A 57,671-nucleotide genomic window follows, 5' to 3' on the forward strand; every position below is an offset into this window, starting at 1 on the left:
GTTTGAATTATGCTTTGGCAAACGATATTCCTCAGGCTACAAAAATATATACCGACCTTATCAATTCAGGATACACCGGTGTTGAAACGACGTATACTGCAAAAGAAAACAAAACAGGACAGGTTGTAAGTTATGACAAAAGTACCTGGGAGCTGCTGAAGAAAAGTTCATCTAAAGATTATTCAGATTTTAAAACAGAACAGTCTAAAAGTGTGGAAGCAGATCTTTATGAGACTTTAGCCACTCTTCTGCTGAATGACAAGAAAAATGACGAGGCTCTGGCCATTATTGAAAAAGGACTTGCAAAATTCCCTAACAATGCCAAATTAAAAGAATACCAGGGTTCTGCGTTGTATGCATCCGGTAATACGGACAAGTTTATGCAAAACCTTAAAGAGCAGTTGGCAAAAAATCCTAACGATGCGACCAACTGGTATAACCTTGGAGTGCTTCAGTCTAAAAATCCACAAACTGTAAATGAAGCGATCGCCTCTTTCCAGAAAGCAATTGAACTGAAGCCTGATTTTGCCAATGCTTATCAGAATTTGGTCTATACGGTGATCGGTGATGATGATAAAGCAGTAAGTGAGATCAATGCAGTGAGAAAAACAAAGCCGGACGAAGCAACAAAGCTTATTGAAGCCAGAAAAGAAAGATTTAATAAGGCTGTTCCTTACGGTGAAAAATGGCTTCAGGCAATGCCAAACGATATTACTGCCGTACAGGTCATGAAAGACGTTTACAACACGACGAAAAACATGCCTAAGTACAATGAAATGAAAGCTAAAGAAGCTGAACTTCAGGCAAAACAACCAAAATAAATACTAAAAAAACCGGAATTTAGTTCCGGTTTTTTTATGCTTTAAATTGTGATAATGATTTATAACTATCCGAGAACGGTAACCCCTTTCTCAATCATATCATAAATAGCATCCCTGCCATTATCAGGCTTTACGTTGACCGCCTTCGTCCCGTTGAAATGCAGGCAGGTGATATAGCCGCTGTTCACGGCATCAAGACAGGTAAATTTCACACAATAATCCAAAGCAAGACCTACAATTTCCAACAGCTGTATGTCATGGTATTTCAGAAAGTCGTCGAGACCTGTTTTCATAAAATGATTATTATCCTGGAAACCGCTGTAGCTGTCAATTTCAACATTTTTTCCTTTCTGTATGATATGGGTTACCTTATCCCTGTTCAGATCTTTATGAAACTCTGCCCCGAAGGTATCCTGGATGCAGTGGTCCGGCCACATAAACTGCGGGACACCGTTTAGGATAATGCTCTCACCAACTTTTCTGCCATTGTTGCTGGCAAAACTTTTATGATTTGCAGGATGCCAGTCCTGGGTAAGCACGATCTGATCGTATTCGTTTTCATCCATCAGTGCATTGATATAGGGAATAACCTCATTAGCACCCGGAACAGCCAGTGCCCCTCCTTCACAAAAGTCATTCTGTACATCTACGATTATTAACGCTTTTTTCATATTTAATATTCTCGAATTTTTGATAAATTTACAAAAACTAATACTCAAAAAATTGTCCAAATAAGATTTATCGGACAAATAGGCATTTTATGAAAGAATTTACGATTGATAAAGGTTTTCTGAATAATAAAAAATCTTTTCTCACCATTGATGAAAACGCTGTAACACTCAATAATACTGTTTTAAGAAAAGAAGAAATTACAGGAATTCGATACGGAATTCATTTTATAAGAGGATATATGTCAACTATAGGACGAGAATATCAAATCTTCATAAAAACCATTGACAACAAAGAAATTAAAATAAGTTTCAGATTATTTTATGGGAGAAAGCTTAAAGAAAAACATCTTTTATTCTGTACCATTATTGATACATTGTGGCATTATTTTTTTTACGGAATAGTGAAAAATTATTTAGATAAATATAAAAAGGACCGTGAAATTGTGGTCTCAGGTATTAAAATTTTTTCAGATAAAATCAGTTTTGCTAATAAAGAAATCCCCTTTGAACAACTTAGAACAAAAACTTACCATCACTACTTTATCCTCTTTTCCGAGAATGATCATTATACAAACAAAATGCTGTACTACCTGAAGGATCAGGATGCTGTTATTTTATTAGAAATATTAAATCAAATAAAAAAATGAAAGATATAGAACATAAAAAATTCCCAATAGGCAGGTATGAAGAACCCGAAAATATCTGCGATATCAAATTGGATGAATACATTAAAGTCATCAGAGACTTTCCTGGACGATTAAAAAACCTGATCGAAAATTTCTCCGATGATCAGCTCGATACCCAATACCGTGATGGAGGGTGGACGGTAAGGCAACTCGTAAACCATATCGCCGACAGCCATATCAACAGTTTTATCCGGTTCAAACTGGCACTTACGGAAGACAACCCAACCATAAAACCGTATGACGAAGCCAAATGGGCCGAACTTCAGGATAGCCTTACCATGCCCATAAAACCCGCCATGAGGATGATCAGGGGAACGCATCAAAGGTGGACAACACTCCTGAAGAGTATGACCAATAAACAGTTTGAAAGAACTTTTCATCATCCCGAGCAAAATAAAAATTTCGATTTGAGACAGTGCCTGGCTATTTACGTATGGCATTGCAATCATCACTTTGCTCATATAGAAAACCTGAAGAAAGAAAAAGGCTGGTGAAAAAAAATCTTCATAATCCGGTCTTTTTCGATGAAATTATCTCCAGGATCAACCATTTAAATAAAAATTCACAGCCAAGATGGGGAAAAATGAATGTCTCTCAGATGATGAGGCATTGTAACCAAGTTCTCCAGATCCCGCTCAGAAAAATTGAGCTTCCGCAAATTAATCTCCTGTTTTCCGCTATCGGGATCATCACCAAATGGGAGATTCAGGTTTTAAATAACGGAATTCCCCGAAATATGCCGACATTTCGAAAACTTATTATTAATTTTGAGTGTGACTTTGATGAAGAAAAAGAAAGTCTCCTGAAAACGCTGGATGAATATCTTCTGTGTTTTCAAAATAAAAATCTGCCGGATCACCATGTCCTGTTCGGGAAAATGCAAAGCAAAGACTGGGGATTTCTGGAATATAAACATCTTCATCTTCATTTAAAACAATTTGGCGTATGAGTTTTTTTGACAAAATATTCGGAGGAAAAGAGGAAAATTCCGACAGGAACCCGATCTGGAAATATATAGAATCTGAAGAAGATCTTAAAAATGCAGTTGAGCATTCATTCACTCGAAAGATTGCTATTTTTAAGCATTCTACAAGCTGCTTTATCAGCAAGACGGTCTTAAGAAATTTTGAGAAGGAAATTTCAGCTTCGGAAGTAAAACCGGAATTGTATTTTCTGGATCTGTTGGCTTACCGGCCGATATCAAATAAAATCGCCGCCGATTTTGCCGTAAGACACGAAAGCCCGCAGTTGCTGGTGATCGAAAACGGAAAGGTGATCCACAGTGCTTCTCATCAACATATATCAGCAGATTCAATCGTATAATGAAGAATATCAATAATTATTTATCCAAAGTTCTGGACGTCCCGGTTGATAAGGTAAACATGTGCAGCCTGCATTATGAAGTGAAGAAAGTGCAGAAAAACCAGTTTCTTCTTCAGTACGGGGAAATATGCCGATACATTTATTTCGTCGAAAAAGGACTCCTTAAAATGTATTCCATCGACAAAAACGGGAAAGAGCATATTATCCAGTTTGCACCGGAAAGCTGGCTTACGTCAGACCGAAGCAGTCTTTATTTCAACGAAAAATCAATTTATTACATAGAAGCCGTAGAAGATTCCGAAGTTTTGCTTTTACATCCGGACTTTATCAACAAGCTGATCGGGGAGTTTCCCAACAGCCTGGAAAAAAGTGATATTCTTTTACAGAAACACATCAAAAGCCTACAAGACAGAATCAATTCTTTATTGGGTGAAACCGCAGAGGAGCGCTACATGAAATTCATTAAGATGTATCCGGATCTCTTGCTGAGAGTCCCTCAATGGATGATTGCCTCTTATCTGGGAATTACCCCGGAAAGTCTCAGCCGTGTAAGAAAAGAACTGGCCAGAAAAAATTTCGTTCCGGACAGCAAATAATTTTAACATTTTTTTTGGAAAGCATATTTATGATATGATTGCAATCATGTTTATCGCCATTATATTCTCTTACATTTGATAAACACACCAGCAAAAATATAATATTATGAAATTTCCTTATCCTATCCGTCAAAAGTCACGGAATAATACTCATACACTTTCGTGGAAGTCAAGAACCATGATCAGTACTGAGCGTATTCATATTTGATATAAGATTTTCTAAACACTGAAACTTTTAGTTTATGATTTACTATACCCGTTTATCTATGAAAAGCGGGAGGAATTCGTATATATTTAACTTATTGATTAATAATTAATTGTAATAAATACGAATTCCTTTAAAATAAACCTGATCATCAATTTAAAATCCATTAGGGTTCGAAATTTGCATTCAAATAACAAACTATTAAATTTTACTGGGATGCGCATACATTAAACATCAAAATTAACTGACATGGTTATTAAAGAAGAAATTCTGCATTCAGTAGGAGCAATTACAAGACACTATCAGCCCTCGGAAGTCATTTTTAATGAGGGCGATATCCCGAAATATTATTATCAGATCGTTCACGGGGAAGCAAAACTCAACAATTACACGGACGACGGTAAAGAGGTTATACAAACGTTATTAGAGGATGGACAAAGCATCGGCGAATCATTACTTTTCCTGGATAAACTTTATCCGGTAAATGCAGTAGCCATTACGAAATGTAGTGTGCTCAGACTCCCAAAGGCTATTTTCCTGGATCTTATTAAACTCTATCCGGAAATATCATTCAACATGAATAAAACTCTGTCCCAAAGACTTTATTTCAAGCTGATCATGGCACAGAACTTATCTTCCCAGAATCCCGCGGCAAAACTTAAAGTCCTGATGGATTATCTCAAAAGCTTCCAGAAAGAACAATCGCCTTATTCATTCATGATTCCTCTAACCAGACAGCAGATGGCCAGTCTTACCGGGCTTTGTGTAGAAACGGCTATCCGAACCATAAAGGTGATGGAAAAGAAAAAAATCGTAAAGATCAAAGACCGAAAAATTTTATATTAAACTTGTTTCTATATTTATTTTTTACGAACTTTTTACCTTTAAAAACTGTAAAAAATGAAAACGATCAGCTGCATGAATATCGATCCCGAGATTCTTTACGCATTCGGAGCAGAAATGAAATCCTACAAACAGCGCGAAAGTATATACAGAGAAGGGGATCATGCAGCATATTACTTCCAGATCGTCAAGGGTAAAATCAAACTGAACAGCTATAACGAAGAAGGAAGAGAGTTTATCCATAATATTATAGGCGAAAAACAAAGCTTCGGCGATGCGATGCTGTTTATCGAAAAATATTACGTAATGAACGCCATATCGCTTACGGAATCACAAATCATAAGACTTCCCAAAAATAATTTCCTGGAATTACTAAAAAAAAATCCTGAGATCTCACTGGAAATGAACGCCTGCCTTTCCCAAAGGTTATACTTCAAGGCGATCATGTTACAAAATATGTCTTCTCAAAACCCTATCATCCGTTTGGAGGGATTACTCGACTATCTGAAAAGTTATCATGAAGGAGACTGTGAACAATGTTTTCCGGTAGAACTTACCCGTCAGCAGATGGCCAACCTTACCGGGCTGCGCGTCGAGACTGTCATCAGATCCCTTAAAAAAATGGAAAAACTGGGCAAACTTACCATAAAGGACCGAAAAATTTTATATTAATATCGACCAACATGATTTGGGTCATAAATTGGTGATATATTCTAACGTACATTTGAGTTAATTAATTCATCCATATTCCTTAAAGCCTCATACCTGAGGTACATCTTAAGCTCTTTAGCTTTTATGTTCATGCAAATTAATGCAAATTAACCAAAAACTCATTGCTGTCTAATACTAGTCACGGCCGGCAATACCATCACTATAATATTAATATAAAAAATTCAGTTATGAACACTAGAAATTCAAGAAATCGTAGTTCAAGAGGAAATTCAGATTCTTCAAGCAATCTGGAAGAAATTTATCAGTTAGGTTATGATCACGGTTATAACGATGCGTCACAGGATGAAGAGTATGACGATGACTTCTCAGAATATGAAGACTATTTTGATGAAGATTATGACGATGATGATGAAGATTACGACGATGAAGACTATGATGATGAAGATTATGATGATGATGAAGATTATGACGACGAAGACTACGATGATGACGAGGACGATAACAGAGGAGGAAGAGGCCGAGGAAGATCAGGAAACGGAAACCAGCAGAGAGACGACCAGGGAAGATTTACTTCCGGAGGCGGCAGAGGCGGTTCACGCGGAGGATCCGGATCTAGAAGTGGATCTGGTTCAGGCTCAAATTCCGGTTCAGGAAGAGGAAGGAATTCAGGAGGATCCGGGGGATCAAGATCTGGAGGAAGAGGCAGGTCATCAGGAGGATCATCAAACTCAAACAGTGACAACTACGATCACAGACACGATAATCCGGGAAGACCGAGAGGAAGCAGAAACGGAGGCGGAAGATCTTCGGGATCAGGCTCCCGTTTCAATTCAAGCTCAAATTCAAACTCCGGAAGATCAGGATCAAATAGCGGCAGAGGCGGCTCAGGATCAGGAAACAACGGCGGTTCAGGTCGAGGTTCCAATTCCGGTTCTGGCTCAGGATCATCAAAAAGAGGTTTCGCTTCAATGAGTAAAGCCGAACGTACGAGAATCGCTCGTATGGGCGGACAGGCTTCTCATGGCGGCGGAAGATCTTCAGGTTCCGGCAGATCAGGATTTGGAGGCAGACGTAATAATTCATAGTTCTTTTTCCACGATTACCTCTTTATTGATTAAGTAAAGGGGTAATCTTTTAAAACCAAACACCACTCACATTATGGCAACAAAAACATTAGATAATAAAGACACCGGTACAACAGGTACCGCAACCGCATCTTCAAACGATTCATCTAAAAAAACAGCATCCGTTGATAATGCAATGGTAGACAAAAACGAGATGAACAATTCTCCTTTGCATAAATTTTTTGTTTCGGCGCTTAAAGATATCTACTATGCAGAAAATGCAATTATTGAAGCCTTGGGAAAAATGCAGGAAGCAGCCACTACCGAAGAGCTGAAAGAAGCCTTTGAAGACCATCAGCTGCAAACCCAGAAACATGTAAGCAGACTCGAAAAAGTCTTCAAACTGATCAATGAAACGCCCGAGAAAAAAGAATGCAAGGCCATCAAAGGAATTATCGAAGAAGGCGAAGAAATCATCAAATCTACGGAAGATGGATCCATGACGCGTGATGCCGCTTTGATTATTGCCGCCCAAAAGGTTGAACATTACGAAATTGCGACCTATGGAGGACTTGCACAGCTGGCCATCACCATGGGCCACGATAAAGCCGCAGATCTTCTCGAAAAAACCCTTCAGGAAGAAGAAGATACAGATTATGACCTGACGGAAATCGCTGAAACCTACATCAATTTTGATGCGGAGCAGGAAGATTAATGTTACAATATAAAGCCATGTAGCGCTTGTCTATATGGCTTTTTTAAATATCAAATCAAAAAGTATATGCTTCCCGCGACATATACTTTATCAATACACCACCAACAAAAAGAATTATGAAAGACAAACAACCGACCAACGAAAAACTTAACCAGCTGGAATCTCACATGACTTCCAACGAAAACGAAAAACTGACCACCAATCAGGGACTGAAAATCAACAACAACCAGGATTCCCTGAAAGCAGGGGACAGAGGGCCTACCTTGCTGGAAGATTTCATCCTCAGAGAAAAAATTACACATTTCGATCACGAAAGAATTCCCGAGAGAGTCGTTCACGCCCGTGGGTCCGGTGCTCATGGCGTATTTAAACTTACCAAAAGTCTAAAAGGGTATACCAAGGCCAATTTTTTAACGGAAGAAGGTAAAGAAACTCCGGTATTTGTGCGGTTTTCAACCGTTGCCGGAAGCAGGGGAAGTACAGATCTGGCAAGAGATGTAAGAGGTTTTGCCGTAAAATTCTATACGGATGAAGGAAATTACGACCTTGTTGCCAATAATATGCCTGTATTCTTTATTCAGGATGCCATTAAATTTCCTGATCTCGTACATGCCGTAAAGCCGGAACCTCACAATGAAATCCCGCAGGCACAGTCTGCCCACGATACATTCTGGGATTTTATCTCCTTAATGCCTGAAAGTATGCACATGATCATGTGGCTGATGAGCGACCGGGCCATCCCGCGAAGTTTTTCAAGAATGGAAGGCTTTGGTGTGCATTCATTTAAATTGATTAATGATGAAGGCAAAGCACATTTCGTAAAGTTTCATTTTAAACCGAAACTGGGTGTACACTCGGTGGCCTGGGACGAAGCACAGCGTATTTCAGGAGTAGATCCCGATTTTCATAAAAGAGATCTCTGGGAATCCATCGAAAACGGAATGTTCCCGGAATGGGATTTCGGTGTACAGCTGATTCCTGAAGAAGATGAATTTAAGTATGATTTTGATCTTCTTGACCCCACCAAAATCGTTCCTGAAGAAGTTGTACCGGTACAGCTTGTAGGAACTTTAACCTTAAATAAAAACCCGGAAAACTTTTTTGCTGAAACCGAACAGATCGCTTTTCATCCCGGACACATTGTTCCCGGAATCGATTTCACCAATGATCCGTTGCTTCAGGGAAGATTGTTTTCTTACACAGATACCCAGCTGATCAGATTAGGCGGTCCAAATTTCCATGAAATCCCGATCAACAGGTCCGTAAATGTTGTTCATAACAACCAGCGGGACGGCTATATGAGACAACAGATCGCGAAAGGTAAGGTAAGTTACGAACCGAATTCCATCGGCGGAGGATGCCCTTTCCAGGCGATGATGAAAGAAGGAGGTTTTGTCTCTCAGGAGGCGAGAGTTTCGGGGACAAAAGTAAGAGAGCGTAGCAAGAGTTTTGTAGATCATTATTCTCAGGCGAAATTATTCTACAACAGCCAGTCGGCTCCCGAAAAAATGCACCTTCAGAATGCGTTGGTCTTTGAACTTTCAAAAGTAACGATTCCTGAAATCAGAGAAAGAATGGTAAGCCTGCTTGCTTTTGTAGATAAGGAACTGGCAACAAAAGTAGCCTCAAAACTGGGTGTTGAAGTAAAAGAGCTTAAATTCCCCAATCAAAGTATTCCCGCCGATGCAGATCCTTCAGCACTGCAAAGTGAAGAAAGAGAACCGGATACTAAGATCTCCGAAGCACTCAGCATGCAGAATACCGTGAAAGATACCATTATGGGCAGAAAAATAGGTTTCATCATGGCAAATGGAGTTGATGCAGGAGCTGTTAATGATTTAAAAACGAAACTTGAAGCGGAAAATGCAGTCGTGGAAATCATCGGAACAAGTATGGCTCCGGTACAGGCTAATGACGGATCTCTGCTGACTCCTAAGCATTCTTTAACGAGCAATGCCAGTGTTTCCTTCGATGCTCTCTACGTAGCAGCAGGAGAAAACTCAACAAAAGAGCTTCTCACCCCTGACAATAAACAACATGTTTTGAATTTTATCAACGAGGCATACAAACACTGTAAAGCGATTTACTTTGGCGAAGGCACTGAACCTCTGTACATGAACAGTAATGTAAGTACGAAAAGCCATATCGATCCGGCCATCGTTGTCGCTGAAGACGAAAATCCTTCAGATAAATTCATTACGGCTGTTGCCAATCACAGAGTCTGGGATCTTGAATTGGAAAGAAATGCTTAAAATAAATTAAACACACCTTCACAACACTAAATATTAAATTATGAAAGCAGCAGTTATTCACGGGCCGGGTATCATTAAATGTGATACGGTAGACGACCCGATTATCAAAGATGCAAACGACATTATTCTTAAAGTAACATCAACCGCCATTTGCGGAAGCGACCTGCACATGTATTCCGGTGGGATTCCACAGGCAAGACCGATGGTCATGGGCCATGAATTCATGGGCATCGTTGAGGAAGTAGGGCAGCACATTACCAATCTCAAAGTAGGAGACCGCGTAGTGGTGCCGTTCCCTATTTCCTGCGGGAGCTGTTATTTCTGCCAGCACGATCTGCCGACAGCCTGTGAGCACAGCAATCCTGAGCATTACGGGCCGGAAGGAGGCATTGTTACCGATAAAGGCGGTGCCTTATTCGGTTATTCCGATCTGTATGGAGGATACGATGGCGGGCAGGCGCAATACGTTCGAGTCCCTTACGCTCATTTCGGACCCAGAAAAGTTCCGGATAACCTTACCGATGAGCAGGTTCTTTTCCTTACTGATATTTTTCCTACCGGATACATGGGAGTTTTATGGGGAGAATTAAAAGGTGGTGAAACGGTAGCCATCTTCGGAGCAGGCCCGGTAGGTTCCATGTCGGTAAAATCGGCCATTCTGCACAATGCAAAAAAGGTTATCGTGATCGACACCCAACAGTACAGGCTGGACCAGATCAAAAATCTCACAGGATGCGACACGATCTTATGGAAAGACGGGCAGAATGTTATCGATCAGATCAGGGATATCACAGACGGAAGAGGAGCCGATCTCTGTATCGATGCAGTAGGCTTTGAGCCGGACCGTAACCTCATCGACCGGGCAAAAGCGGTCATCAACTTTGAAAAAGGATCTATAAAAGTTCTCGAAGCCTGTATGAGTGCCGTTAGGAGAGGAGGTATCGTTTCCGTCCTGGGCGTTTATCCGGTAAATTACGATAATTTCAAACTTGGACAGATTTTTGATAAAGGAATTACCATAAAAGCCGGGCAGTGCAACGTTCATGCAATCATTGATGAATTGCTGGATCACGTACAGAGCGGCAGGGTACAGCTGAATGACATCATTACCCACCGTCTTTCGCTTGAAGATGTTTCTAAAGGATACGAGATCTTCGACAAAAAGCAGGACGGATGTGTAAAGGTTGTTCTTGATCCATGGAAGGCTTCAGGTCTCTGAAAATAATATACACCAACACTTAAATATTAGAATTATGGAATTTCAAAAGAATCTTCTGGATTATATCAGCCAGTCTTTAATGACTACCGACGAAACCATTTCAGTGGTAGAAAGCGTAACCTCAGGCTGTCTGCAGTTGGCTTTCTCACAGATGCCGAATGCTTCAATGTTTTACAAAGGCGGTCTTACCGCCTATACCTTACAGGAAAAAGTAAGATTGCTGAATGTGGATGCCCACGAAGCCGAAGAATGCGACTGCGTTTCAGAAAACATCGCAGAAACAATGGCCCTTAATGTAGCAAAGCTTTTCGAATCCGACTGGTCGATCGCTACGACAGGATATTGCACACCGATTCGCAATTCTTCTTATAAAATCTATGCTTTCTTTTCATTTTCTTACAAAGGCGAGATCATTCTTACCAAAAAGCTGGAGCTGCATCCTAAGACACAGGCACTGAATGCACAGCTGTATTACACGGAATTTATCCTCGGATGCTTTAAAAGCGAAATTAATCAACTTTTAATTTTAAAGTAAGAACCTATGAACAGAAAAAATGAATATGCGCTGGTTACGGGAGCAACCAGCGGGATCGGCTATGAGCTTGCCAGACAGTTTGCAAAGAACGGATATGATCTCGTAATGGTAGCCCGGAATCACGATGAGCTGAAAGCAAAAGCTGATGAATTCAAAAGTTTCGGGATCAATGTTATCTCCATTGCGAAGAACCTTTTTATTGAAGAAGATGCTTATTCCTTATATTCTGAATTGAAATTAAACGGCATAAGCCCGTCGATTCTCGTAAATGATGCCGGACAGGGCGTGTACGGCAAGTTTCAGGATACCGACATTCACAGGGAAGTAGATATTGTTAACCTGAATATTGTTTCAGTACTCATCCTTACAAAAATGTTCCTGAAAGACCGCTTGCCAAAAGGATCAGGAAGAATTCTCAATCTCGCTTCGATTGCAAGTAAGGCACCCGGTCCGTGGCACTCGGTATATCACGGAACAAAAGCGTTTATCCTTTCATGGTCGGAAGCTATCCGCGAAGAACTTAAGGATTCCGGAATTACCGTAACGGCACTCCTGCCGGGACCGACAGATACAGATTTTTTCAACAAAGCGGATATGAACGAAAGTAAAATCCTTGAAGACAAAGACAACCTTTCGTCACCGAAGAAGTGGCCATTGACGGCTACAATGCCTTGATGAATGGTGACGATAAAGTAGTTTCAGGGCTTAAAAATAAACTCACCGTGGCCATGTCTAATATTGCACCGGACAGCATGGCCGCACACAGAATGGCAGAAATGCAAAAACCGGTAAATGAAAAGTAAATGACTATGGGAAAAATGAAATTAGAAAATAAAAATGTACTGATCACAGGCGCAGACAGCGGAATCGGTAAGGCAGTGGCTTTACTTTTTGCAGAAGAGGGAGCAAACATTGCTATTATCTATTATTCCGATGAGAAAGATGCAGAAAAAACAAAATCAGAAATTGAGGGCCTTGGCAGGAAGGCGGCCATTTTTAAGGGAGATGTCAACGATTATAAGTTCTGTAAAGAAACAACCGATAAAGTCGTCTCCGAATTTGGGAGCATTGATATTTTGGTAAACAATGCGGGCGTGCAGTTCCCGGCCGATGATATCACTGAGCTGGAAGAGGAAAATATCCGGACGACATTCAATTCAAATATCATAGGGATGATTCTTCTTACCAAAGTGGTCTTTCCTCATCTTAAAGAGGGAAGCTCAGTCATCAATACGACTTCGGCAACCGCTTACCAGGGACATGAGCAGCTTCTGGACTATTCCGCGACAAAAGGAGCGATCGTTGCCTTTACCCGCTCACTTGCCTTACAGTCGAAACCGAAAGGGATCCGTGTAAATGCTGTGGCTCCGGGACCTGTCGCAACGCCATTGACCAAAGAGACTTTTGGGGAAGAAGACGACGATCCGAACAAACCGCCTTTCGAGAGAAACGCTACACCGGAAGAAGTAGCCGGAAGCTTCCTGTTCCTGGCCAGTGATGATGCTGCACAGATTACAGGACAGGTGCTCCATCCCAACGGCGGGATCGTAATCAACGGATAAACTTACATTAAAATAAAAACATCATGATTATGAAAACAACCACTTTAGTTTTGGGAATTTTAAGCCTCTTCGCATTTTCATCCTGCAGATGCGGGTTTGATGAAGACGAACCGAGAAACAGATACGACAATAAGAATTCCGACAGCAATACCGCAAAAAGCGACACATTGCAGATCAGATAAGTTTAACGAAAATTAAAATACATGTACAGAGACGGAGCAAGAAAAAGTATATGGCAGGAAGAAATCAGGAAATTTCCCGCAGAGGCCGACCTTCAGCAGCTCTACGATGTAGCCGTAGTCGGAGGAGGGATTACAGGGGTTTCCACTGCACTGAAGCTGCAGCAGGAAGGCAAAAGATGTATTCTTCTGGAAGCGGCCAATATCGGTTTCGGAACCACCGGCGGAACCACCGCACACCTGAACGACTTCTTTGATACAACTTTTAAGGAAGCGATCAGTGACTTCGGATCCGAAAACGCAAAACTCTTTGCGAATGTGGGGAGGGAAGCGATCGGTATGATCGAAAGTAACATTCAGCATTTTGGTATCGACTGTGATTTCGAGAGAAAAACAGCTTATCTTTTCGCCTTAGATGAGAAACAACAGAAGCAGCTGAAAGATATTGTGGAAGGAGCCTCGGAAGTAGGACATGAGGTGACCTATGTGGAAGAAATCCCTTTTCCCATTCCTTTTAAAGAGGCGGTGCGTATTCCTGACCAGGCACAATTCCATCCTATCAATTATATCAAAGGTTTATGTGAAGCATTTATAAGCATGGGAGGGGTTATTCTGGAGGAATGCCGTTCTGAAAACCACGATGAGCAGGAAAATATGGTTCTATTACAGACATCATCGGGAAAAATTAAGGCTAAGAATGTGGTGTATGCCACGCATATTCCGCCAGGTCTGAGTGTTTTACACATTACCAATGCACCTTACAGAAGTTATGCTTTAGCCTTCAGCCTGAAAAACGGAAAATATCCTGAAGACCTGGGCTATGACCTCATCGATCCTTATCATTATTACCGGGTGCAGGAAATAAACGGGCAGAAGCTTCTCATTGCAGGAGGAGAAGACCATAAAACGGGACACGAAGAAGATACAGGAGAATGCTTTTCAAGACTTGAAAATTATGTCAGAAAATATTTCGATGTGGAAACCGTTTCTTACAGTTGGTCCAGCCAATATTACGAACCGGCAGACGGATTTCCGTACATTGGCAAACTTCCGGGTAGTGCCGGCAAAATATTTTGTGCCACCGGGTTCAGAGGAAACGGAATGATATTCGGAACCATCTCCTCACAGATTCTTTCGGATTTAATCATTAAAGGTGAGAATAAATATGAATCGATCTTCAGCCCGTCGAGAATAAAACCGATTGCTGGCTTTGCCGATTTTGTGAAAGAAAACGCAGTGGTCGCTTACGATTTTATTAAAGATAAACTCTTTGCCGAAAAGATCCATTCGCTTTCGGAAGTAAAAGAAGGACAGGCCAAAGTGGTGAAATACGAAGGCGAATCCTACGCTTTGTACAAGGAAACCAACGGAACCTTACATCTGGTAAAAAGCACCTGTCCGCATGCAAAGTGCGAAGTGAGATGGAACAGTGCCGAGCTCAGCTGGGATTGTCCATGCCACGGATCGCGATTCAATATCAATGGAAAACTCCTTACCGGACCAACCGTGAGAGATCTTCCTCGTGTGGATATCGATTCTGAAATTTAATCATTAAAGCCATGTCTAAAAAAGGGTTTTTATATCGGAACAGTTTAAGTATTGTGTTGATCGTCTTTATGCTATGCTGTCTTTCCGCACAGTTCTTTACCGGCTGGAAAACCGAAAATAAAGAACTCATGGAAAACGGAAGTGCCGCATTAAGTATAGGACAATACGTTTACAGCGGACATTTCATACAGGCTACATTCGAAAACTGGGAAAGTGAGTTCCTGCAGATGATGCTGTATATTTTGCTGACGGTTTCTTTACGGCAGAAAGGGTCGAGCGAATCAAAATCTTTGGAGCAAGAAGAAGATGTCGACAGAGAACCTGTAGCTCACGCCGGTGCCCCGTGGGCCGTGAAAAAGGGCGGTATTTGGCTGAAGATCTACAAGCATTCTTTATCCATCGCTTTTGCGGTTTTATTCCTCATCAGCTTTTCGCTTCATTTCTACGGAAGCCTGAAGGAGTACAATGAAGAGCAGATTTCCAAAGAAAAGCCGACCATCAGCGCATCAGAGTACATCACGGAATCCCGTTTCTGGTTTGAATCTTTCCAGAACTGGCAGAGCGAATTTCTCGCCGTTGCCTCCCTGGTGATTCTTTCCATCTGGCTGCGCGAAAAGGGATCCCCGGAATCCAAACCCGTGGATATGCCTCATAGCGAAACACCTTAGTTCACTATATTTATAACATAAAAAGGCTGTCCGGAAAGTCTGGACAGCCTTTTTAATAATCATTTTACAGCATACCCATGAAGTACACTTTTAATTTGCTCCATAGGAGCAATATCTGTGTAGATCAATATCAGCATCTTCTAGCAGAATTCCATAGGAGTTCAATCTTATATAGCACACCGCTGGCGTGCTTGCGATGACGCTATTACTTCTTCTGCTACACAGATATTGCTCCCCTGGAGCATAAAATTATTGTGTTCAATCCTATAGCAAAAGAAATAGACTGTCCCAAACTTTTCGGACAGGAGCTTTTGAGTTTTCTTTTAATAATCATTTTACAACATACCAATAAAGTACACTTTTAATTTGCTCCATAGGAGCAATATCTGTGTAGATCAATATCAGCATCTTGTAGCAGAACTCCATAGGAGTTCTATCTTATAATAGCACACCGCTGGCGTGCTTGCGTTGACCCTATTACTTGTTATGCTACACAGATATTGCTCCCTGGAACATAAAATTATTGTGTTATCCGGTAGCAAAAGAATAGGCTGCATCAATGATGCAGCCTATCAATTTTTTATTTGAATATTCTTAGATTTTTGCCTGTCCTTCAACACCATCTGAATTATCGGTGGTGTTTCCGGTAACGGCCGCCGTTACGAAGTTTACCAGGCTTACCAGTTTGCCTACTTTCGTATCCCAATAATACGATTCTCTCGGCTCTACGCGGATGATCGAAACGTTAGGATCATCTTTTCCGTCTTCAAACCATGCCTTGGCCATTGGTGACCATTTGTCTTCGATGGTCGAACGGTCTTTGTAAATCGTAGCATCTCCGAAAACGGACAGGTACTGATAGTCGCCATTGTTCATAAAGAACAGCTGGACTCTTTTATCTTCTTTAATCTCAAAATTTTTGTTGCTAGTATCACTGCTGATGAACCAAAGATTTCCTTCCTCATCCGTTTCCTGTAAAGACATCGGTCTTGAATTGATCGGCAGTGTATCCAATTCTGTACAGAACATACATATTTTAGCACTTTCTGATAGATCTTTGATTTTTTTTACAGCGTCGTGGTGTGTAAGATTTTCTGTTGACATAATATTATATTTTTTAGTGATTGGTATTTGAAAAGTACTGTTGACTATTCAAAAACCCGACCATAGTGAGCTTTATCTTTAAAAATTACGGACAATACATAAAATCGTTAGTGAAAGTATACTGTGAGATTTACTAATAACCGAGATTTGAAATTTATCGTTAAAAGATAATAATTAATATCTCCATTTACCCCCTGATGTTGTGAGCTTTCAAGCTGATGTACTCTAAAACATTTCCATGTTAGAAAATGAGATGCTCGAGCTACGTGCGAATTATATAACAAATAAACATTAAAATATAAATCACAAAGTGTTATCATTTATTACCTTTAACAGACAAACAAACAAAACTTATTTTTCATGAAAAAAATCTTTTTAGTAACAGCCTTCAGTGCTGCTGGTTTTATGAACGCTAATGGAACTGTAGAGAACAAATTTGATGCTCAAAAAAGCACAGAACAAAAAGAAGCAGTGGTTGCGTTTCAACTCTGTGGAGTTATGGTAACTTATTTCAATTCACAAGGACAACCAACCGGCCAAACATGGTTTACTTCAGATCAACCAAATTTAAACTCGTGCATGGCTTATCAGGCAGGTGTAATTGCTGATTTAAGATCTCAAGGCTATAACGTAAAAGCGTTACAACCTAATTCAGATGTAAATCCATAGTCAAAACAATCAAGTATGTATAAGTTTTTTTTTCTATTATCTATTTTCTCTGTCTGGATATCTGCACAAAAACAGATCCACATCCAATATCTCAATGTTAGGTCAACTATTGCAAATGTTTACGAAGACCTTTATACAGACGGAACAAGAGTTATTTCTAAACAAGACGGTAATATTATGTGGACCGATCCCTCATTTAATAAAAATAATAGTAAGGGACAGGATTTTTATTTTATTTCTACTATTGATACTACTACAAAGGATAGAAATTTCTTCTTTACCACTTTTGTGAAAGATAATGCTGAGGATTACTATTTGGTGTACGATAAAGTTCCGCACATAGATTGGCTAATCGATAAGGAAACTACAAAAAAAATACTTGGTTACGATTGTATTAAAGCTACTGCTAATTTTCGAGGCTCACCCATAACAGCATTTTTCACAAAAGAAATACCGTATTCTGTTGGACCCTTTAAATTTTTTGGTCTCCCAGGAGCAATTCTTGATGTTCGAGTAGATGGCCAAAATTATGACTTATGGAAAGCTGTTAAGGTTGATCTAAATGATACTGCAAACATAGATTACAATCCCGAATTTCCAGGTTATACTAAAGCAAAAATGCAAGACTTTGTAAAATTAAAAGATGCGAGCAATACTTCTTTTATGAATAATAGTAAGGTTGCTGGCAGTACAGGAAAAGTAGCAACGGTACGGATGGGAATTGAAAAGTTGTTTGAATGGGAAACAACTCCTTAAATACCTTTAAATACAAAAAACAAGAGGCTGTCTAAAATGTTTAGGCAGCCTCAATTTTGTTAAGATTTTCCATAAATTAATTTAGGGGTTGTGCAATTCAAAATCAAACAATTCCCGCGGATGAACTTCTAATCCTTTAGCCAGTTCCTGTATTGTTGAAATTCTTATATCAACTTCTCCTTTTTCAATTTTGCTTATATTGCTATGGTCAATATCACATTTCTGAGCTAACTGCCGGTAGCTCAATCCAAGCTTTTTTCTAAAATTTTCAACCCTTTTTCCAAAAGCTATTCTAAATTCAATCCTATCCATTATAATTATGGTTATAAGAGCAATTTGGAAAGTTTATGATAAAATATTGTAGTTTAATTAACCTACGTATTAAAAATTATTTTACATTTGCTACATAAATTACTCATTCAAATAAAAACACAATCTATCATATTACCTTGGCTCTTAGGGAAAAGAAGTTCAGGCTTTATCAGGCTTCCTGCTTTACAGCTTCACAAAAACTAAAAAAACATAACCATGATGAATTCAAGAAGACTTAAGATCAATACCACCTATCAGAAAAGCAGCGACCGGATGATAACGGTCTCCGAAATCCGGCTTAAAGGCAAATGGCTTGAAAAGCTAGGTTTTGAAAAGGGGAAAACCGTAAACATCAAACAACACAAAAACAAACTGACGATCACCGTTGCGAAATAACACCACCCGAAAACTGCATTGGGTTTCCCACAAGTTGCGCAGGACTTCCGTAGTCCTTCAGAGATTTAAAACAATAGTGCTTTTAACTTCCTGCAATTGCATTTTGTCACAAACACACCTGTTTGTCATCTCATGCAACTGCATTTTGTTATAAACACATCTGTTTGTAACCTAATGCAATTGTATTTTATCACAAACACTATTGTTTGTAATCTCCTGCAATTGTATTTTGTTTCCCGCAAACTGCGTAAGACTTCTACAGTTGTAATAAGCCCAACCATTCTGCGCCTGAAGATTTCAGCAGTACTTCGTCAGGCAAAATTCTTATCTTGCGCAGAATTTGGAAGCGGAAGCAAAATAACACAGATTTGAATACATCAGTTTTAAAAACCTGAATTAATGAATATCGTATCAATAGAAATGGGCTTTAGCCCATTTGCTCTATGATGCCGGCTGATCAGGCTTTAGCCAAAACCTACCCTAAGTTTAGACTAAAGCCAATGGCAAACCGCTATCAGTTCATCGGGCTAAAGCCCATTTCTATTGATAAGTTATTTACCCTAAATAATTTCTGATTCTGAAACTTTCTCAGTATTTTTACTGAAGTTTTAATACCAAAGAAAATGATTCAGTATTTAGATAATATTCATCACAAAGATTCCAAAAACTTTTTCCTGATCGCAGGACCTTGTATCATCGAAGGGGAAGACATGGCGCTTCGCATTGCTGAAAAAGTCGTTGAGCTCACCAACAAATACAACATTCCTTATATCTTCAAAGGAAGCTTTAAAAAAGCCAACCGAAGCAGGGTAGATTCGTTTACCAGCATCGGTGAAGAAAAATCCCTTGAGATCCTTAAAAAAGTGGGAGAGACCTTCAATATCCCGACCACGACAGACATTCATGAAAATGAGCACGCCGCTTTAGCTGCAAAATATGTGGATGTCTTGCAGATTCCTGCATTTCTCGTTCGCCAGACGGATCTTTTGGTGGCCGCAGCCCACACCGGAAAATGTGTGACTTTAAAGAAAGGCCAGTTTCTCTCCCCGGAATCCATGAAGTTTGCCGTACAGAAGATCACCGATTCTGACAATCAGAAAGTCGCGATCATTGAAAGAGGAAACTCCTTCGGATATACCGATCTGATCGTTGATTACAGGGGAATTCCAACGATGAGAAATTACGCTCCGGTGATTCTTGACGTAACCCATTCTCTACAACAGCCGAACCAGAGCTCAGGCGTTACGGGAGGAAGACCCGATCTTATCGAAACCGTAGCCAAAGCCGGAATTGCAGTAGGAGCAGACGGAATTTTTATTGAAACCCATCCGACGCCGGAAACTGCTTTATCCGATGGTGCCAATATGCTGAGACTTGATCTTCTGGAAGATTTGCTGCAAAAATTAACCAGAGTAAGAGAGGCCATCCTTTAATTTAATATTGTTTTATGAAACGTTTTGCAGATCTCGCACTAAATGTTAATAAAGTTTAAAAAAGTTAAAATAAAATTTATATATTCACGTTTGAAATTCTAAAACATTTCTTTTGAAAAAACTAGTTTTACCATTGAGCCTTATGGTTCCTGCGTTAGTATTCTCCCAGGTAAGAAAAAAGAAGGATACGATGAAAACCGCCACCATTGAAGAAGTGGTCTTTCAGAAAAAAGTAGCAGGAAGAACCAATGATCTTACCACTGTGAAAATTTCAGCGAAAGATGCTCAGAATGTAGCGAGCATTTCCGGAGGTATCGAAGGAATCATCAAAACCCTGCCTTCCGTAAACTCCAATACGGAACTTTCTTCACAGTATATGGTTCGTGGCGGAAACTACGACGAAAACCTGATCTACATCAACGATATCGAGATCTACAGACCGTTCCTGATCAGAAATTCACAGCAGGAAGGATTAAGTATTATCAATCCCGACATGGTTTCTACCGTGAATTTTTCTGCGGGAGGTTTCGAGCCGAGATACGGTGATAAAATGTCTTCAGCCCTGAATATCTATTACCGCGAACCGGAAAAATTCGAACTTTCAGGAGAAGGAAGCTTAATCGGCGGAAGACTGACCACTGGCTTTGCCGCAGGCAAAGATAAAGATGACAACAGGAAATTTACAGCGCTGTTTTCAGGAAGATACAGGAATACAAATCTTGTTCTCAATACGTTAAAAGAAGATACTGACTTTAATCCGAAGTATATGGATTTCCAGACGTATCTTAATTATCATTTCAGCCCGAAGCTTACTTTATCTTTCATAGGATACTATTCTAACAATGATTACGAAATGGTCCCGAAAACGAGAGAAGTAGATTTCGGAAGCCTTCAGCAGCCTCTTAAACTCAATGTATTTTACCGCGGCCGCGAAGATGATAAGTATAAAAATATGATGGGAACGGCTTCCATCAATTACAAACCTTCAGACAAATGGCGGGTAACCCTTGATGCGTTTGCCTATCAGAACCGTGAAAGGGAATACTACAGCATTTCTTCTTCCTATGCCCTGCAGACTTATGATCCGGTGACCGGCGATCCCGTAACCTCATACGATGCGGGAGGGCAGATCGAACATGCCAGAAATGATCTTCAGGTAAAAACATACGGCGCACAGTTCAGAACGCGTTTTTCACCTAACGTGAATACCGATATCGAAGTAGGATTCAAATACGAAAAAGAAAACCTGAGAGATCTTACCAACGAATGGAAATTAGCAGATTCTGCGGGATACAGCCTTCCACACGAAGAGTTCATACAGCCAAGAGATGCGGATGATCTGAGATTAATGTATAATATTTCCGGGAACAACCACATCCAGCCGACCAGAATGTCTGCTTATGCCCAGTATTCACAGAAGTTTTTCTGGGGCAGCAATAAGGTTTTCGTTAATGCCGGAGCGCGTGTCGCCCACTGGAGTTTTAACGATGAAACGATCTTTTCACCAAGAGCACAGTTTGCCATCAAACCGGATTGGGATACTGACATGCTATTCAGGCTCTCTGGAGGAATTTACTACCAGGCGCCTTTCTATAAAGAAATCAAAGACCTTGACGGAAACTTTAATTCTTCTATTAAATCACAGCGGTCGATCCAGGCCATTCTGGCCAATGACTACGAATTTTATATGTACGAAAGGCCGTTTAAGCTAACGACCGAGCTGTATTATAAAAAGATGAATGACCTTATCCCTTATTATATGGATAATGTGAGAATTCGTTATTCAGGCAAGAACAACGCATCAGGATATGCATACGGAATTGATACAAGACTTTTCGGGGAATTTGTTCCGGGAATTGATTCATGGCTTTCGGCAAGTTATGCCAGAGTCTATGAAAACATTGACGGAAAGGGTGATATCCCGAGACCTACGGATCAGCGTTTCAGATTTGCGATGTTCTATCAGGATTATATGCCGGCATTTCCGCAAATGCGTGTCAATCTTACCTTAACCTATGCCATGGGACTGCCGACCGGAGCACCGGTACTTACCGATCCTTACCAATATCAGAAGACTCTTCCATCATACAAAAGAGTAGATTTAGGGTTATCGTATGCCTTTATAGATCCGAAAGAGAAGCAAGGAGGATACGGCTTCTGGGGTAATTTTGAAGAGCTGACTTTAGGAGTACAGGTTTTCAATGCCTTTAATATCAGGAATACCGTAGCCAACCAATGGATCAGCGATGCCAACACCAATTTGATGTATCCGGTGCCAGTACGTCTTACAGGACGGTTCTTTAATGTAAAACTTGAATTCAGAATAAAATAAATGAAAAAATATATCATTACCGCCATGCTTTCTGTACTGTCAGCAGTTTCCGTATTGGCACAGTCAAAAAAAGATGTGCAGGTGAGTAAATTATACAGTGATTACATCGGTATAAAATCGGCCTTAGCTTCTGATGATGCGGGTAAAGCTTCGGCAGCGGCCGCAGCATTTATCAAAACTTCTTCATCATCCCGTAAAGCTTTATCAGAAGGACAATTGAACACTTTGCGAAAAGATGCTAAAACCATTGCCGACTCAAAAAATATTTCCGTGCAGCGAAAAACTTTTCACAACCTTTCCGACAATATGATTGCGCTTTCCAAAGAATATAAACTGTCCCAGGAGCTGGTATATATTCAGTATTGCCCGATGGCTGAAGGCAGCTGGCTGAGTGATGAATCAAAGATTATCAATCCATATTACGGGAAATCAATGTTGTCTTGCGGAAGTGTGAAGTCAACGATTAAATAAGAAACATTCTGCGATTGCACAGTTTTCGAACAAACTAAAAACTGTGCAATTGTTTTGGAATTTACTAGCGTTCAAGAAGTATTACCTTTTCCACTATTTTCCTGTTAAAACTTATCGGAACCATTTTCATAATGAGATTTCTAAAGCTGCCTGCTTTTTCCCATTGCGAAAACTGTCCGAGCTTACGGCTGGTACTCACCACATAATCTACTTTCTTTCTTCTTATTTTCTGGAATGCTGCAAAAACGGCATTCAGATCTTTATCCTTACCATATAATTTCCCGATGATATAAGCATCTTCGATAGCCTGGCTCTTTCCCGACATTTACCAATCCTGTATACAAAAATCTTTATTCTCTAAATTCACAAATATTTTATAATTGATTTTTAATGAGCCCCGCATAGAAAATCCTGTGATCCTAAGTTTATTCTCCACTTTCATTTTTGAAATGTACTGTATTTCTTCCCAGATCTCAGAAAACTTTTCATTATTGCCAATTCTACTGAGCTGTAAAATCGGCTGAGCTTGCTTTAAAAATTTGCTTGTAGCCAATAAAAATATATGGTTTTTAAAAAAAACGACATCAGCTATATTTTTGTGATAATTGTAAGATGTTCTGCCGCCTGAAATATCAATATCTATTTTTGCATTTTTAATAATAACAAAATCTTTTCCTTTCAAAAAGGCCAGGAATTTTTCGTGTTTTCTCTTATAATAAAGATGAAGCGTAAGATTTCCGAAAATAAAAATCAGGATAAATCCTCCGATAAAAAAATAGAGTTTGTTCATAGACAAAAAACAAAAAACGGAACCTGAAAATCAGGCTCCGCATATTTAGTTTCGTTAAAAATTACTTCCCTAAATAAGATTTTAAGATCTTACTTCTGGTGTTGTGTTTCAATCTCTTAATCGCTTTTTCTTTGATCTGGCGAACACGTTCTCTCGTAAGGTCGAAAGTTTCACCGATTTCTTCCAGCGTCATCGGATGTTTTCCGTTCAGTCCGAAATACAGTCTTACCAGATCCGCTTCTCTTGGGGTGAGCGTATTCAATGCTCTTTCGATTTCGATTTGAAGAGATTCAAGCATCAGATCTTTATCCGGGCTTGGGGACTCTCCTGAACGTAATACATCGTAAAGATTGGAATCTTCACCTTCTACCAAAGGCGCATCCATAGACAAATGTCTTCCGGAGTTTTTCATCGATTCCTTGATATCTTCCTCGCTCATATCGAGAACTTCTGCCAATTCTTCCGGTGAAGGCGGTCTTTCGTTTTCCTGTTCAAGGTGAGCGTAAGCTTTATTGATCTTGTTGATAGAACCGATCTTGTTCAAAGGCAATCTTACAATTCTCGACTGCTCAGCCAAGGCCTGTAAAATCGACTGACGGATCCACCAAACCGCATAAGAGATAAATTTGAAACCTCTAGTTTCATCGTACCTTTTTGCCGCTTTCATAAGTCCTAAATTCCCTTCATTAATTAAATCTGGCAAAGAAAGACCCTGATTTTGGTACTGTTTGGATACCGATACTACGAAACGAAGGTTAGCTTTGATTAATTTTTCCAGTGCTGCTCTGTCGCCCGCACGGATCCTTTGTGCTAATTCTACCTCTTCGTCCGCAGTGATAAGTTCCACTTTACCAATTTCCTGCAAATACTTGTCTAATGAAGCAGTTTCCCTGTTGGTTACCTGCTTAGTGATTTTTAATTGTCTCATCTATTATTTTCCTCAAAAAAGAGTTTCTATACTATTATACGTATGAAACATCAAAAAGGTTACAAAGGTTTCAATAATTTTTCATTTAATTAAATTGAATCTGAAAAAATAATTGTAAATTATCCGCCTCACGCCGCTAAGGCCTTGATTCGATGTTTTTTAACTTTATATTTACTATTTTCCCTGGTAATCACAAAAAAAGCGGAACCGAACTTCCGCCTGTATAATTTAATAAAGACCAAATTCACAATTGACCATTCACCATTCACCTTAGAAAAGATCATTCAGCCATTTGGCCAGTCTTAAACCTCCGTACAGAAGCTGTCTTTCCATGGTATCGTTGAATTTATACTGATAATCGTAAGAAAGTTTTGAATCCATTGGTGTCTGGGCGTAGATTCTGTTGGCAATTTTATGAGAATCGAACAACCAGTCTTCCAGTGTTCCTTTCTGGATTTCTTTTACTTCAGCATCAGATTTAATATCTAAAAGCCTGGAATATTCAGTATAGCTGTATTTTTGCGAATCGACCAGTTTACCGTCCCATACAGAGTGTAAATTTGTCTTTTCCCCGAAATAAGTAACGTTGATTTTATTTCCGCCGAGATCCTCAGCTCTTCCCACATGCATAGGCTGTGCAAGATCTCCCATAATATGAATAAGGAAAATCAGAGCAATCTTTCTGTCTTTTTCAGAAGTTTTAGCATCTTTAATCTGACTGGAAAGCACATTGACCTGGGTATAGAGGCTCGGCCCGGCCTGCGCTTTAAGTTTCGTCTCAAAAGTTTTGAAATCCGTTTGCGGATCAATATTCACGTAATGCCACGATGACGCTTCTTTCCAGGCACCGGTAGTATCGGATTTGATAAAATCCGGCCAGTTGGCCCAATACGCAAGACGTTCTCTTCCCATCATTTTCCTGATTTCCCTTCTCGCTTTTCCGGAAAGGTGATTCTCCGCGATTTCTGCAATAATCCGGTGTCCCGTAAGTCCCCAGGCATATGAATACAGCGAAGACGCCATAAATGCCAGCATCAGAATTTTAGAATACATACTTTTCATTGTAAAATAACATTTTCAGTCCGCAAAGATACAGTTAATTTTAAGGTTAATATGATGTTTATCGAAGGACCGGGAAATTTAATCAAATCTTAATTTATAGTTGGTGGTTGGTGGTTGATAGGAGATGCAAAAGGAGATTTGGTTCCTGACAATTACATTTTGATCTGGAGAAGTATTTCTTAACATTAATTAAGGCTAAATATTAACCTCCACTCAATTTCAATCTAATTTTATTTTTTTTCTTTATTTAATCATATTTATTTACTATTTTTAGTATAAAATTAATTGTAAAATATTTTTTCAAAAATTTGAGATATATTATTTTTACAGGCCAAAAATCACAGCAAACACTATGTATGAGAATAATATTGTAGAAATGAATTACAATAAGCTGCAGACGGACTTCAAAGCGGAAGCGGTAGCAGTGAATCTCCTAAAATATCACAGAGCGGTCAGCAATATTTTTATTGAACGGATTGGCATCAATGATCGTGCTTATCTCAAGGATATTAAAAATATTACCAGCGATTACCTCGGATTTGATGAGGAAGTTTTTACCATAGAAACCTACAGGGAAGGAATTTACGATTACCTTCCGGAAGGGCTATTCCATCCGCCTTCGCTGGGGGCAACGAGGAAAAACGTGGAAAGCGTTGTCCGGGAAATCCGTAAGCAGAAAAGAGTAGAGGAAGATGCCCGAAAATTCTTCAAGCCTTTTGAACTGGAAGTCTTTTTCACTGAAATAAGCGCCTTACTCAAAGAATCAGATTTTGAAGTTGCCAGCGATACCGATGCACTCCTCGAGACCATAAGAGAATTGTGGCCCCTGATCAATATGATGGATAAGCAGAATGCCTACATTTTCATTTATATCTTACCTTTTTTTCATCAAATCCGCGGAGATAAATCGTGGTTTGAAAGATGTATGACCGCTTTTCTCCAAATTCCCGTGAAAGTCACTTTCGCCCCGAATATCATTGCAGGGGTCGAACAGGAAAATGATTCCATGCTTCTGGGAAACTCACAATTGGGTGTCACTTATATTCCCAGCGGGAACCACATGGACGGACAAAGAAACTGGGTAGTCAATATCGGCCCGATTCCTTACGGAGAAATGAAAAAATACATCGACGGCAGCCCTTTCCGGAAAGTACTTCAGGCCATGTATGATTATTTCCTGCCGGTAAGTGTGGATATTGAGGAAAATTTCATTACCGAAAAGAGAGAATATTCTTTCGCCCTGGAGGATGATGAAAGAAATACAAACCGTCTCGGTTACTCGACATTCCTCTGAAAATTTTTAACTATATTTACTTCACCAATTAAAAATATTAATTCGAAAAAAGACACATGGAAATTTCTTCAGTAAAGGGAATCTTTTTAAGGTATATTCTGATGCCTTTGTTTGCGGTTATTATGATGGTCATTCTGGGAGCTATCAGAAGAAATAAGCCTGCCATCAAGATCAAAACCATTATCATTTATGTTCTGCTGTGCAGTTTGTGTCTGGCAATTCCTGGGGTCTTCGGTTTTGCAGGGAACCTTTTCAATCCGTACTGGTATCTCATCGCGCAGGTCATCTATCTGGTATTGGGCATCATCCATGTAAACCTTTCAGACCGGTATTTTAAAAAGCATTTTACTTCTTTAACCAAAAGCATTCTTTTTGAATCCATATTATCCGTTACCTGTATTGGCTTTGGAGGTTATCTGTTTTACCTGATCTTCAACTGGATGAGTAAGGGAACCGGATATCCCATCATGGCGGCCACCAGTATCATTACTTTTTTGGTGCCTTTGGTTTTTCATTACTGCTATGTTCAGCTGATCAGCATTCCGGTCGATATCTATAAAACATGGCGGTATTCACCCGATCAGAAGCTTCCGGATTTCGAAGGTGCCGATTTCGACAGGCTGATGGTGCTGAATGTTGAGCTCAGCAAAAACCTTGAAGATGCCAACCGGTTCAGGATTAAAGCCAAAACACTGCCCACAGGCGTGACTTTCGGAGACTGGTTTTACCGCGTGGTGGATGATTACAACCATAAAAACCCGAATTCCGTCATTCATTTGTCCGACCAGGAAAGAGAACCGTATTACTGGATTTTCTATACTAAAAAATCATTTTTCAGCTTCAGGAAATACATCGACTTCGATCAGGATATTACCGAAAACAGGATCGCCGAAAATGATGTCGTGATCTGCAAAAGAGTGATCCAGCACGAAGAAGAAGGAATAAGAAGAACACAATCTCACACACTTTAAAAATATTGAATATGATACAGCCTATTAAGCATTTTGCCATCAATTGGGTTGACGGGATGAAAGTTTCCCAGAGACATCTTAATGATCAGGATAACTTTTTAATGGATAATATAAGGGATTCCAACTCATTGGGGATCACGAACTATAATTACGGCCTTTTACCGATTTCGAATGAATTTACAGACCGTACCATTTTTGATGTTCACAACACAGCAACCAATGATGTACAGCTCGTGATCAAGCATTGCAGCGCCATTACGCTGGCCGGCTACAGGATTGAGCTTAACGACAGGAGGGTGAGTGTAAAATCGCTGGCAAAAAATATGTCGGAGGAACAGGCAGACGGAGATTACTACATTCTGATTTCCGTTAATCCCTTTGATAAAGTACCCTTCGGTGATATTGATCCTGAAGAAATTCCGCCACGCCATCCGAATACGCAGCCGAATCATCATATCGAGCTGCTTCCGGTAACTTCTCTGAACAGCAGCTATTCCGGAGGAAATTACCTGATCATCGGAAAAGTAGATCTCAGAGGAAACATTGCGCAGGTGGATTCTAATTTTATCCCGCCGTGTACTTCCATCCAGAGCCATCCGGTATTGCTGGATTATTACAATATGTTCGCAAAATCCATCGGAAACCTACAGCAGTATTCTTTCAAAATCATCCAGAAATCATCACATAAAAACCAGAACACCGCTCTGGCGCAGAATGTAAAGCTTCTTTGCAATACGATGATCAGCACATTTGGAGATATGTATTTCCAGTTCAGGAATATTACGCCCTATCAGCCGCCGGTTTTTCTCATTGAATCTTTTGCCAAACTGGCACTTCGCCTGTATCAGGCCACCCAGATTATGGTTCCGGCAGAGCTTGAAGAAATGCTCAACTACAGCCTTGAGTGGAGTGAAATTGCGCCCCACACCTTGCTCAACCAGCTCTCTATCGTAGCCGAGACCAATTATGACCACCACAACTGCGGAGAACCGTTATTGTACATCCAGCAGATGCTCAGAAGCCTTGAAACGATTTTCTCTAAACTCAGCGAACTCGATTACATCGGTCAGAGAAAAGAAAATATTATCGTCAACGAACAGGAAGTATCCAACAACAACAATCCGAAAAGAGGCTGGAGTGTTTTAGATTAAAATAAATTCAACATATAATTATAAATCCCGTTATTCTCTTCGGGATTTTTTATGTAAAATTGTTTCCGATAAATTTAAAAAAATGGACATCGATAAAATAAGACACGACATCAGGGGACTGGAAGACGGGAAAATTTTTCTTAATAACGCAGGTTCCTCATTAATGCCTTCCCCAGTTGTTGATTCAATGATTAATTATTTACACCAGGAAGAACAGTATGGCGGATATGAAGTTGCCGAAAAAAATGCAAAGCATCTGGAAGAATTTTATGATGAAACAGCGAAACTGATCAATGCCAAAGCATCCAACATCGCTTTTGCCACCAGCGCGACCGAGGCATATACAAAGGCCTTGTCGAGTATTATCTTTAAAGAAGGGGACGTCATCATTACTACGGCCGACGATTATATATCAAATCAGATCACCTTTATTTCCCTTCAGAAAAAGCTGAACGTAAAAGTCATCAGGATAAAAAATCTTCCGGATCATTCGCTTGATCTTCAGGACCTGGAAACATTAATAAAGGAAGATTATCCGAAGCTTGTGGCAGTAACGCATGTCCCGACCAATTCGGGACTGATACAAAATGTGGAAGGTGTGGGAAAAATCTGCCGGCAATATGATGTTTTGTACCTGGTGGATGCCTGCCAATCGGTTGGCCAAATGGTGGTTGATGTTGAAAAGATAAACTGTGATTTTCTTACGGCAACCGGCAGGAAATTCATGAGAGGCCCCAGAGGAACAGGTTTCCTGTATGTGTCGGATAGAGTTTTGGAACAGCAATACGCTCCTTTGCTTTTAGATATGAGAGGGGCAAAATGGTCGGAGTTTGATGATTATGAGCTATTCGGATCTGCCAAAAGATTTGAACACTGGGAACTCTCATACGCTTCTTTACTTGGATTTACCGAAGCTTTAAAATATGCCAACAGCATCGGTATGAATCATATTGAACAGTACAATAAAAACCTCTCAAAGACGCTACGAAACAATCTTCAGAACAGTGGATTCCAGGTGTGGGATCTTGGTAATCCTATAAGTAGCATTGTGACCTTTTCCGGTCCGGAGGGCGATCTTGAGAACATTCAGAAGGTATTAAAAGAGAATAATGTATTCTTTTCGGTAACGTATAAAAATTCAGCACTGATCGATTTTACCCGGAAAAACATCGATGGAATTGTACGGTTGTCGCCTCATTATTTCAACACTGCGGAGGAAATTAATACCGTATCCGAATTATTAAAACAAAGCCTGCTTTAGCACAATTAACGATTAAATTTAATCATTAAAATGCCCGTTTTTACAACTTATCATTAAAATTTACGACCAAGATATAATTTCCATTTGATTTATGAAGGCTGTAAAGTGCTGAAAAGTAACAAATTGTACTTGATCGGCTCTTCTAACTGGTTGATCGCTTCTTCTAACTGGTTGATCGGCTCTTCTGACTGGTTGATTGCTTCTTTGAAGTCCTTGATTGCCTATTTGAAACGGTTGACGGTGTGTTCGGAACGCCTGATTGGCTCTTCGGAATGAATGTCTGTTGTTTCTAACATATTGTAGCAGTTATAAAGGCAATTAGACGACTTTAGTGCTATATTGTTTGCATACGGCCGTCCCTTCGAGTAGATTTTTGAAGAAAATCGTATCGAGAAGTTGCGCTTACGGTCGGACTTACCCAAAAGTTCTCGATACATTTTTGCAGCTGTACTGCAAAAAATACTCGAACAGACGGACGAACATCCGTATTGTACAATTAAAATATATATTATTATACACCGTCAAAAAAAAGAGAGCCTTACGACTCTCTTTTAATTTATTCTTCCAGCTTTTCTTTGATATACTTGGCGGTGTACGATTTTTTGTTTTTTGCCAGATGTTCGGGAGTTCCGGTAAATACCACTTCGCCGCCGTGCTTTCCGGCATTTGGGCCGATATCAATAATGTAGTCTGCGGATTTGATAATATCAGGCTGATGCTCGATGACGATCACAGAATGGCCGAGGTCAATGAGGGCCTGTAAAGATTTCAGCAGTTTTTTAATATCATGGAAATGCAAACCGGTGGATGGCTCGTCAAAGATAAACAGGGTCTTGTCTGTCGTAACCCCTTTTACCAGGAATGATGCCAGCTTTACCCGCTGCGCCTCACCGCCGGAAAGGGTAGAAGAGCTCTGTCCCAACTGGAGGTATCCAAGACCTACTTCCTGTAATGGCCTAAGCTTGGTGACGATTTTATCCTCGTGGTTATCTTTGAAAAACTCCAGCGCATCGTCTACCGTCATGTGAAGAATATCGGAGATGTTCTTCTCATCATATTTTACTTCAAGGATTTCGCTTTTGAAGCGGGTTCCTTTGCAGACTTCACATTCCAGCTCAATATCTGCCATGAACTGCATCGATACGTTGATTACCCCTTCGCCTTTACATTCATCACACCGGCCGCCGTCTACATTGAAGGAGAAATGTTTAGGTTTATACCCCATCATTTTGGCGACTTTCTGCTTAGCAAATAAGTCCCTGATGTCATCATAAGCCTTGAGGTAGGTTACCGGATTGGAACGTGAAGACTTCCCGATAGGGTTCTGGTCGATCAATTCAATATGCTTGATAAGCTTTTTCGGGAATTCCACGGAGTCGTAGTCTCCTTTTTTTCCGCCCATTCCCAGCTGGATCTGGATATCATTGGTGAGAATTTCTTTCATCAAAGTAGACTTTCCGCTCCCGGAAACGCCTGAAATAACGACGAGGCTCTCCAGGGGTACATCGACATCCACATTTTTGAGATTATTCTGGCGGGCTCCTCTGATCTGGATCCATTCCTTCGATTTTCTTCTTTGTTGGGGAACTTCTATTTCAAGCCTTCCTGTAAGATATTTTGAGGTTAACGTATCTGCGTCCCTGAGTTCTTTGTAATCTCCGGCAAATACCAGCTCACCCCCCAGATATCCGGCTTCGGGGCCGATATCGATGATGTAGTCTGCAGCTCTCATGACATCTTCATCATGTTCTACCACAATTACGGTATTTCCAAGGTCACGGAGGTTTTTCAGTACTTCAATCAGGTTTTCCGTATCCCTGGAATGCAGTCCGATCGAAGGTTCATCCAAAATATAAATTGAGCCGACCAGTGAACTTCCGAGGCTTGTCGCGAGGTTGATCCTCTGACTTTCTCCGCCGGAAAGGGTATTGGAAGTACGGTTGAGGGTTAAATATCCGAGTCCTACTTTCAACAGAAACTCAATACGCGTAGTGATCTCATAAAGCAGCCTTTTCGCCACTTCCTGATCGTGTTCGGATAGTTTTAAATTATTGATCACTGGAAATAATTCATCCAGAGGAAGCTCTATCATGGACTGGATATTATGCCCGTCGATCTTTACCCAGCTGGTTTCTTCGCGCAGCCTTAACCCTTCACAGGTAGGGCAGAGCGTTTTGCCGCGGTATCTTGAAAGCATTACCCTGTACTGTATCTTGTAAAGGTTTTCCTCAAGCATCCTGAAGAAATTGTCGATGGATGGAAATGTGCTTTTGCCGTCTCCTTTCCAAAGGTATTTTTTCTGTTCTTTGGTAAGCTGATGATAAGGTTTATGGATCGGAAATTCCTTTGCTTTTTTAATAAAATCTTTCTTCCATTCGCTCATGCTTTCTCCTCTCCACGAAGCGACGGCATCTTCAAAAACCGACAGGGCTTTGTTGGGAACTACCAGATCTTCATCAATTCCTATCACTTTTCCGTACCCTTCACAGGTCGGACAGGCTCCATAAGGATTGTTGAAACTAAAAAAGTGAACATTCGGTTCGAGGAATTCTATTCCGTCCAACTCAAATTTGTTGGAAAATTCCTTTACTTTTCCGGTATCTGTATTTTTTAAAGAACAGTATCCGCGGCCTTCATAAAACGCCATCTGGATAGAATCTGCAAGACGCTGCAGAAAGCTCTCATCTTGCTGGTAAGAAAAGCGGTCGATGACGAGATTGATCTCCATGCCTTTTTCAGGTTTGAATCCGAAACTCTCAAGGTCTTCGATGCCGGCAACATTTCCATTGATCTCGAGTCGGGTGAACCCGGCCAGCTTTAGAACATTAAGGTTTTCTTCAAAATTATCCGCATCATAATCGTAAGGAGCTGCGAGTAAAAAAGAAACGTCTTTTTCGGATGCTTTGATATAATCGACCACATCGGAAACCGAATCCTTTTTTACTTCTTGCCCCGAAGCCGGAGAAAATGTTTTTCCGATCCTGGCAAAGAGAAGCTTTAAATAATCATAAATTTCCGTGGAAGTCCCTACTGTTGAGCGGGGATTCGAGGAAATGACCTTCTGCTGGATGGCAATGGAAGGTGCGAGACCTTTGATATCGTCAACTTTCGGTTTTTCAAGTTTCCCTAAAAACTGACGGGCATAGGAGCTGAGACTTTCCACGTATCTTCTCTGTCCTTCCGCATAAATGGTATCGAAAGCCAAAGAAGATTTTCCGCTTCCGGAGACTCCAGTGATGACAATCAGTTTATTTTTGGGGATGAGAACATCGATGTGTTTCAGATTGTTAAGGTGTGCGTTCTTAACGAAAATCTGTTTTTTAATATCTATATCTGTTATATTAGCCATAGTAAAATTAAGACTAACAAAATTACGAAATTCTGACGGATTTCCTTGTTAATAAAAACTAAAATACAGGACGTTATCATCGTTGTATGTCAAGACATTTTTCTGATACCACAGAATTCTTTAAATTGCAACCCTAAATCTGCAATGAAATGAAACAATTTTTCAGAGACCTTATTGCATATTTGATGAGAAAACGATAATAAAAAATACCTTCCCACATATATTTTAGAAGAACTGCATTTTATGACAACTATCATTTGTAGGTCTTGATGAACTCCATTACTTTTGGGCTCAGTAAAATAATCCGGTATAATTTTAAAATATGATCAGAAAAGCAGGAAGTATTTTTTTTCTTGGGACTTTGTTTTTTGCACATGCACAGGAAAAATCAACTGATATCGAAACCATTGAAGTTCAGGGTAAATTGTTTTCCACTCCTTATAAAAGTGCGAACCAAAATATTACCGTTATTACCCGGGAAGAGATCCTTACTTCTCCTGCAAAAAGTATTGACGAAATTCTGCAGCAGGTAACTGGTATGGACATCAGAAGGCGGGGAGCTAATGGGGTGCAAAGCGATATCGGCTTCCGGGGAAGTTCTTTTGAGCAGGTGCTCTTACTTCTGAACGGCATCCGGATGAATGATTCCCAAACCGGTCACAATACCATGAACCTTCCGATTGACCTTGAAGACGTGGAAAGAATCGAAGTCATTAAAGGGCCTGCCGCAAGACGTTTCGGACAAAATGCGTATGCCGGCGTGATTAATATTATCACTAAGATAAATCCCGGAAAAAGAGTGAAAATAAACGCCGAAGCCGGAGATTACGAAACCTACGGATTGGGACTTAATGCCCAGCTCGGAAATGAAAAATTTGCCAATTCCCTGCAAGCGAATTCTTCAGCTTCCCAGGGATATATGTACAATACCGATTATGAAATCAGGAATATCTTTTACCAAAGCAAACTGAATATAAAAGACGGAAGTGTAAGGCTCCAGGCCGGGTTTTCTGAAAAAAAGTTTGGGGCTAACGGGTTTTATTCTTCGAAAGCAGCGACAGAACAATATGAAGAAACCCAGGCTTCTATTGTAAGCCTCGCTCACCAGCAGGACTTCGGAAAATTAAAATTGAACTCCAATATGTACTGGAGAAGAGGGCAGGACATGTACCTCTATGACAGGGCAAAACCTGAAAAATACCGGAACATGCATATCGGGAATAACGTTGGCGGAGAGGTGAATTCCAGCTACGAATGGGGATTGGGAACTACAGGAATAGGTGTGGAGCTGAGAAAAGAATTTCTGGCCAGCAACAATTTAGGGAACAGAAACCGTTTCGTTTCGCAAGTGTTTTTTGAACATCATTTTTCTTTACTGGATAAAAAATTAAATATCAGCCCCGGAATTTCGTGGGCCAACTATTCCAAAGAAGGAAACTTTTTTTATCCGGGTTTAGATATCGGGTACAGCTTTAACCGGAATCATAAAATCTACGGTAATATTGCAAAAGTTCACCGTATTCCTTCGTTTACCGATCTTTATTATGTCAGTAAAACCGAACAGGGAAATCCGAACCTTCTTCCTGAGAATGCTGTTTATGCCGAAATCGGTTACCAGTTCCAGACAAAAGATATTTTAGCTAAAGCAAGCGGATTTTTGAGAGATTCAAATAATGCTATTGACTGGACCAAGATCAAAACGGATGATCCCGTATGGTACGCCCAAAATATCGGAGATACTACCATTAAAGGAATTGAAGCGGAGATCGGCCACCGGTTAAACGACTGGCTGAAATACACGGTCGGATACACTTATCTCGACAACAAACTGAACAAACCCGGTGATTTCCTGGCGAGATATGCTCTCGATAACTTAAGACATCAGATTATTGCCAAACTGGAAACAAGGTTCCTCAGAAACTTTACCAATGAAGTGGTATACCGCTATAATGAAAGATTAAATAATGGCAGCTATAATCTTGTGGATGACAAATTAAGTTTTGTTAAAACAGACTTTTCGATATATATTCTTATCAATAACTTAACAAATACTTCATATACGGAAACATTTGGGGTCCAAATGCCACAAAGATGGTTCCATATCGGGTTATCTTATAACATCAATATTAAATAATTGTTAACTGTTAGTGAATTAAAGTTAATATTAAGAAATTGTTAATTCATTTACATTTGCAAAAATTTTTTTGAATGAAACTTTCGGTAGGTTTAGGTCTGAGTTTATTTTTAAGTACAACATTGTTTAAGGCACAGGAACATATTTCCAGCTTCAATGCCCTGACGATCACCTATAAATTTCATCCAAAGTTTTTTCTGTATGCTGAGGGACAGTCGAGAGGAATTGAAGAATATACCTATCCGGATTATTACGAAATAAAAGGAGGGCTAGGGTATAACCTTACCAAGAACCATAAACCTTTTGTAGGATTGGGAAGATATGCGACTTATAAAGATCACGCGATCAACAAGGAAGAATTCAGGATCTGGCTTCAGGACGTTATTGATTTTAAGAAAGGGGTTGTAAAATTTGAAAACAGATTCCGTGCTGAGAAATCATGGTTTTACGAGCCTCAGACTGATAAAAGCTCGCAGAGAATGCGTTACCGTTACCGTCTTAACGTTTCGGTACCATTAAATGCAAAAAAAATAGGTCCTAAAACTCTATTTGCCAATGCTTATGACGAAATTTTTATAGTATCGCCGATAAAGCCTGCCTTTGCCAGAAACAGGGTGTATGGTGGTTTGGGATACCAGATCGATGAAAACTTCGGAGTTTTAGGAGGATACCTTTGGCAAAGAGAGTTTGAAGCAAAAGGGAATAAAAATTTCCACTTTATATACCTCGCTTTAAACATCAATATTGATGATACGAATCCTCCTGCCAAGACGTATCACTTTCCGGGAGCAGATTAACGGATTTCTCAATCTGGACCTGAAAACCTATGAGCTGTTCTTTACCTGAAAGATAAGCTGTATTTAACATATTACGAAATTCGCCCACGAGAGAAAATAAAGCTTCCACTTCTTTCATGATATATTGGTCGTGGTTGAAGTAAATATATTCAGAGTTGATAAAGTCTTTCATCAACTGTTTATTTTCAAGTGTTAAAAAGTCTTTACATGAGGATTCTTCAATAAATTTCTTCAGAACATCTTTAAAAGCTTTTTCTTTTTTAAGCAAAATGCTTCTTTTTTTACGGATTTCCTCTATAGGTAAAGTTACGGTCATAAATGTTAATCCTTCAGCAAAATGATTTAATACATTCTCATACATATCATACTCACGATCTATTGAGGCAAATGTGAGATATCTGTTTTTAAGAATTTCCTTATCCGTATCGTTTGCTATGCCGTAATAATAACTGAAAATCTGTTTATCATTGTCGGACAATGCCAGTTTCATCTCTTCCAGATTTTTAGTAAGTCTTGAAACTAAAATTCTTGCCTCTTTTGACGGATACAGTATTCCATCGTACTTAAATGTTTTAACCACTTTCGGATTTGCCACGATTTCCTTAAGTATTGAAAGATCGCTTTCCAAACCACTCTTTTCGTAGACGAGAGAAACCATTTCATCACTGAAAAGTTTTTCGGACGAAACCTCTGACACCATTTGCAGGTCATCAATATTCTCCAACACCGGATTATGTCTTTCATAATAACCGTTATGATAGACACTTATCATGTGGACCGGATACTTGGTCTTGTAAAGCTCTGTAAAAAGTTCGTTGTCATGAATGATTTCGCCCACATTCTTAATACTGTAAAGGGTCAGGTATTTGCTTGTTAATGCCTTACCTATTTCATCAAAACCACGGATGACAGTTTGGGCCAGGTTGTTATTTTTCGGACGGTTTTTAGTTTCATTTTTGCGGATCATCTCAATTCTCCGGGCAGTTTCGGGATGGGATGCCCATGGATCTTCAATTTCGAGCTTTGACCTGTTGTAGCGGGTCAGCTCATCCTCACTGATCTTAGGTAAATCATTTTCGTAAACGTGATTATTTCTCTCACTGAAAACTTTCATTAAAGCCGTCTGATTATTAAAAAGGTTTTCCGGAAGGTATTTTCCGTCACTTTGTGTATAAAAATTGAATGCACTTTCAAATGCCGCACTACTGAGATCTAGCCTCAAAAGAGATGAAATCTGCTCTTCGGGATTGGTAACGTACGAGGCAACGGCATCTGCATGAAATTCCATTTCTCTTCTCAGAGATGCATTATTTTTAAAGATAAAATCTGAGAAAAACTTCAGAATATATTTAAATGCATTGATAAAACCTACGGAAATCATCCCTGTAAGCTGAAATGCCCAATGTCCCGAACCATGCTTTATGGTCTGTTCATAATCATTATTGTTATAAACAGTATCAAATATAATTTTTTCTGCCTGATTGACGTATCCTCCGATTTTCATGCTTCTTTGGGAGAAATGGCCGAACTCATGGGCAAGAACAGACTTAAGCTCACCAACCGTACAGGAATTGACCAAACCGATTCCGATGGTCAGGTTTTTTTTCACCGGGAGAAACATGCTCCAGAAGAGTGAATTATAGCTCACACTTGCATTTACCTCGGGAGAGAAAAATACTTTACCGGGCATTTTCACTTTGGTTTCTGCTACAATTTCGTCGATAATAGAAAAAAGTTCAGGCTGGCTTTTACGGTCGACTTCAATTAGATGCCTGGTACTATAATTATTTTTGATGAAAATAAATTTGATCAGGAAATAAAAAACCACAAGCCCGATACTGAATAATCCCAGGCCAAGAAGGAGTGTCAGATAATTAGCATGCAGAGCGATGATCTTTACCGCTGCATATCCCAATAGGAATATCAATCCGAGCGAAATCAGAATTAAGATAAAATATACCGTGAAAAATACTAAAATCGATACAATGGCTGAAATCAGCTTAGACCGGTAAGCTTTGGAAATGGGAGGCAGGTTATTAGTCATAAGGTCTTAATATTTTTCAATCAGATAATGATAGGCCTTCAGGTATTTGTTAAACCTCTTAATGTCTTTCGGTGTAAGCTCCCGGGTTACCCTTCGAAGGTCCATATTATCCCGCAGGTCATTCAGCTTTACGGCTACGGCCAGCGGTGAACGTTCTGTTCTTCTTACAAAATCGTCATACTCTTCTTCCGGATCGAATTTGGTCAGGCAGCTAATGGCAAAAATGATGTATTCAGGGAAACCTTCATTGCGGAGATAATCGAGGCTGAATTCCTGGGGATGGTCTTCCACGACATCGTGTAAAACACCCACTATCTTTTCATCCAATGTTTTTCCGTATTCCATCACGCGCATCACGTGGGCGATATATGGTGCATGATATTTGTCGGTCTGGCCTTTGTGTGCCTTGTCGGCTATTTTTATTGCTCTGTTGAGCAGTTCTTCTTTTGTCATCGTAAATAAGTAGAGTACAAAAATAAAAAATGCCTCAACATCTGAGACATTTTTTAATAATAATTTTTTGCACGATTTTATCAGAACCGTGGATATGACCTGTTATTTATCGTCTTCCTTTTTTTCAGGAATCATAGCGTTAAGCATTTTATAATCTGTCGAATCTTTTCTTTTGTCTTTAAGGCTGGAATATTTTGATGGATCCGGCTTCAGGGAAGGCATTTTATACAAATCCTGCCGTTTTACATTCTGAACTGAGTCTGATACATGCACTTTTGCCGTATCCTTTTTAGGCCATGCCGCTTTGTTTTCTTTTTGCTGCGCTGAAACGGCTACTGAAAAAACGATTAATGTTACCGATAATGCTTTCATCATAAAAAAATTAAATAGAACGATTTATCAATAAAGACAACTCAGAAAGCGATTTTATTACATCATTAAATGGATCTTCATTCAGGTAGAAAAGATCATGCAGAATCAATAAAAAACGTCCCGACAAAAAATCGGAACGCTTTGAAATCAAATTTATATATAAAAGACTAATAAGTTCCTTTTTCGATGTAGTGTGCCGCAATCTTTTCAGTTAATGCCACTACGTTCGGATGATTTGTATATTTTGTAAATCTTCTCAATCCGGAAAGCATCATTCTCTGTTCGTCACCTTCTGCGAAAGAAACGATTCCTTCTTTAGCAGCAGTAATAATTTTCTCTACTGCTTTGTAAAGGTTCAGCTGGGCCATAGCGGCTTCCACAGATTCAGGAGCAAAATGTTTCTCGGCTCTTAATATCGAAGATTCCGCCATGTAGATCTGGTTAAGGATCTCGGAAGCATTCAATAAAAGATGCTGCTGTTTTTCAATATCCATCATATACTTCTGAAGCGCAGCCCCGGAAACCATTAAGAATACTTTTTTCAGATTGGCGATAATCGCTTTTTCTTCACTCATGAAAGCGGAATAATCTGGAACATCGAATGATGGAATTCCCATCAGTTCTTTGCTGATGGCCATGGCCGGAGACAATAAGTCTAATTCTCCCTTCATGGCTCTCTTGATCAACATTCCCACAGAAAGCAATCGGTTGATTTCGTTGGTTCCTTCATAAATTCTTGATATCCTTGAATCTCTCCACGCGGCTTCCATCGGGGTATCTTCAGAGAATCCCATTCCGCCATACACCTGAATTCCTTCATCTGCCGTGTGCTGGGCAAGATCGGAAACGAAAACTTTAAGAATTGAACATTCTACTGCAAATTCTTCCACTCCTTTTAGCTCTGCAGCCTGATGATCCATTCCACCGGCCACAAGTTCTTCAATTTTATCTTCAATGTTTTTTGCGGCACGGTAAGAACCCGATTCACTTACAAAAACTCCGGTCGCCATCTCAGCGATTTTCTTTCTGATCGCTCCGAATGTGGAGATAGAAACGCCAAACTGCTTTCTCTCGTTTGAATACTGAATGGAGTGGTTTAAGATTCTTCTCTGCGCATCCAGACAGGCTGCTGCCAGTTTAATACGACCAACATTGAGTGCATTTAAAGCGATCTTGAATCCGTTATTTCTTTCGCCTAAAAGATTCTCAACAGGAATTTTCATATCATTAAAGAAAACCTGTCGGGTAGAGGAGGCACGAATACCTAATTTATGCTCTTCCTCACCGAAAGTAAGGCTTCCCGGATTTTCCAGCTCTGAACGATTGATTACAAATCCTGTGATATTTTTATCATCATCAATCTTGGCGAATAATGTAAATGTATCGGCAAATCCTGCATTGGAAATCCACATCTTTTGTCCGTTGATGATATAATGTTTTCCGTCTTCGGAAAGTTTAGCTCTTGTTTTTCCTGAGTTTGCATCTGATCCGGCATCCGGTTCCGTAAGGCAGTACGCCCCGAATTTTGTTCCTGTGGCTAAGTCCGGAAGGTATTTTTGCTTTTGGGCTTCTGTTCCATAAAGTACAATGGGTAAAGTTCCGATTCCGGTATGGGCTCCATAAGCAGTTGCCAGGGAACCGGTAACACCTGAAAGATAATCACAGGCCAACATGGTAGTCACGAATCCCATTCCAAGGCCTCCGTATTCTTCAGGAACAGCTATACCCAGCATTCCCATTTCTCCCAGCTTACGCATGACTTCTTCCGTGAAGGCGTAATCTTTTTTCTCGAAGCGTTCTTTTTGCGGAACGACTTCACGGTCTATAAATTCTTTCGCCGAATCGCGAAGCATTTTCTGTTCTTCATTCAGTTCTTCAAGACTGAAGATTTCGTTTGCAGGAATTTCCTTAATGAGGAATTCTCCGCCTTTTACAATATTTCCCATTTAATATTTGATTTTTTCTTTTTTAGATTAAAGAATAAAGAGAAAAGAAAAAAGACTTAAAACTTCAAGTTTTTTTGAAAGCCAGAAATCATTCTCTGTAATTCTGTTATTTTATTTTCTATAATTTCAAGTTTTGACGGCTCAATATAATTTCGGTTTGAAGAAATTATAATTGAGTCTGTAATTCATAAAGAGAACCAAGACTTATTTCCAAAAATCGATTAAAATCCTTATCCGAAATTCTACTTGAGCCTTCTGCTATATTAGAAGCGACAGAAACAGAGCATCTTCTCAGTTGTGATTTCAACCCAAATTCTTCACTTTTTGGAAAAACATCAGTAAGAATATAAACGTCATTAGCCAAATATAGAGAGTCTCCAGATATTTAGATTCTTAAAATTATGCTTCATTGTTAATCTTTTCTCTTTATTCTTTGTTCTTCTCGTCTATAATAATTCAAAAATACTCGCTGCTCCCTGTCCCGTTCCCACGCACATGGAAACCATTCCGTATTTGTTTCCGCGTTTTCTCATTTCGTCGAGAAGCTGAACGGTTAATTTGGTTCCGGTACAGCCCAGCGGGTGGCCAAGTGCGATGGCACCGCCGTTTACATTGAGAATATCAGGGTTTAGGTCTAATTCTTTTTTGATGGCAACCGATTGGGATGCGAAGGCTTCATTTAATTCGATTAATTCGATATCTTTTAATTCCATTCCGGCTTGTTTTAATGCCTTTGGAATGGCATAAATCGGTCCCATTCCCATAATTCTGGGTTCTAAACCTGCTGCGGCATAGGCTACCAGTCTGGCTTCCGGCTCAAGACCGAGTTCTTTTACCATTTCTTCACTCATTACCATAACGAAAGCAGCTCCGTCGCTCATTTGGGAAGAATTTCCTGCGGTTACACTTCCTCCGTTCGCGAAAACGGGTCTTAATTTAGCCAAACCTTCCAAAGAAGTATCTGCTCTCGGACCTTCATCAACAGAGAAATCAAATTTCCTGGTCTGCATTTTCTGATTTTCATCGAGGAAATTATATTCAACGGGAATCGAAACAATCTGATTGGCAAATCTTCCTTCTTTATTTGCTTTTAAAGCTTTCATGTGAGATTCAAAGGCAAACTGATCCTGTTCTTCACGTGTAATTTTATATTGTTTTGCAACTTCTTCCGCGGTATAGCCCATTCCCCAGTAATAATCAGGGTTGGTTTTGGCAATATCCGTTTCCGGAACCGGTTTGTATCCTCCCATCGGGATGTAAGACATTGATTCCGTACCGCCGGCTATGATGCAGTCTGCCATTCCGGCCTGAATTTTTGCCGAAGCAATGGCAATCGCCTCACTTCCTGATGCGCAATACCGGTTTACTGTAACTCCTGGAACTTTATCCGTGTTTAATCCCATGAGGGAAATCAGACGAGCTACGTTTAGGCCCTGTTCGGCTTCGGGCATTGCATTTCCTACGATCAGGTCGTCGATTCTGTTTTTATCTAACTGCGGAAGCTCAGCCATTAATTTTTCAATCACGGTGGCCGCCATCACATCGGGTCTTGTAAATCGTAAACTTCCTTTTGGAGCTTTTCCAACGGCCGTTCTGAACCCTTTTACTATATATGCTGTTTTCATAAATGTATAATGTATTAATGTATAGTGTACAATGTATTTAAAATTTTAACTTGAATAAACTTGTTTCAGTTTAATGATCATATTTTGTATATGCTGTATTTCAGTGAGAACCTTATTAAATCTGTCTTCTGCAAAAAATTCGTATTCTTTTGCAATTATGATTTGAGTTTCAAATTCAAAGGAAGAGCCTAAAGCAATATTCAAAAAATGTGAAAACTGGGCATTTGTGTCTCTGCCTGCTCCTTCAGCTATATTGGAAGGAATAGAATACAAACATCTTCTCGATTGGGATGTGAGGCCAAACAACTCATCTTTACGGAATTCTTTCGAAAAGAAATAATATGTTTTACAAAGTTGAATTGATTTTTTCCAAACCTCAAGTTGCCGAAAATCATGCATACCAAAATACTTTTTACGTAAATACTTTTTACATTGTACAAATAAGTCTAGTTTCTCAACGGTTTTCCATTCTGTAACATATACTGAATTCTCTCCAGTGTTTTTCTTTCTCCGCAAAGCGACAAGAATGTTTCCCTTTCAAGATTCAATAGATATTGTTCGGTAACAACGGTAGGTTCGGATAGATTTCCTCCCACCATCACATTGGCCAATTTGTCTGCAATCTTTTTGTCGTGTTCTGAAATGTAATTTCCGGTAAGCATCTGATCAGTTCCTACATAGAACATTCCTAAAGCGTCTTTTCCTAAAACTTTCACTTTTTGCTCAATCGGCTGTGTGTATCCGTGTTCTGCAAGGCTCTTTGCCAGCATTTTTGCCGTCATGATCTGCGTTCTTTTATCAACGGCCACAATATCTTTACCATGTTCAAGGATTCCCATATCGTATGCTTCATAAGCAGAAGTGGCTACTTTCCCCATGGCAATATTCATGAATGCTTCACGGAGCCTGTTGTTTTTCACATCATCATTGTGGAATTCTCTTGACGTTCTCAGGGTAAGCTCTTTGGTTCCGCCACCGCCGGGAATGACCCCAACACCGGTTTCCACCAGACCGATATATGTTTCGGCGGCGGCAACGACTCTGTCGGCATGCATCGTCATTTCGCACCCTCCACCAAGTGTCATTCCGTGAGGAGCTACGACAACCGGAATAGAAGAATAGCGAACCCGCATCATTGATTTCTGGAAATAAGCAATGGCCATATTCAGATCATCCCAGTCCTGTTCGATGGCCATCATTAAAATCATGGCTAAATTGGCTCCTACAGAGAAATTAGTCCCTTGGTTTCCGACCACAAGACCGTCATATTCTTTTTCAGCCAGATCAATAGCCCTGTTTAATCCATCCAGAACTTCGCCTCCTAAGGAATTCATTTTTGAACGGATTTCAAAGTTGATGATTCCGTCTCCCAGATCTTCAATTGCCGCACCGGAATTGCTCCAAAGTGTTTTATTTTTACGGATATTATCTAAAATGATAAAAGAATCCTGTCCAGGAATCTTACTGTATTCGCCGGAGTTTTTATCAACATAAATGCTTTGTCCGTCTTCATTCACTTCATAGAAAGAATCTACATTTTTCACCCAGTCTGAAACTTCATAACCAGCTTCTTTAGCCAATTCAATACCTTTCTGAACGCCTACGGCATCCCAGATTTCAAAAGGACCGTTTTCCCATCCGAAACCAGCTCTCATGGCATCGTCGATTTTATACACCTCGTCGGAAATCTCAGGAACTTTATGAGAGACATAAGCAAATAAGGCTCCCAAAGACTTTCTGTATAATTCTCCGGCTTTATCTTTTCCGCCAATTAATATTTTAAAACGATCAATCGGTTTGTCAATATTTTTGGTTAATTCTAAAGTGGCAAAAGAAGATTTTCCCTGAAGCTCATATTCGAGAGTATCAAGATTCAATCCGTGAATTTCAGATTTTCCATCTGCATTTTTCACTTTTTTATAGAATCCCTGTTCTGTTTTTGAACCGAGCCATTTATTGTCAACCATTTTCTGAATGTAGTCAGGAAGCGCAAACACATCATTGAAATCGTTTGCTTCCGCACCGCTCTGGCGAACACCGTTGGCTACCATCACCAGCGTATCCAATCCCACCACATCAGCTGTCCTGAATGTCGCAGATTTCGGACGTCCGATCACCGGGCCGGTGAGTTTATCCACTTCGGAAACCGTGAGTCCTAATTTCTGAACATTATGAAGCAGATCCATCATAGAAAAAACGCCGATCCTGTTGGCGATGAAGGCTGGTGTATCTTTGGCCAGAACCGTTGTTTTTCCTAAGAATTTTGCCCCGTAATGCATATAAAAATCAATAACCTCGGGAAGCGTATCTTTAGTTGGAATAATCTCCAAAAGAGGAAGATATCTTACAGGATTAAAGAAATGTGTTCCTGCAAAATAATGTTTAAAATCATCACTTCTTCCTTCCGTTAAAAGATGAATAGGAATTCCGGATGTGTTCGACGAAATTAAAGTTCCCGGTTTTCTGAACTGTTCTATCTTTTCATAAACCGATTTCTTGATATCAAGTTTTTCTACCACCACTTCGATGATCCAGTCGGTGTCTTTTATTTTCGGTAAATCATCGTCGAAGTTTCCTATCTTAATTCTGTCTGCAAACTTCGGAGAATAGAGTAGTGCCGGACTTGCTTTTTTCAGCTTTTCAAAGCTTTCTGCAGCGATTCTGTTTCGCACTGCCTTATCATCTTTGGTCAAACCTTTTTTCTCTTCTGCTTCAGTAAGTTGGAAAGGTACAATATCCAGCAGCGATACCTGAACGCCAATATTGGCAAAGTGCGCCGCGATACCGCTTCCCATAATTCCTGAACCAAGAACCGTAACGTGTTTGATTCTTCTTTTCATCTTTAACATATTTATTTGTTTAATTGGTCAGATGTAACCTGACGGTTTCATTTTGATTTTATTTGTATTGTTTAATTTGTATGTATCGGTTTAAGGATCATTTTCTGTGGTTCAGATCGGTTGCGATCTTCATAATCTCCGTCATCACTTCTTTAAAAGTTTCGAGCTTTTCGGGTGCAATTTTTTCCATGATCTTTTTATTGAAATTAACCACGACTTCTTTCGACATATTCCTGGAATGAAGGCCTTTATCGGTAAGCTTAATGATTACTTCACGTTTATCGGTAGTCGTCTTTTCTTTATAGATGTAGCCGTTGTCTTCAAGCAGCTTAATAATTCTCGTTAAAGAAGTTGGCTCAATCGCCATTTTAGGACCCAGGTTCGTACTTCGGGTTCCTTCTTTAGGGTCTATTTTAAGGAGGGTGAGTGCCTGTACAGCGGTAGAATCATGTTCCTGAGCCATCTCCGTATACATTTTGGAAACAGCTAGCCAGGTCTGTTTAAGAATTAAGTCGACATTTTCTATTTTCTCTTTTTTGTTATCCATCATTTTCTATATCTAGGTTTTATCAAATTTAGCAAATATTATGCATGCATAATATTTATTTAAGTTAAAATTTGTTAATAACCTGAAAACAAAATGATTAATTGATATGACAGGCATAATACTATGCATGCATAGTATATATTATCATTAGAAAAATAAAAATATCAATGAATTTTTATTAACAAATTCATTATATCTTCAAAAGATTCACATTGATAATTTTGTCTGGAATCTGAAATAATCCAGTGTGTAGTGAATTCGAAGGTTAAAGAAGAAAGATCGACGGGAAAGTTTTTCTGCAACAAAGAATACAGCATTTCTTTGTACACGTAAGGAGCTATTATTTTCGGTGAAATGAAATTTTCATTGATTTTAAAAAGCGTCGGATTGGTAAGCTCATCGTGCTGCAGTAATACATCCTCAACAATTCCGGTATAAAGGTTATTGTCTTTTACATACCATATTTTATCTGCAAATTCTTTAGCGAGCCGCCAGTCGTGTGACGAAAAAAGAATAAGTTTGTGATGCTCTTTGGCGAAGGTTCTGAGAATTTTAAGTATCGTAATCTTATTTTTCTCATCAAGATGCGTGGTGGGCTCATCCAGGATAATAACCGGTGAATTCTGCGTGATTGCCCTTCCTATAAAAGCTTTCTGCAGGTTTCCGTCCGAAAGGTTTTTAAGCAAAGTATCTTTATACGGTATCAGTTCCAGCGCTTCAATTATTGATAAAACTTCTTCCCGGTCTTCTTTTTTCAAAGTAAAATAAAAAGGATAATGAATGTATTTTCCTAATGAAATAAGGTCCTTCACCGTATAATTTTGCGGAATCACTGATTTTGAAAACACCACCGCAATATTTTCCGCCACCTGTTTTACCGAAAGGTTTTTGATGTTTTTACCGTACAGTGAAATTTCACCCTTCAAAAGAGGGATCTGATGCAAGATTGACTTGATTAAAGTTGTTTTGCCAACCCCGTTATTCCCGATTAAAAGACATACTTCGCCTAAATCCAGGTTTCCATCTGCATTTGAAATTAAGGGTGTATGGTAACCGATATGTGCTTGTTTAACTTGTAGGTACATTTTCAAATTTTGCCACAGATTTTTACGGATTTACGCAGATTTTATTTATAATTATTTATATATTCAAATTTAACAATCTTAATCAGCTTCTCATTTATAATTCATTGGAGATTTAAGTTTAACTGTGATTGATCTCTTCACAATTAACACTTACACTTTATTCGCTCTCAAAAGCATGATCAGGATGACAGGGATCCCAAAAACCGAACTGATTACATTGATCGGAATCTGCGTTTTCTCAGCAATAATCGAAAATATGAGCATAATGCACATTCCTAACAGCATATTCAGGATCCATTGCTGCCATAGTTTCGAAGGATTGTAAATCAGCCTGCAAAAGTGAGGAATAATGATCCCGATAAACAAAACAGGTCCCATAAAGGCCGTAACGGATGCTGATAAGAGGGAAGAGGATACAATAACCAATATTTTGAGCTGATTCAGATTGACTCCCAAACTCTGCGCATACGATATTCCCAGTGAATTTCCTATTAAAGGTTTTATACTTTTAAAACAAGTGAAAAGGCCTGTTAATACGAGGATCAACAATATATAAATCTGATTTCTGCTCACCATATTATTCGCACCGAAAGACCATAAAATATAATTTTTCAGACTTTGATTTTCTGCATACAGCTGAAGAAGAGAAACGACAGCCCCCGCCAGCGCAGAAACCAGGAAGCCGAATATTACAAGATAAGATTTATCCTGAAACCGTTTTGATATTGAAAGCAGCAGAAACATCAGAAGCACACTTCCCAGAATCGATGATAAACTTAAAAAAGTATTCTGCAGGAAATCAGGCAATGCAATATTGTACGAGAAAAAAATATAAAAGGCCACCGAGAGACTTGCTACGGAAGTAATGCCCAGAATATCAGGCCCGGCCAGCGGATTCTGAAAATATTCCTGCATGATAAAGCCCGAGGTAGGAACAGAAATCCCCGCCAAAAGCATCACCAAAACCCTGTTAACCCGAATTTCAGCGATAAGACTTTGGGAAGATTCTGAAAAAAAATCGCGGATATTCAAACTTAAAAATCCTGTGTTCAGATTCATAATGGCTGCCAAAAAAATAGCAAGCACTAAAACCAAACACAGGACTTTAAATTTATCTGACATAAAAAGTCTGACGTTTTATTTTAAAAGAGTATTGATCTTCTCATTAAGTTCCTCTTCACTCATCATTCCTAAGGTTTCGTCAGTCTTTTCACCTTTTCTCATATAAGTAAACGGAATTGCGCTACCATCCCATTTCTTAAAATTGGTTACGTAAAAATTACCTTCCATCAGCTCATTATCCAGAAGAACGGTATTGTTACGGATTCCCTGCTCATCAGCGAACTGGGGAACCTTTGTCGTCCAGTCTTCTTTGCTGTCAACACTTACAAAAGTGATTTTCACCGGTTTTCCGTTCAGTTCCTGGATTTTGTTTTTAAAATGTGGAATTTCCTTTACACAAGGGCCACACCACGTTGCAAAAAAGTTGGTTACGTACAGAGTATCATTCTTTTTGCCTAAAAATGCTGCGGTCTGGTCGGGTGTCCACATTTTCAGCGCAGCAGAGGGTGCAGGGCTTCCGGAAACAGCCACTGAATCCTTCACAGGCCGACCATCATCGGTTTTTGTACTTTCTTTCTTACAGCTGAAGACGGAAATCAGGAAAAGCGTTGATAAGATTATCTTTTTCATTATTTTTTATCTATTTTTGAATTGAAGTATGGAACAACAAATCTATAAAGGGAAACTGATACAGTTTCATTGGTTAAAAATAACGAAAAAGGAAGAACTGACCAAAAATACTTTCTCTCTGGAGTTTGAAATCCCTGAGAATCTGAAGAAGAATTTTCAGTTTGATGCGGGACAGTTTGTCAGTCTGAAATTTCAGTCTCACGGTCAGGAAGTTATCAAAGATTACTCGATGACGTCGGCCCCTCATGAAGAAAAAATTGCTTTAGGAATCAAAATAAATTCCCCGGAAGGTGATGCGTCGGAATTATTCAGAAATTATAATATCGGAGACGCTTTATTGGTCAGCGAGCCTGCCGGAAGGTTTACGCTTATTTCAAAGCCCAGTGAATTCAGAACAATCGTAGGTTTTGCGGCAGGAATAGGAATTACTCCGATCCTGAGCCATTTTAAAAACATCCTGCACAGAGAACCGAGAACGAGACTTTTTTTATTTTTCAGCAATAGAACCAAAGAAGATCTTATTTACCGCGAACAACTGGACAATCTTGCCAGGAACTGCGGCGAAAGACTTCAGATATTTTATTTTTTTTCAAAGGAAAAAACTTCAAACAGCTTTTTTTACGGAAGGCTTGATGATAAAAAACTGAGCCTGATCATTAACCAGATCCTTCATCTGGATGATACGGACGAAGAATCTACGATCTGGGACGCGGTGGATGAAGTACTGATCTGCGGAAAAGGTGATATGATCAAAACCCTCGCAAATGCCTGCTACCATCACGGAATTCCAAAGAAAAATATTCATTTTGAGCTTTTTGAAGAATATAATGACGATATTTATCCTGTAGAAAAGGAATTTCCGCTGATCGAAAATATCGATGTTGAATTTAAAATGCTCGGAAAGCGGTATTCTACTGAATTACCGGATAACAGGGAAAAGATACTGCAGCAATTGCTGATTCAGAGATTTTCAGTTCCCTATTCATGCAAGTCGGGCATCTGCGGAAGCTGCGAATGTATTCTGGAGGAAGGAGAAGTTGATTTGCTGGAAAATGAATATTTAACGGAAAAAGAAGAAAAAAAAGGACATATCCTGGCCTGCATGTCTATTGCAAAAAGCAGGAAAATAAAGCTTAACTTTGATCTGAGTTGAGAATAATTAGAAACATATTTAATCTGATGATTGTATCAGCGGAAATCATAATTCTGCTGATATGTCTCGCCAATGCGTGGGTTTTTGCACTGACGGACGGACGGACTTACAATAAAATCTCCAAAATCCCGCCAAGGGAAGTGGCGCTCGTATTGGGAACTTCGCCGAAAATGAGATCAGGCATGTCAAATCCTTATTTCACCAAAAGAATGGATGCCGCCGCATTGCTTTATCACCATGGAAAAATCAAAAAAATCCTGGTCAGCGGAGAAAAAAGTAAAGGTTATGATGAACCTGCCGCGATGAAAAACTACCTGATTTACCAGGAAGGAGTTCCGGAAGAAATCATCATGGAAGATCCGAAAGGGTTTAATACCTACAGAAGCATTTTACGGTGTAAAGATGTTTATAAAAAAGATAATGTGATTATCGTTTCACAGGGATTTCACAATCTCAGGGCATTGCTTTTTGCCCGGAATAATAATATGAATGCATTGGGATTCGATGCACAGGATGTCACAAAACCTGAAAGTTACTACAGAAACCAGTTCCGGGAAATACTGGCACGAACGGTTGCTGTAGTCTATTTTGCACTGGGAATTTCACCGGACTAGAAAGGATATCCGAACGCGATGTTCAGCGTAGGTTTAAAGGGCTGGAAATATTTCAGTCTCCATCGGTCACCTTCCGGCTTATTCGGGTCATACATTTTATAGGCAAGATCGAGTCTCAGGGTAATGTAGGCTATATTTGCCCTTAATCCGAAACCGCTGCCAATACCGACCTGCTTCAGGAATTTGTTAAATTTAAATTCATCGCCCGATCCGTCGTTGGTGCTTTTCAGAGACCAGATGTTCCCGATATCTGTGAAAAGGGCACCTTCATACGTATCGTTGAAAGGAACCCTGAACTCAACATTGGTCGTAAGTTTCATGTTTTCCGTCATATACGTACGGACTCTCTCGTCAATCTGCGAGCCGGCAGGCCCCAATCCGCCAAAAGGAACCCAGGCTCTTATATCGTTTGCTCCACCATTAAAATACGATCTTATAACAGGCATACTGGAAGAATTTCCATAAGGAATCCCGATACCCAAAAACTGGCGCAGGACTAAGGTGTTATTATTAAACTTAAAATATTTCCTTACATCAAAATCAAATTTCACAAACTGGGCGTAAGGCACCCCGAAAATAGTTCTCTCAGGGCTCGTCAAAACTCCTCCGTCATTTCTTTTCTGATTGAATATGCTGAAAATATTTCCTGCAAGTTCTACTTTTCCGTTAAAATAAAAAGAATTCGGATATTCTTTTTTTCCGATTTCATTGTAGACGAAATTATAAATAAAAGAAGAGATTAAAACATCCTGGGTCTGACGGTCTTTGTTTATCAGGGAACCGACAAACGCAATAAAACGGTCTGCCCCCTGTTGATTAAGCCCAGTCGCGTATTCAGTATCTCGCGTGATAATCCTCGAAACTTCATCTATTGTAAGCTGGCCCGCCTGAAAATCTTGTGCTACAGAAGGTTTAAACGCAAAATAATCACTAAATATTTCACTTCTGATCTCTTCATCATTCACGAAATAATCGTAGTAAGCATCTTTATTTTTGGTTAAACTCAGCTGGGTGTTAAACAAGGTAAGTCTGTGAGAGACTTTATCATTTACCGTAGCGAGATAATTTAAACCGGTATTAAAGTTTACCCTTCCCAAGCCGATATTATTCTGGACCGATGCTCCCAGAACAATCGATGAAGTGGGGCTGTATCTTTTGGGTAATAATTTGTAATAATCGAATGGCAGCAGCAATCTTGGAAAATTCAGGGAAGCCTGTGCAGAAATTTCGTAAGCCAGAACACGGCTGTTGATGTCTTTGGTACTTCTTATCGACCCGAAGGTTCCGGCAAGGCTGGTCGAAAGGTTTTCAGCACCGCCAAAAATATTTCTGGTAGTAAGATCTACAGAGGGAGAAACCCCGAGATTCAGCAGCTGAGAGTAATTGACATCCGTTCCCAGCTTCAGCTCATATTTGGGAAGCGGCTTGAGAACATACATCACATCAATGATGCTGTCATTGGGAGCCGCGCCACCGCCATGTCTTAAAGAGTCTCTTGATTTAAGAATGCTGAAATTATTCATAGCCAGGAGGTTTCTTCTCGTCAGATCAAACTTTTTCTGATCATACACCTGCTTGTTTCCAACCGTAATGGCACGCCACAATGCACGGGAATCGTACTGATTGTTGACCTTATGGAACCGGATCCCTCTTAAACTGTCTTTTTTTGTATTTTTAGGATAATCTCCCATTTCATCTACAATCGCCACATCGATATTTCCTATTGTGGAAACCTTGTAAGGCCTGTCAAGGGAATCTTTATGAATTTCCAGGGTTAAAGGAACCTGCTTTCTGCTTTTAATTGAATCGGCCACAAAATAGATTTCGTCACCAAGATTGTTGAATCTGTAATAACCATAATCCTTCATCAGCTCATTGATCCTGGTCACTTCTTTTTCGAGAACGGTCTGATCCAAGATTTGACCCTGCTTGATGAGACTTTCCTTAATTTTTTGCTGATAAATATTTTTTACTGCCGGATCGGTAATATTATAATAGTATTCCTTAATATAAGTAGGATCTTTATGGGTAATAAAATATGTGACCGCTGCTTTTTTTGCGGCAGAATCGAGATCTTGTTTAAATTTAACTTCCGAATCCCAGTACCCGCGGTAGGTGAGTCTTTTTTCTATTGATTCCGCGCTTTTTTCGGTTCTTGTTTCATCGAGAATTACCGGTGCAGAGCCCCAGCTGTGATACAATCTGTCGAAAAACAGACTTTTACCGACACTGCTTTTCATGTTGTATTTAATGAATAGAGAATCTCTCAGTTTCTGATTTCTCAACTCGTTCGGATACGTCATGTATTCATTCAGAAGGGTATCATACTTAGGATTTGCAGCATTGTAAAGCCATAAACTCAGCGGCATGAAAAGAAACTGCCTTTTATTGGGCTTTTGCTGTACATAATTTTTCAGCTCACCGTCAAAAGGTTCTTTCTTATCTTCAAATTCAAAATTATTTTTTACCAGCAGATATTGCCCGTCAGGGACCTTTTTGGTGGTGCTACAAGCATAAAGGAGACCTACAAATGTTGCAAATGATATAATTTTATAATATTTTTGAGGAGAATTCTTATAATGCTTACAGCTCATACAGTAAAAATTTTACAATCTTTGGATAAAAAGAAGTTCAGACAAAAATACAATTTGTTTTTGGTTGAAGGCAATAAAACCATCACTGAACTTTTTAATTCTAACTTTAAAATTAAAGAAATATTTTCTACCGATCCGCAAAAATTGGACCGTGAAAATATTCCTATAACTCATATTTCTGAAAATGAGTTAAAAAAAATAAGTTTTCTTCAAAATCCGAAAGATTCTGTAGCAGTCTGCCACCTCCATGCTGAAGAAAAAATGCCTGACGCAAAGCTTCAGCTGATATTGGACGGCATCCAGGATCCGGGAAATATGGGAACGATCATACGCCTGGCTGACTGGTTCGGAATCGAGCAGATCATCTGCAGTAAGGATACAGTGGATTTTTATAATCCTAAAGTGATTATGGCTACTATGGGATCATTTACAAGAGTCAATATTGTGTATGAAGATCTTACGGAATATCTCGCGAATACAGAAAATGTAAATATCGGAACGGATATGAATGGCGAAAATATTTACTCTTTCGAAAAACCTGAAAAAATGAATCTTATTTTAGGCAACGAAGGTAATGGGATGCGGGCTGAAACGGAAAAGCTTTTAGAAAAAAGCATCATGATTCCCCGATTCGGAAAATCCCAGTCAACAGAAAGCCTGAATGTTTCCATGGCAGCAGGAATTATCTTAGGACAGCTTTTTAGTGAAAAAAAGTAAGAATAATAGGGCTTGAGCGTGGGAGAGTCATCGAAAATTGATTCATAAGTATTTGAAACCTTATTTCATTTTAAACTCTTAAACACTCCCACTCTCAAACTCATATAAGCTGTTCCATGCTTGAAACGCTTTGATTTTTCTGATAATTTTCCAGTTTTTTCCTGACAAATCGGAGTGCGATCGGCGCGAGATATATCAGTGCTACACCTGCAATTTTTCTTTTCCAGTTTGAGCTTTTAAGGCTTTTCCGCGCATAGTTTCCTACAATGGCTGTCACTCCCAGCTTAATTAATGTATCAACGGCATCGCCCTTGAATGCAGAACTTGCTATACCCATGGCGGTATTTTTACTGATCAGAGCGTCTTTTATTTCGGAAGTAATCTGTTTGGCAATGACATCTTTTCGCAGTACTACCTTCTCATCGCCGTCCTCATCTACTTTTTCCTGAAGATACTGATCTGTCAAACCATTGGTAAATGCACTTAAACTTTCTTTTGTATTTTTGAATGTAAGAAGATCCTCCAATCCTTCGATTTCCTGTTTCAGCAACTTTTTCTTTCTTCTTAACTCTTCTAAGCTTTCATAGTTTCTACCCATAGTTTAGTGATTTAAAAATTTAATAACCTGATCGGCCACATAATTTACGATTTTCTTTTTAAAGACCATGAGGATCATCATGATCAGGAAATAAAATGCCGCTACGATGAGAAACCCGTAAGAAGTGCCTCCGACTGCTTTCCCTATGAGAAAAGCAATCCCGAAATTGAACAGGATAATGAAAAAACCAAAGGCCACCAGCATTAAAACAAGATAAGTAATGACACCGGCTGAAAGGGAAGACTTCTCGGTAGCTTCAATTTTCAGGAGATCAATTCTTTTAGATGCGTATTCTTTAATAGTTTCAATCATTGTTTTTCTTTAAAGTTACAAAAAAAGGAACTTTCGTTTATAAAGTTCCTTCTCATAATTTACCTAAAAAATAAATTATTTTATTGTTTTAGATCGTTCAGTTCAGATTCTACATTTTTTACTACATCTGCAGTTTTAGAAACAATCTGATCTTTGTATTTATCATAACCGTCTTTCACTGTGTGAGCAACGTTACTTGCTGTTTCTTTAAAAGTAGAAGAAATGTTACCATACTGATCTTTTACTTTTTCTGAAACTTCTCCGTATTTATTTTTAGCCTGATCTTTAAGATCATTAGCCTTATCCTTAATTTTTTTTCTGGTTTCTTTACCTTCTTCCGGAGCATAAAGCATTCCTAAAATTACACCTGCTGCAGCACCTGCAAGAAGTCCTGCCAAAATACCCGCTGTATTGTTTTTCTTAGACATTTTTCGTTTTTTTAATAGTTAATAATACTAGTTTTACTTGTGGATATTTGTACAATTAACATACCAAATGAAGGTCAGGTCTATTAAAAAATGTTAAAAATTATTGATATGAGAGAGAATACTGTCTATTGTCTCTTCTTTAGAAAGATGGGTATTATCGATAACGATAGCATCTTCTGCCTGCTTCAGGGGAGCTATTTCCCGCTCACTATCAATCTTATCGCGTATGATAAGGTTTTCCTTCACCTGCGTTTCACTTGCTTCAATACCAAGGCTTACCAGCTCTTCATACCTTCTTTTTGTTCTTTCATCGATACTTGCGGTAAGGAAAAATTTATAGTCCGCATTTGGCAGAACGATGGTCCCGATGTCACGTCCGTCCATAATAATGCCTCCTTTTTCTGCCAATGTGCGCTGTGACTGAAGAAGAAAATCTCTTACTTCTTTCTGTTTTGCGACAAAACTTACATTTTCTGAGACTTCATTGGTTCGGATGGCTTTTGAAATATCGATGTGATTAAGGAAAAGAACCAGTTCGCCTTTGTCATTTTTAAATTCAAGCTCTATCTGATCAAAGGAAGAGAATAATTCCTGGGTATTGATAGTTCCATCTTCATTCAGGCAGTTCTGAAGAGCAAACCAGGTAACGCCCCGGTAGAGTGCTCCAGTATCCAGGTGGATAATTCCCAGCTTCTGGGCAATAATTTTAGATATCGAACTTTTTCCGGTAGACGAGTAGCCGTCGATCGCAATTACAGGTTTTTTCATACTGCAAATTTCAAGAATTTTTCTCAAAAATCAAGAAACCCTAAGACATTTCTTAAGGTTTCTGTTTTATTTTAAATTAACTTGTTTAAACTTAAAATTTTATGATGCAATTTCCTGCATTTCCCAGTATTATCAAGCGGATGACTTATTGGTTAAGTTAATATCCTGCGTGACTTGTAAGATCTACGGAAACACCGATCTGATTGACATTTGAAGAATTGTGGTAACGCACATGCGCATAGTCGATACGGAATTTTGACAATTTAATTCCGAATCCTGCAGAAAGACCTGAGAAATTCCTCTGATCTGCGACAGCCAGTTCATTTCCTCTTTTAACATTATAGCCGAGCCTGATATTGAATCCTTTTTCCGGGAACAATTCGGCACCGACAGAGAAATGGTCGGCAATTTTCCTTCCCACATTTACTTCCTGGCCATTGACATTATACTGAGAAGAAATATCAAAATCCTGAAGATCATGAGCGGTAATGGTGATCGCTAATGGGATTGCCTTTAAAATTCTGGTATACCCTAAATCTATTCTGAAAGGCAGATTTTCCCTGGTTCCGTTAAACGATTTGAACTGATATCCAAAGTTCCTGAATACTAAAGAAGCGGTCTCTTTATTCTTTTTATTATGATAGGTAACACCTGCATTTCCTGAAATGGCAGAAGAGGTATAATTGTCGATTTTGGAAGTGATGAAGTTCAGTCCGCCGCCGATGGTCCAGTCTTCTTCAAACTGGTAAGCATATCCTGCCCCGATAGCGACATCAGATGCTTTGAAGGTTCCGTTCTCAAAACCGCTTTCATCAGTTCTTGGAATATCTCCGTAACTCATATAGCGGGCGTTGATCGTCGCCATATGCCCGTTTTCGAAATCTCTGGCATACGCTATGGTTCCGTACTTCGAATCAGCAAGGTAGGCGGCAGCATTAACGGAGAGCTGATTATCAGAATCCCTGTTCAGCAATGCGGGGTTTGCAATAGCAAAGGAAACATCATGATCTCTTACAGAAATAGCATCGCCGCCCAATGCGGCCTGTCTTGCAGATACAGGAATGTTGAGAAACGGGTAAACGTTTGTCCCTGTTTGTGCATAAGAAACAACTCC

60 protein-coding genes (2 of these 60 only partly in view) are annotated in these 57,671 nt (G+C 39.5%); 34 read left to right on the plus strand and 26 right to left on the minus strand.

Annotated elements, in window-relative coordinates; all coding sequences use genetic code 11:
* A protein-coding gene (locus AC0N32_RS06395) for a tetratricopeptide repeat protein (RefSeq protein ID WP_476393028.1) crosses the window boundary here: on the plus strand, window positions 1–821 show its 3' portion. The gene continues 214 nt to the left of window position 1, outside the view; 821 of the gene's 1,035 nt are visible here — the last part of the coding sequence; the start codon falls outside the window, past its left edge; its stop codon occupies window positions 819–821.
* Window positions 822–886: 65 nt separating this feature from the next.
* Here AC0N32_RS06395 and pncA read toward each other — a convergent pair whose 3' ends face one another.
* Window positions 887–1,492 (minus strand): bifunctional nicotinamidase/pyrazinamidase, encoded by a 606-nt coding sequence (pncA, locus tag AC0N32_RS06400; RefSeq protein ID WP_476393029.1) that lies wholly within the window; start codon window positions 1,490–1,492, stop codon window positions 887–889.
* A gap of 89 nt (window positions 1,493–1,581) precedes the next feature.
* Between pncA and AC0N32_RS06405 the strand changes: the two genes are divergently transcribed.
* The 18 genes from AC0N32_RS06405 to AC0N32_RS06490 all read left to right on the plus strand — a co-directional run bounded on the left by AC0N32_RS06405 (window position 1,582) and on the right by AC0N32_RS06490 (window position 15,559).
* On the plus strand, window positions 1,582–2,139 hold the full coding sequence (locus tag AC0N32_RS06405) for a hypothetical protein (protein ID WP_476393030.1): 558 nt from the start codon (window positions 1,582–1,584) through the stop codon (window positions 2,137–2,139).
* The gene (locus AC0N32_RS06410) at window positions 2,136–2,672 is read left to right on the plus strand and encodes a YfiT family bacillithiol transferase (RefSeq protein WP_476393031.1); all 537 of its coding nucleotides are present in this window, start codon (window positions 2,136–2,138) and stop codon (window positions 2,670–2,672) included. The genes AC0N32_RS06405 and AC0N32_RS06410 overlap by 4 nt, the downstream gene beginning before the upstream one ends.
* Window positions 2,669–3,127, plus strand: coding sequence for a DUF1569 domain-containing protein (locus AC0N32_RS06415; RefSeq protein WP_476393032.1), 459 nt, complete (start codon window positions 2,669–2,671; stop codon window positions 3,125–3,127). Before AC0N32_RS06410 ends, AC0N32_RS06415 begins: the two co-directional genes overlap by 4 nt.
* The gene (gene ytxJ / locus AC0N32_RS06420; RefSeq protein ID WP_476393033.1) at window positions 3,124–3,501 is read left to right on the plus strand and encodes a bacillithiol system redox-active protein YtxJ; all 378 of its coding nucleotides are present in this window, start codon (window positions 3,124–3,126) and stop codon (window positions 3,499–3,501) included. The genes AC0N32_RS06415 and ytxJ overlap by 4 nt, the downstream gene beginning before the upstream one ends.
* Complete coding sequence (locus tag AC0N32_RS06425) at window positions 3,501–4,097, plus strand: Crp/Fnr family transcriptional regulator (protein ID WP_374458853.1); 597 nt, start codon at window positions 3,501–3,503, stop codon at window positions 4,095–4,097. Before ytxJ ends, AC0N32_RS06425 begins: the two co-directional genes overlap by 1 nt.
* Window positions 4,098–4,551: 454 nt before the next feature.
* Window positions 4,552–5,148, plus strand: a complete 597-nt coding sequence (locus AC0N32_RS06430; RefSeq protein ID WP_476393034.1) for a Crp/Fnr family transcriptional regulator — start codon at window positions 4,552–4,554, stop codon at window positions 5,146–5,148.
* Between the two features lie 54 nt (window positions 5,149–5,202).
* Entirely contained in the window at window positions 5,203–5,817 is a 615-nt protein-coding gene (locus AC0N32_RS06435) for a Crp/Fnr family transcriptional regulator (protein ID WP_476393035.1), read from the plus strand.
* A gap of 227 nt (window positions 5,818–6,044) precedes the next feature.
* Window positions 6,045–6,902 carry a KGG domain-containing protein gene (locus tag AC0N32_RS06440; protein WP_476393036.1) on the plus strand — a complete coding sequence of 286 codons (858 nt, stop codon included), beginning with the start codon at window positions 6,045–6,047 and terminating at the stop codon, window positions 6,900–6,902.
* A gap of 73 nt (window positions 6,903–6,975) precedes the next feature.
* Window positions 6,976–7,596, plus strand: a complete 621-nt coding sequence (locus tag AC0N32_RS06445) for a ferritin-like domain-containing protein (protein ID WP_476393037.1) — start codon at window positions 6,976–6,978, stop codon at window positions 7,594–7,596.
* A gap of 116 nt (window positions 7,597–7,712) precedes the next feature.
* Window positions 7,713–9,848, plus strand: coding sequence for a catalase (locus tag AC0N32_RS06450; RefSeq protein ID WP_476393038.1), 2,136 nt, complete (start codon window positions 7,713–7,715; stop codon window positions 9,846–9,848).
* Window positions 9,849–9,888: 40 nt separating this feature from the next.
* A complete protein-coding gene (locus AC0N32_RS06455) occupies window positions 9,889–11,067 on the plus strand; it encodes a zinc-dependent alcohol dehydrogenase (protein ID WP_476393039.1) in 1,179 nt (392 codons plus the stop codon).
* A 34-nt stretch (window positions 11,068–11,101) separates the two neighbouring features.
* The gene (locus AC0N32_RS06460; protein ID WP_476393040.1) at window positions 11,102–11,602 is read left to right on the plus strand and encodes a CinA family protein; all 501 of its coding nucleotides are present in this window, start codon (window positions 11,102–11,104) and stop codon (window positions 11,600–11,602) included.
* A 6-nt stretch (window positions 11,603–11,608) separates the two neighbouring features.
* Window positions 11,609–12,277, plus strand: a complete 669-nt coding sequence (locus AC0N32_RS06465; protein WP_476393041.1) for an SDR family NAD(P)-dependent oxidoreductase — start codon at window positions 11,609–11,611, stop codon at window positions 12,275–12,277.
* Window positions 12,277–12,405, plus strand: coding sequence for a hypothetical protein (locus AC0N32_RS06470; protein ID WP_476393042.1), 129 nt, complete (start codon window positions 12,277–12,279; stop codon window positions 12,403–12,405). Before AC0N32_RS06465 ends, AC0N32_RS06470 begins: the two co-directional genes overlap by 1 nt.
* Window positions 12,406–12,420: 15 nt before the next feature.
* Window positions 12,421–13,164, plus strand: coding sequence for an SDR family oxidoreductase (locus AC0N32_RS06475; RefSeq protein WP_476393043.1), 744 nt, complete (start codon window positions 12,421–12,423; stop codon window positions 13,162–13,164).
* A 29-nt stretch (window positions 13,165–13,193) separates the two neighbouring features.
* Window positions 13,194–13,346: a hypothetical protein gene (locus tag AC0N32_RS06480; protein ID WP_476393044.1), complete on the plus strand. Its 153-nt coding sequence runs from the start codon at window positions 13,194–13,196 to the stop codon at window positions 13,344–13,346.
* A gap of 21 nt (window positions 13,347–13,367) precedes the next feature.
* Window positions 13,368–14,891 carry an FAD-dependent oxidoreductase gene (locus AC0N32_RS06485; RefSeq protein WP_476393045.1) on the plus strand — a complete coding sequence of 508 codons (1,524 nt, stop codon included), beginning with the start codon at window positions 13,368–13,370 and terminating at the stop codon, window positions 14,889–14,891.
* 11 nt (window positions 14,892–14,902) lie between these two features.
* The gene (locus AC0N32_RS06490) at window positions 14,903–15,559 is read left to right on the plus strand and encodes a DUF6766 family protein (RefSeq protein ID WP_476393046.1); all 657 of its coding nucleotides are present in this window, start codon (window positions 14,903–14,905) and stop codon (window positions 15,557–15,559) included.
* Between the two features lie 594 nt (window positions 15,560–16,153).
* Here the strand turns inward: AC0N32_RS06490 and AC0N32_RS06495 are convergent.
* Window positions 16,154–16,663, minus strand: coding sequence for a pyridoxamine 5'-phosphate oxidase family protein (locus tag AC0N32_RS06495; RefSeq protein WP_476393047.1), 510 nt, complete (start codon window positions 16,661–16,663; stop codon window positions 16,154–16,156).
* Between the two features lie 360 nt (window positions 16,664–17,023).
* Between AC0N32_RS06495 and AC0N32_RS06500 the strand changes: the two genes are divergently transcribed.
* Together AC0N32_RS06500 and AC0N32_RS06505 are read left to right on the plus strand one after the other, a co-directional pair.
* On the plus strand, window positions 17,024–17,332 hold the full coding sequence (locus AC0N32_RS06500; RefSeq protein WP_476393048.1) for a hypothetical protein: 309 nt from the start codon (window positions 17,024–17,026) through the stop codon (window positions 17,330–17,332).
* Window positions 17,333–17,347: 15 nt separating this feature from the next.
* Window positions 17,348–18,088 (plus strand): GLPGLI family protein, encoded by a 741-nt coding sequence (locus AC0N32_RS06505; RefSeq protein ID WP_476393049.1) that lies wholly within the window; start codon window positions 17,348–17,350, stop codon window positions 18,086–18,088.
* A gap of 81 nt (window positions 18,089–18,169) precedes the next feature.
* Here the strand turns inward: AC0N32_RS06505 and AC0N32_RS06510 are convergent, their stop codons facing one another.
* Window positions 18,170–18,400: a helix-turn-helix domain-containing protein gene (locus tag AC0N32_RS06510; protein ID WP_476393050.1), complete on the minus strand. Its 231-nt coding sequence runs from the start codon at window positions 18,398–18,400 to the stop codon at window positions 18,170–18,172.
* Between the two features lie 216 nt (window positions 18,401–18,616).
* Between AC0N32_RS06510 and AC0N32_RS06515 the strand changes: the two genes are divergently transcribed.
* The 4 genes from AC0N32_RS06515 to AC0N32_RS06530 all read left to right on the plus strand — a co-directional run bounded on the left by AC0N32_RS06515 (window position 18,617) and on the right by AC0N32_RS06530 (window position 23,032).
* Window positions 18,617–18,796, plus strand: coding sequence for a SymE family type I addiction module toxin (locus AC0N32_RS06515; RefSeq protein ID WP_476393051.1), 180 nt, complete (start codon window positions 18,617–18,619; stop codon window positions 18,794–18,796).
* 623 nt (window positions 18,797–19,419) lie between these two features.
* Window positions 19,420–20,229 (plus strand): 3-deoxy-8-phosphooctulonate synthase, encoded by an 810-nt coding sequence (kdsA, locus tag AC0N32_RS06520; RefSeq protein ID WP_476393052.1) that lies wholly within the window; start codon window positions 19,420–19,422, stop codon window positions 20,227–20,229.
* A 112-nt stretch (window positions 20,230–20,341) separates the two neighbouring features.
* Entirely contained in the window at window positions 20,342–22,561 is a 2,220-nt protein-coding gene (locus AC0N32_RS06525; RefSeq protein ID WP_476393053.1) for a TonB-dependent receptor plug domain-containing protein, read from the plus strand.
* Window positions 22,562–23,032 carry a DUF3347 domain-containing protein gene (locus tag AC0N32_RS06530; protein ID WP_476393054.1) on the plus strand — a complete coding sequence of 157 codons (471 nt, stop codon included), beginning with the start codon at window positions 22,562–22,564 and terminating at the stop codon, window positions 23,030–23,032. It begins immediately after the preceding gene.
* Between the two features lie 64 nt (window positions 23,033–23,096).
* On the opposite strand, the gene AC0N32_RS06535 is transcribed toward AC0N32_RS06530, so the two are convergent.
* The 4 genes from AC0N32_RS06535 to AC0N32_RS06550 all read right to left on the minus strand — a co-directional run bounded on the left by AC0N32_RS06535 (window position 23,097) and on the right by AC0N32_RS06550 (window position 25,812).
* Window positions 23,097–23,357: a hypothetical protein gene (locus AC0N32_RS06535; RefSeq protein ID WP_476393055.1), complete on the minus strand. Its 261-nt coding sequence runs from the start codon at window positions 23,355–23,357 to the stop codon at window positions 23,097–23,099.
* On the minus strand, window positions 23,358–23,714 hold the full coding sequence (locus tag AC0N32_RS06540) for a hypothetical protein (protein ID WP_476393056.1): 357 nt from the start codon (window positions 23,712–23,714) through the stop codon (window positions 23,358–23,360). It lies immediately after the preceding gene.
* A gap of 169 nt (window positions 23,715–23,883) precedes the next feature.
* Window positions 23,884–24,750: a sigma-70 family RNA polymerase sigma factor gene (locus AC0N32_RS06545; protein WP_002979276.1), complete on the minus strand. Its 867-nt coding sequence runs from the start codon at window positions 24,748–24,750 to the stop codon at window positions 23,884–23,886.
* 270 nt (window positions 24,751–25,020) lie between these two features.
* Window positions 25,021–25,812, minus strand: a complete 792-nt coding sequence (locus AC0N32_RS06550) for a S1/P1 nuclease (protein ID WP_476393057.1) — start codon at window positions 25,810–25,812, stop codon at window positions 25,021–25,023.
* Window positions 25,813–26,188: 376 nt separating this feature from the next.
* Between AC0N32_RS06550 and AC0N32_RS06555 the strand changes: the two genes are divergently transcribed.
* The 4 genes from AC0N32_RS06555 to AC0N32_RS06570 all read left to right on the plus strand — a co-directional run bounded on the left by AC0N32_RS06555 (window position 26,189) and on the right by AC0N32_RS06570 (window position 30,489).
* A complete protein-coding gene (locus AC0N32_RS06555; protein WP_476393058.1) occupies window positions 26,189–27,106 on the plus strand; it encodes a type VI secretion system baseplate subunit TssG in 918 nt (305 codons plus the stop codon).
* 56 nt (window positions 27,107–27,162) lie between these two features.
* On the plus strand, window positions 27,163–28,077 hold the full coding sequence (locus AC0N32_RS06560) for a TssN family type VI secretion system protein (protein WP_476393059.1): 915 nt from the start codon (window positions 27,163–27,165) through the stop codon (window positions 28,075–28,077).
* An 11-nt stretch (window positions 28,078–28,088) separates the two neighbouring features.
* The gene (locus tag AC0N32_RS06565) at window positions 28,089–29,228 is read left to right on the plus strand and encodes a hypothetical protein (RefSeq protein WP_476393060.1); all 1,140 of its coding nucleotides are present in this window, start codon (window positions 28,089–28,091) and stop codon (window positions 29,226–29,228) included.
* Window positions 29,229–29,310: 82 nt separating this feature from the next.
* Entirely contained in the window at window positions 29,311–30,489 is a 1,179-nt protein-coding gene (locus AC0N32_RS06570; protein ID WP_476393061.1) for an aminotransferase class V-fold PLP-dependent enzyme, read from the plus strand.
* A gap of 556 nt (window positions 30,490–31,045) precedes the next feature.
* On the opposite strand, the gene uvrA is transcribed toward AC0N32_RS06570, so the two are convergent.
* Window positions 31,046–33,838, minus strand: coding sequence for an excinuclease ABC subunit UvrA (uvrA, locus tag AC0N32_RS06575; RefSeq protein ID WP_476393062.1), 2,793 nt, complete (start codon window positions 33,836–33,838; stop codon window positions 31,046–31,048).
* A 322-nt stretch (window positions 33,839–34,160) separates the two neighbouring features.
* Between uvrA and AC0N32_RS06580 the strand changes: the two genes are divergently transcribed.
* Together AC0N32_RS06580 and AC0N32_RS06585 are read left to right on the plus strand one after the other, a co-directional pair.
* A complete protein-coding gene (locus AC0N32_RS06580; RefSeq protein WP_476393063.1) occupies window positions 34,161–35,972 on the plus strand; it encodes a TonB-dependent receptor plug domain-containing protein in 1,812 nt (603 codons plus the stop codon).
* A 74-nt stretch (window positions 35,973–36,046) separates the two neighbouring features.
* On the plus strand, window positions 36,047–36,769 hold the full coding sequence (locus AC0N32_RS06585) for a DUF2490 domain-containing protein (RefSeq protein WP_476393064.1): 723 nt from the start codon (window positions 36,047–36,049) through the stop codon (window positions 36,767–36,769).
* Here the strand turns inward: AC0N32_RS06585 and AC0N32_RS06590 are convergent.
* The 12 genes from AC0N32_RS06590 to AC0N32_RS06645 form a co-directional block, all read right to left on the minus strand.
* A complete protein-coding gene (locus AC0N32_RS06590) occupies window positions 36,711–38,813 on the minus strand; it encodes a M48 family metallopeptidase (RefSeq protein WP_476393065.1) in 2,103 nt (700 codons plus the stop codon). The genes AC0N32_RS06585 and AC0N32_RS06590 overlap by 59 nt on opposite strands.
* A 6-nt stretch (window positions 38,814–38,819) precedes the next feature.
* Window positions 38,820–39,266 (minus strand): phosphohydrolase, encoded by a 447-nt coding sequence (locus tag AC0N32_RS06595; RefSeq protein ID WP_476393066.1) that lies wholly within the window; start codon window positions 39,264–39,266, stop codon window positions 38,820–38,822.
* A 102-nt stretch (window positions 39,267–39,368) separates the two neighbouring features.
* Window positions 39,369–39,641: a hypothetical protein gene (locus AC0N32_RS06600; RefSeq protein ID WP_476393067.1), complete on the minus strand. Its 273-nt coding sequence runs from the start codon at window positions 39,639–39,641 to the stop codon at window positions 39,369–39,371.
* Window positions 39,642–39,805: 164 nt separating this feature from the next.
* Window positions 39,806–41,584, minus strand: coding sequence for an acyl-CoA dehydrogenase family protein (locus AC0N32_RS06605; RefSeq protein WP_476393068.1), 1,779 nt, complete (start codon window positions 41,582–41,584; stop codon window positions 39,806–39,808).
* Window positions 41,585–41,750: 166 nt separating this feature from the next.
* Window positions 41,751–41,948 (minus strand): four helix bundle protein, encoded by a 198-nt coding sequence (locus AC0N32_RS06610; protein WP_476393069.1) that lies wholly within the window; start codon window positions 41,946–41,948, stop codon window positions 41,751–41,753.
* Between the two features lie 82 nt (window positions 41,949–42,030).
* Window positions 42,031–43,209, minus strand: a complete 1,179-nt coding sequence (locus AC0N32_RS06615) for a thiolase family protein (RefSeq protein WP_476393070.1) — start codon at window positions 43,207–43,209, stop codon at window positions 42,031–42,033.
* Between the two features lie 45 nt (window positions 43,210–43,254).
* Entirely contained in the window at window positions 43,255–43,608 is a 354-nt protein-coding gene (locus AC0N32_RS06620) for a four helix bundle protein (protein WP_476393071.1), read from the minus strand.
* A gap of 47 nt (window positions 43,609–43,655) precedes the next feature.
* A complete protein-coding gene (locus AC0N32_RS06625; protein ID WP_476393072.1) occupies window positions 43,656–46,049 on the minus strand; it encodes a 3-hydroxyacyl-CoA dehydrogenase/enoyl-CoA hydratase family protein in 2,394 nt (797 codons plus the stop codon).
* 97 nt (window positions 46,050–46,146) lie between these two features.
* The gene (locus AC0N32_RS06630; RefSeq protein WP_476393343.1) at window positions 46,147–46,596 is read right to left on the minus strand and encodes a MarR family winged helix-turn-helix transcriptional regulator; all 450 of its coding nucleotides are present in this window, start codon (window positions 46,594–46,596) and stop codon (window positions 46,147–46,149) included.
* 164 nt (window positions 46,597–46,760) lie between these two features.
* A complete protein-coding gene (locus AC0N32_RS06635; protein ID WP_476393073.1) occupies window positions 46,761–47,681 on the minus strand; it encodes an ABC transporter ATP-binding protein in 921 nt (306 codons plus the stop codon).
* A 150-nt stretch (window positions 47,682–47,831) separates the two neighbouring features.
* A complete protein-coding gene (locus AC0N32_RS06640; protein WP_476393074.1) occupies window positions 47,832–48,803 on the minus strand; it encodes an iron chelate uptake ABC transporter family permease subunit in 972 nt (323 codons plus the stop codon).
* 15 nt (window positions 48,804–48,818) lie between these two features.
* Window positions 48,819–49,373, minus strand: coding sequence for a TlpA family protein disulfide reductase (locus AC0N32_RS06645; RefSeq protein ID WP_476393075.1), 555 nt, complete (start codon window positions 49,371–49,373; stop codon window positions 48,819–48,821).
* 28 nt (window positions 49,374–49,401) lie between these two features.
* On the opposite strand from AC0N32_RS06645, the gene AC0N32_RS06650 reads away from it, so the two are divergent.
* Both AC0N32_RS06650 and AC0N32_RS06655 read left to right on the plus strand, forming a co-directional pair.
* A complete protein-coding gene (locus AC0N32_RS06650) occupies window positions 49,402–50,526 on the plus strand; it encodes a flavin reductase family protein (protein ID WP_476393076.1) in 1,125 nt (374 codons plus the stop codon).
* Between the two features lie 26 nt (window positions 50,527–50,552).
* Window positions 50,553–51,140, plus strand: a complete 588-nt coding sequence (locus AC0N32_RS06655) for a SanA/YdcF family protein (RefSeq protein WP_476393077.1) — start codon at window positions 50,553–50,555, stop codon at window positions 51,138–51,140.
* On the opposite strand, the gene tamL is transcribed toward AC0N32_RS06655, so the two are convergent.
* A complete protein-coding gene (gene tamL / locus AC0N32_RS06660; protein ID WP_476393078.1) occupies window positions 51,137–53,734 on the minus strand; it encodes a translocation and assembly module lipoprotein TamL in 2,598 nt (865 codons plus the stop codon). The two genes, AC0N32_RS06655 and tamL, sit on opposite strands and share 4 nt — an antisense overlap.
* Between tamL and AC0N32_RS06665 the strand changes: the two genes are divergently transcribed.
* Window positions 53,720–54,451 (plus strand): TrmH family RNA methyltransferase, encoded by a 732-nt coding sequence (locus tag AC0N32_RS06665; RefSeq protein ID WP_476393079.1) that lies wholly within the window; start codon window positions 53,720–53,722, stop codon window positions 54,449–54,451. The genes tamL and AC0N32_RS06665 overlap by 15 nt on opposite strands.
* 100 nt (window positions 54,452–54,551) lie before the next feature.
* Here AC0N32_RS06665 and AC0N32_RS06670 read toward each other — a convergent pair whose 3' ends face one another.
* From AC0N32_RS06670 to porQ, 5 genes are all read right to left on the minus strand, one after another.
* Entirely contained in the window at window positions 54,552–55,049 is a 498-nt protein-coding gene (locus tag AC0N32_RS06670; protein ID WP_476393080.1) for a phosphoribosyl-ATP pyrophosphatase, read from the minus strand.
* Between the two features lie 3 nt (window positions 55,050–55,052).
* Window positions 55,053–55,361: a phage holin family protein gene (locus AC0N32_RS06675; protein ID WP_476393081.1), complete on the minus strand. Its 309-nt coding sequence runs from the start codon at window positions 55,359–55,361 to the stop codon at window positions 55,053–55,055.
* Between the two features lie 80 nt (window positions 55,362–55,441).
* Entirely contained in the window at window positions 55,442–55,789 is a 348-nt protein-coding gene (locus tag AC0N32_RS06680) for a YtxH domain-containing protein (RefSeq protein ID WP_476393082.1), read from the minus strand.
* A 93-nt stretch (window positions 55,790–55,882) separates the two neighbouring features.
* The gene (gene cmk, locus AC0N32_RS06685; protein WP_476393083.1) at window positions 55,883–56,557 is read right to left on the minus strand and encodes a (d)CMP kinase; all 675 of its coding nucleotides are present in this window, start codon (window positions 56,555–56,557) and stop codon (window positions 55,883–55,885) included.
* Window positions 56,558–56,714: 157 nt separating this feature from the next.
* Window positions 56,715–57,671: the 3' portion of a type IX secretion system protein PorQ gene (porQ, locus tag AC0N32_RS06690; protein ID WP_476393084.1), read on the minus strand. Its footprint extends 36 nt past the window's final position; 957 of the gene's 993 nt are visible here — the last part of the coding sequence; its start codon lies beyond the right edge, outside the window; it ends in the stop codon at window positions 56,715–56,717.

It is taken from the genome of Chryseobacterium endophyticum (assembly GCF_056333165.1).

Excerpts from the sequence above, each read along its gene's own strand:
- pncA (WP_476393029.1), bottom strand. The coding sequence starts at position 1,492 with ATGAAAAAAGCGTTAATAATCGTAGATGTACAGAATGACTTTTGTGAA.
- AC0N32_RS06405 (WP_476393030.1), top strand. The coding sequence starts at position 1,582 with ATGAAAGAATTTACGATTGATAAAGGTTTTCTGAATAATAAAAAATCT.
- AC0N32_RS06410 (WP_476393031.1), top strand. The coding sequence starts at position 2,136 with ATGAAAGATATAGAACATAAAAAATTCCCAATAGGCAGGTATGAAGAA.
- ytxJ (WP_476393033.1), top strand. The coding sequence starts at position 3,124 with ATGAGTTTTTTTGACAAAATATTCGGAGGAAAAGAGGAAAATTCCGAC.
- AC0N32_RS06425 (WP_374458853.1), top strand. The coding sequence starts at position 3,501 with ATGAAGAATATCAATAATTATTTATCCAAAGTTCTGGACGTCCCGGTT.
- AC0N32_RS06430 (WP_476393034.1), top strand. The coding sequence starts at position 4,552 with ATGGTTATTAAAGAAGAAATTCTGCATTCAGTAGGAGCAATTACAAGA.
- AC0N32_RS06435 (WP_476393035.1), top strand. The coding sequence starts at position 5,203 with ATGAAAACGATCAGCTGCATGAATATCGATCCCGAGATTCTTTACGCA.
- AC0N32_RS06440 (WP_476393036.1), top strand. The coding sequence starts at position 6,045 with ATGAACACTAGAAATTCAAGAAATCGTAGTTCAAGAGGAAATTCAGAT.
- AC0N32_RS06445 (WP_476393037.1), top strand. The coding sequence starts at position 6,976 with ATGGCAACAAAAACATTAGATAATAAAGACACCGGTACAACAGGTACC.
- AC0N32_RS06450 (WP_476393038.1), top strand. The coding sequence starts at position 7,713 with ATGAAAGACAAACAACCGACCAACGAAAAACTTAACCAGCTGGAATCT.
- AC0N32_RS06455 (WP_476393039.1), top strand. The coding sequence starts at position 9,889 with ATGAAAGCAGCAGTTATTCACGGGCCGGGTATCATTAAATGTGATACG.
- AC0N32_RS06460 (WP_476393040.1), top strand. The coding sequence starts at position 11,102 with ATGGAATTTCAAAAGAATCTTCTGGATTATATCAGCCAGTCTTTAATG.
- AC0N32_RS06465 (WP_476393041.1), top strand. The coding sequence starts at position 11,609 with ATGAACAGAAAAAATGAATATGCGCTGGTTACGGGAGCAACCAGCGGG.
- AC0N32_RS06470 (WP_476393042.1), top strand. The coding sequence starts at position 12,277 with ATGAATGGTGACGATAAAGTAGTTTCAGGGCTTAAAAATAAACTCACC.
- AC0N32_RS06475 (WP_476393043.1), top strand. The coding sequence starts at position 12,421 with ATGAAATTAGAAAATAAAAATGTACTGATCACAGGCGCAGACAGCGGA.
- AC0N32_RS06480 (WP_476393044.1), top strand. The coding sequence starts at position 13,194 with ATGAAAACAACCACTTTAGTTTTGGGAATTTTAAGCCTCTTCGCATTT.
- AC0N32_RS06485 (WP_476393045.1), top strand. The coding sequence starts at position 13,368 with ATGTACAGAGACGGAGCAAGAAAAAGTATATGGCAGGAAGAAATCAGG.
- AC0N32_RS06490 (WP_476393046.1), top strand. The coding sequence starts at position 14,903 with ATGTCTAAAAAAGGGTTTTTATATCGGAACAGTTTAAGTATTGTGTTG.
- AC0N32_RS06495 (WP_476393047.1), bottom strand. The coding sequence starts at position 16,663 with ATGTCAACAGAAAATCTTACACACCACGACGCTGTAAAAAAAATCAAA.
- AC0N32_RS06500 (WP_476393048.1), top strand. The coding sequence starts at position 17,024 with ATGAAAAAAATCTTTTTAGTAACAGCCTTCAGTGCTGCTGGTTTTATG.
- AC0N32_RS06505 (WP_476393049.1), top strand. The coding sequence starts at position 17,348 with ATGTATAAGTTTTTTTTTCTATTATCTATTTTCTCTGTCTGGATATCT.
- AC0N32_RS06510 (WP_476393050.1), bottom strand. The coding sequence starts at position 18,400 with ATGGATAGGATTGAATTTAGAATAGCTTTTGGAAAAAGGGTTGAAAAT.
- AC0N32_RS06515 (WP_476393051.1), top strand. The coding sequence starts at position 18,617 with ATGATGAATTCAAGAAGACTTAAGATCAATACCACCTATCAGAAAAGC.
- kdsA (WP_476393052.1), top strand. The coding sequence starts at position 19,420 with ATGATTCAGTATTTAGATAATATTCATCACAAAGATTCCAAAAACTTT.
- AC0N32_RS06530 (WP_476393054.1), top strand. The coding sequence starts at position 22,562 with ATGAAAAAATATATCATTACCGCCATGCTTTCTGTACTGTCAGCAGTT.
- AC0N32_RS06535 (WP_476393055.1), bottom strand. The coding sequence starts at position 23,357 with ATGTCGGGAAAGAGCCAGGCTATCGAAGATGCTTATATCATCGGGAAA.
- AC0N32_RS06545 (WP_002979276.1), bottom strand. The coding sequence starts at position 24,750 with ATGAGACAATTAAAAATCACTAAGCAGGTAACCAACAGGGAAACTGCT.
- AC0N32_RS06550 (WP_476393057.1), bottom strand. The coding sequence starts at position 25,812 with ATGAAAAGTATGTATTCTAAAATTCTGATGCTGGCATTTATGGCGTCT.
- AC0N32_RS06555 (WP_476393058.1), top strand. The coding sequence starts at position 26,189 with ATGAATTACAATAAGCTGCAGACGGACTTCAAAGCGGAAGCGGTAGCA.
- AC0N32_RS06560 (WP_476393059.1), top strand. The coding sequence starts at position 27,163 with ATGGAAATTTCTTCAGTAAAGGGAATCTTTTTAAGGTATATTCTGATG.
- AC0N32_RS06565 (WP_476393060.1), top strand. The coding sequence starts at position 28,089 with ATGATACAGCCTATTAAGCATTTTGCCATCAATTGGGTTGACGGGATG.
- AC0N32_RS06570 (WP_476393061.1), top strand. The coding sequence starts at position 29,311 with ATGGACATCGATAAAATAAGACACGACATCAGGGGACTGGAAGACGGG.
- uvrA (WP_476393062.1), bottom strand. The coding sequence starts at position 33,838 with ATGGCTAATATAACAGATATAGATATTAAAAAACAGATTTTCGTTAAG.
- AC0N32_RS06580 (WP_476393063.1), top strand. The coding sequence starts at position 34,161 with ATGATCAGAAAAGCAGGAAGTATTTTTTTTCTTGGGACTTTGTTTTTT.
- AC0N32_RS06585 (WP_476393064.1), top strand. The coding sequence starts at position 36,047 with ATGAAACTTTCGGTAGGTTTAGGTCTGAGTTTATTTTTAAGTACAACA.
- AC0N32_RS06590 (WP_476393065.1), bottom strand. The coding sequence starts at position 38,813 with ATGACTAATAACCTGCCTCCCATTTCCAAAGCTTACCGGTCTAAGCTG.
- AC0N32_RS06595 (WP_476393066.1), bottom strand. The coding sequence starts at position 39,266 with ATGACAAAAGAAGAACTGCTCAACAGAGCAATAAAAATAGCCGACAAG.
- AC0N32_RS06600 (WP_476393067.1), bottom strand. The coding sequence starts at position 39,641 with ATGATGAAAGCATTATCGGTAACATTAATCGTTTTTTCAGTAGCCGTT.
- AC0N32_RS06605 (WP_476393068.1), bottom strand. The coding sequence starts at position 41,584 with ATGGGAAATATTGTAAAAGGCGGAGAATTCCTCATTAAGGAAATTCCT.
- AC0N32_RS06615 (WP_476393070.1), bottom strand. The coding sequence starts at position 43,209 with ATGAAAACAGCATATATAGTAAAAGGGTTCAGAACGGCCGTTGGAAAA.
- AC0N32_RS06620 (WP_476393071.1), bottom strand. The coding sequence starts at position 43,608 with ATGCATGATTTTCGGCAACTTGAGGTTTGGAAAAAATCAATTCAACTT.
- AC0N32_RS06625 (WP_476393072.1), bottom strand. The coding sequence starts at position 46,049 with ATGAAAAGAAGAATCAAACACGTTACGGTTCTTGGTTCAGGAATTATG.
- AC0N32_RS06630 (WP_476393343.1), bottom strand. The coding sequence starts at position 46,596 with ATGGATAACAAAAAAGAGAAAATAGAAAATGTCGACTTAATTCTTAAA.
- AC0N32_RS06635 (WP_476393073.1), bottom strand. The coding sequence starts at position 47,681 with ATGTACCTACAAGTTAAACAAGCACATATCGGTTACCATACACCCTTA.
- AC0N32_RS06640 (WP_476393074.1), bottom strand. The coding sequence starts at position 48,803 with ATGTCAGATAAATTTAAAGTCCTGTGTTTGGTTTTAGTGCTTGCTATT.
- AC0N32_RS06645 (WP_476393075.1), bottom strand. The coding sequence starts at position 49,373 with ATGAAAAAGATAATCTTATCAACGCTTTTCCTGATTTCCGTCTTCAGC.
- AC0N32_RS06650 (WP_476393076.1), top strand. The coding sequence starts at position 49,402 with ATGGAACAACAAATCTATAAAGGGAAACTGATACAGTTTCATTGGTTA.
- AC0N32_RS06655 (WP_476393077.1), top strand. The coding sequence starts at position 50,553 with ATGATTGTATCAGCGGAAATCATAATTCTGCTGATATGTCTCGCCAAT.
- AC0N32_RS06665 (WP_476393079.1), top strand. The coding sequence starts at position 53,720 with ATGCTTACAGCTCATACAGTAAAAATTTTACAATCTTTGGATAAAAAG.
- tamL (WP_476393078.1), bottom strand. The coding sequence starts at position 53,734 with ATGAGCTGTAAGCATTATAAGAATTCTCCTCAAAAATATTATAAAATT.
- AC0N32_RS06670 (WP_476393080.1), bottom strand. The coding sequence starts at position 55,049 with ATGGGTAGAAACTATGAAAGCTTAGAAGAGTTAAGAAGAAAGAAAAAG.
- AC0N32_RS06675 (WP_476393081.1), bottom strand. The coding sequence starts at position 55,361 with ATGATTGAAACTATTAAAGAATACGCATCTAAAAGAATTGATCTCCTG.
- AC0N32_RS06680 (WP_476393082.1), bottom strand. The coding sequence starts at position 55,789 with ATGTCTAAGAAAAACAATACAGCGGGTATTTTGGCAGGACTTCTTGCA.
- cmk (WP_476393083.1), bottom strand. The coding sequence starts at position 56,557 with ATGAAAAAACCTGTAATTGCGATCGACGGCTACTCGTCTACCGGAAAA.